Source organism: Pseudomonas fluorescens (assembly GCF_902497745.1).
GTDB lineage: Bacteria > Pseudomonadota > Gammaproteobacteria > Pseudomonadales > Pseudomonadaceae > Aquipseudomonas > Aquipseudomonas fluorescens_BM.
Genome location: NZ_CABVHJ010000002.1, coordinates 173,015 through 230,685, shown reverse-complemented (window position 1 = coordinate 230,685; position 57,671 = coordinate 173,015). Strand labels below are relative to the sequence as shown.

The 57,671-nt window shown below is 58.1% G+C and carries 52 protein-coding genes (2 of these 52 running past the window's edge); 27 read left to right on the top strand and 25 right to left on the bottom strand.

The window, feature by feature from the left end; all coding sequences use genetic code 11:
* From F8N44_RS03740 to F8N44_RS03730, 3 genes are all read left to right on the top strand, one after another.
* Positions 1 to 1,325, top strand: the 3' portion of a protein-coding gene (locus tag F8N44_RS03740) for a xanthine dehydrogenase family protein molybdopterin-binding subunit (protein ID WP_150649360.1). Its footprint begins 910 nt before the window's first position; only the last 1,325 of its 2,235 coding nucleotides appear in the window; its start codon lies off the left edge, out of view; it ends in the stop codon at positions 1,323 to 1,325.
* A gap of 170 nt (positions 1,326 to 1,495) precedes the next feature.
* A complete protein-coding gene (locus F8N44_RS03735; protein ID WP_150649359.1) occupies positions 1,496 to 2,608 on the top strand; it encodes an alkene reductase in 1,113 nt (370 codons plus the stop codon).
* A 255-nt stretch (positions 2,609 to 2,863) separates the two neighbouring features.
* Positions 2,864 to 3,823, top strand: coding sequence for an EamA family transporter (locus tag F8N44_RS03730; RefSeq protein WP_150649358.1), 960 nt, complete (start codon positions 2,864 to 2,866; stop codon positions 3,821 to 3,823).
* A gap of 29 nt (positions 3,824 to 3,852) precedes the next feature.
* On the opposite strand, the gene F8N44_RS03725 is transcribed toward F8N44_RS03730, so the two are convergent.
* From F8N44_RS03725 to F8N44_RS03685, 9 genes are all read right to left on the bottom strand, one after another.
* Positions 3,853 to 4,782, bottom strand: coding sequence for a ZIP family metal transporter (locus F8N44_RS03725; protein ID WP_150649357.1), 930 nt, complete (start codon positions 4,780 to 4,782; stop codon positions 3,853 to 3,855).
* 62 nt (positions 4,783 to 4,844) lie between these two features.
* Positions 4,845 to 5,093 (bottom strand): hypothetical protein, encoded by a 249-nt coding sequence (locus F8N44_RS03720; protein ID WP_191630852.1) that lies wholly within the window; start codon positions 5,091 to 5,093, stop codon positions 4,845 to 4,847.
* A gap of 203 nt (positions 5,094 to 5,296) precedes the next feature.
* A complete protein-coding gene (locus F8N44_RS03715; RefSeq protein ID WP_150649356.1) occupies positions 5,297 to 6,787 on the bottom strand; it encodes an aldehyde dehydrogenase in 1,491 nt (496 codons plus the stop codon).
* A 1-nt stretch (position 6,788) separates the two neighbouring features.
* On the bottom strand, positions 6,789 to 7,691 hold the full coding sequence (locus F8N44_RS03710; RefSeq protein ID WP_150649355.1) for a dihydrodipicolinate synthase family protein: 903 nt from the start codon (positions 7,689 to 7,691) through the stop codon (positions 6,789 to 6,791).
* A gap of 139 nt (positions 7,692 to 7,830) precedes the next feature.
* Positions 7,831 to 9,147 carry an NAD(P)/FAD-dependent oxidoreductase gene (locus F8N44_RS03705; RefSeq protein ID WP_150649354.1) on the bottom strand — a complete coding sequence of 439 codons (1,317 nt, stop codon included), beginning with the start codon at positions 9,145 to 9,147 and terminating at the stop codon, positions 7,831 to 7,833.
* A 126-nt stretch (positions 9,148 to 9,273) separates the two neighbouring features.
* Entirely contained in the window at positions 9,274 to 10,332 is a 1,059-nt protein-coding gene (locus F8N44_RS03700; protein ID WP_150649353.1) for a GlxA family transcriptional regulator, read from the bottom strand.
* 88 nt (positions 10,333 to 10,420) lie between these two features.
* Complete coding sequence (proX, locus tag F8N44_RS03695; RefSeq protein ID WP_191630851.1) at positions 10,421 to 11,443, bottom strand: glycine betaine/L-proline ABC transporter substrate-binding protein ProX; 1,023 nt, start codon at positions 11,441 to 11,443, stop codon at positions 10,421 to 10,423.
* 43 nt (positions 11,444 to 11,486) lie between these two features.
* Entirely contained in the window at positions 11,487 to 12,440 is a 954-nt protein-coding gene (gene proW / locus F8N44_RS03690) for a glycine betaine/L-proline ABC transporter permease ProW (RefSeq protein ID WP_034154053.1), read from the bottom strand.
* A 50-nt stretch (positions 12,441 to 12,490) separates the two neighbouring features.
* Positions 12,491 to 13,525, bottom strand: a complete 1,035-nt coding sequence (locus F8N44_RS03685; protein ID WP_137217037.1) for a quaternary amine ABC transporter ATP-binding protein — start codon at positions 13,523 to 13,525, stop codon at positions 12,491 to 12,493.
* 367 nt (positions 13,526 to 13,892) lie between these two features.
* Here F8N44_RS03685 and F8N44_RS03680 point away from each other — a divergent pair, with 367 nt between their 5' ends.
* From F8N44_RS03680 to F8N44_RS03665, 4 genes are all read left to right on the top strand, one after another.
* The gene (locus F8N44_RS03680) at positions 13,893 to 14,852 is read left to right on the top strand and encodes a LysR family transcriptional regulator (RefSeq protein WP_034154055.1); all 960 of its coding nucleotides are present in this window, start codon (positions 13,893 to 13,895) and stop codon (positions 14,850 to 14,852) included.
* Positions 14,853 to 14,993: 141 nt separating this feature from the next.
* Positions 14,994 to 16,367, top strand: a complete 1,374-nt coding sequence (locus F8N44_RS03675; protein ID WP_150649352.1) for an MmgE/PrpD family protein — start codon at positions 14,994 to 14,996, stop codon at positions 16,365 to 16,367.
* A 78-nt stretch (positions 16,368 to 16,445) separates the two neighbouring features.
* Positions 16,446 to 17,681: an aromatic ring-hydroxylating oxygenase subunit alpha gene (locus F8N44_RS03670; RefSeq protein ID WP_191630856.1), complete on the top strand. Its 1,236-nt coding sequence runs from the start codon at positions 16,446 to 16,448 to the stop codon at positions 17,679 to 17,681.
* A gap of 139 nt (positions 17,682 to 17,820) precedes the next feature.
* Entirely contained in the window at positions 17,821 to 18,972 is a 1,152-nt protein-coding gene (locus F8N44_RS03665) for an MFS transporter (RefSeq protein ID WP_150649350.1), read from the top strand.
* Here F8N44_RS03665 and yddG read toward each other — a convergent pair.
* Positions 18,941 to 19,729: an aromatic amino acid DMT transporter YddG gene (gene yddG, locus F8N44_RS03660; RefSeq protein ID WP_224794730.1), complete on the bottom strand. Its 789-nt coding sequence runs from the start codon at positions 19,727 to 19,729 to the stop codon at positions 18,941 to 18,943. The two genes, F8N44_RS03665 and yddG, sit on opposite strands and share 32 nt — an antisense overlap.
* A gap of 324 nt (positions 19,730 to 20,053) precedes the next feature.
* Between yddG and F8N44_RS03655 the strand changes: the two genes are divergently transcribed.
* Positions 20,054 to 21,352: an MFS transporter gene (locus F8N44_RS03655; RefSeq protein ID WP_150649349.1), complete on the top strand. Its 1,299-nt coding sequence runs from the start codon at positions 20,054 to 20,056 to the stop codon at positions 21,350 to 21,352.
* 42 nt (positions 21,353 to 21,394) lie between these two features.
* On the opposite strand, the gene F8N44_RS03650 is transcribed toward F8N44_RS03655, so the two are convergent.
* Positions 21,395 to 22,510, bottom strand: coding sequence for an aromatic ring-hydroxylating oxygenase subunit alpha (locus F8N44_RS03650; protein WP_150649348.1), 1,116 nt, complete (start codon positions 22,508 to 22,510; stop codon positions 21,395 to 21,397).
* Positions 22,511 to 22,594: 84 nt separating this feature from the next.
* Positions 22,595 to 23,206, bottom strand: a complete 612-nt coding sequence (locus F8N44_RS03645) for a dTMP kinase (RefSeq protein WP_150649347.1) — start codon at positions 23,204 to 23,206, stop codon at positions 22,595 to 22,597.
* Between the two features lie 127 nt (positions 23,207 to 23,333).
* On the opposite strand from F8N44_RS03645, the gene F8N44_RS03640 reads away from it, so the two are divergent.
* Positions 23,334 to 24,467, top strand: coding sequence for an aminotransferase class V-fold PLP-dependent enzyme (locus tag F8N44_RS03640; RefSeq protein ID WP_150649346.1), 1,134 nt, complete (start codon positions 23,334 to 23,336; stop codon positions 24,465 to 24,467).
* 101 nt (positions 24,468 to 24,568) lie between these two features.
* Here the strand turns inward: F8N44_RS03640 and F8N44_RS03635 are convergent, their stop codons facing one another.
* On the bottom strand, positions 24,569 to 25,264 hold the full coding sequence (locus F8N44_RS03635) for a B3/4 domain-containing protein (RefSeq protein WP_150649345.1): 696 nt from the start codon (positions 25,262 to 25,264) through the stop codon (positions 24,569 to 24,571).
* A 157-nt stretch (positions 25,265 to 25,421) separates the two neighbouring features.
* Between F8N44_RS03635 and F8N44_RS03630 the strand changes: the two genes are divergently transcribed.
* A complete protein-coding gene (locus F8N44_RS03630) occupies positions 25,422 to 26,024 on the top strand; it encodes a helix-turn-helix domain-containing protein (protein ID WP_127927623.1) in 603 nt (200 codons plus the stop codon).
* Positions 26,025 to 26,062: 38 nt separating this feature from the next.
* Here F8N44_RS03630 and F8N44_RS03625 read toward each other — a convergent pair whose 3' ends face one another.
* The gene (locus F8N44_RS03625; RefSeq protein ID WP_150649344.1) at positions 26,063 to 26,977 is read right to left on the bottom strand and encodes a LysR substrate-binding domain-containing protein; all 915 of its coding nucleotides are present in this window, start codon (positions 26,975 to 26,977) and stop codon (positions 26,063 to 26,065) included.
* A 198-nt stretch (positions 26,978 to 27,175) separates the two neighbouring features.
* On the opposite strand from F8N44_RS03625, the gene F8N44_RS03620 reads away from it, so the two are divergent.
* From F8N44_RS03620 to F8N44_RS03595, 6 genes are all read left to right on the top strand, one after another.
* Positions 27,176 to 27,925 (top strand): SDR family NAD(P)-dependent oxidoreductase, encoded by a 750-nt coding sequence (locus F8N44_RS03620; RefSeq protein ID WP_150649343.1) that lies wholly within the window; start codon positions 27,176 to 27,178, stop codon positions 27,923 to 27,925.
* 100 nt (positions 27,926 to 28,025) lie between these two features.
* Positions 28,026 to 29,324 carry an MFS transporter gene (locus tag F8N44_RS03615; protein ID WP_016984522.1) on the top strand — a complete coding sequence of 433 codons (1,299 nt, stop codon included), beginning with the start codon at positions 28,026 to 28,028 and terminating at the stop codon, positions 29,322 to 29,324.
* Between the two features lie 17 nt (positions 29,325 to 29,341).
* Positions 29,342 to 30,190: a transketolase gene (locus tag F8N44_RS03610; protein ID WP_150649342.1), complete on the top strand. Its 849-nt coding sequence runs from the start codon at positions 29,342 to 29,344 to the stop codon at positions 30,188 to 30,190.
* On the top strand, positions 30,187 to 31,215 hold the full coding sequence (locus tag F8N44_RS03605) for a transketolase family protein (protein ID WP_150649341.1): 1,029 nt from the start codon (positions 30,187 to 30,189) through the stop codon (positions 31,213 to 31,215). Before F8N44_RS03610 ends, F8N44_RS03605 begins: the two co-directional genes overlap by 4 nt.
* Before the next feature lie 123 nt (positions 31,216 to 31,338).
* Positions 31,339 to 32,460 (top strand): SMP-30/gluconolactonase/LRE family protein, encoded by a 1,122-nt coding sequence (locus tag F8N44_RS03600; protein ID WP_150649340.1) that lies wholly within the window; start codon positions 31,339 to 31,341, stop codon positions 32,458 to 32,460.
* A 254-nt stretch (positions 32,461 to 32,714) separates the two neighbouring features.
* Positions 32,715 to 32,966, top strand: coding sequence for a DUF2790 domain-containing protein (locus tag F8N44_RS03595; protein ID WP_150649339.1), 252 nt, complete (start codon positions 32,715 to 32,717; stop codon positions 32,964 to 32,966).
* 76 nt (positions 32,967 to 33,042) lie between these two features.
* Here F8N44_RS03595 and F8N44_RS03590 read toward each other — a convergent pair whose 3' ends face one another.
* On the bottom strand, positions 33,043 to 33,969 hold the full coding sequence (locus tag F8N44_RS03590; protein WP_150649338.1) for a LysR family transcriptional regulator: 927 nt from the start codon (positions 33,967 to 33,969) through the stop codon (positions 33,043 to 33,045).
* Between the two features lie 221 nt (positions 33,970 to 34,190).
* Here F8N44_RS03590 and F8N44_RS03585 point away from each other — a divergent pair, with 221 nt between their 5' ends.
* The 5 genes from F8N44_RS03585 to F8N44_RS03565 all read left to right on the top strand — a co-directional run bounded on the left by F8N44_RS03585 (position 34,191) and on the right by F8N44_RS03565 (position 39,006).
* Positions 34,191 to 35,627 carry an NAD-dependent succinate-semialdehyde dehydrogenase gene (locus F8N44_RS03585; protein ID WP_150649337.1) on the top strand — a complete coding sequence of 479 codons (1,437 nt, stop codon included), beginning with the start codon at positions 34,191 to 34,193 and terminating at the stop codon, positions 35,625 to 35,627.
* 11 nt (positions 35,628 to 35,638) lie between these two features.
* Entirely contained in the window at positions 35,639 to 35,971 is a 333-nt protein-coding gene (locus tag F8N44_RS03580) for a carboxymuconolactone decarboxylase family protein (RefSeq protein ID WP_150649336.1), read from the top strand.
* Positions 35,972 to 36,973, top strand: coding sequence for an NAD(P)H-quinone oxidoreductase (locus F8N44_RS03575; RefSeq protein WP_150649335.1), 1,002 nt, complete (start codon positions 35,972 to 35,974; stop codon positions 36,971 to 36,973).
* 207 nt (positions 36,974 to 37,180) lie between these two features.
* Positions 37,181 to 38,620 (top strand): ATPase domain-containing protein, encoded by a 1,440-nt coding sequence (locus tag F8N44_RS03570; RefSeq protein WP_150649334.1) that lies wholly within the window; start codon positions 37,181 to 37,183, stop codon positions 38,618 to 38,620.
* A 23-nt stretch (positions 38,621 to 38,643) separates the two neighbouring features.
* On the top strand, positions 38,644 to 39,006 hold the full coding sequence (locus F8N44_RS03565; RefSeq protein ID WP_016984513.1) for a response regulator: 363 nt from the start codon (positions 38,644 to 38,646) through the stop codon (positions 39,004 to 39,006).
* Here F8N44_RS03565 and F8N44_RS03560 read toward each other — a convergent pair.
* The gene (locus F8N44_RS03560) at positions 39,001 to 39,864 is read right to left on the bottom strand and encodes a fimbrial protein (RefSeq protein WP_412071502.1); all 864 of its coding nucleotides are present in this window, start codon (positions 39,862 to 39,864) and stop codon (positions 39,001 to 39,003) included. The genes F8N44_RS03565 and F8N44_RS03560 overlap by 6 nt on opposite strands.
* 490 nt (positions 39,865 to 40,354) lie before the next feature.
* On the opposite strand from F8N44_RS03560, the gene F8N44_RS03555 reads away from it, so the two are divergent.
* Complete coding sequence (locus tag F8N44_RS03555) at positions 40,355 to 40,819, top strand: hypothetical protein (protein ID WP_150649332.1); 465 nt, start codon at positions 40,355 to 40,357, stop codon at positions 40,817 to 40,819.
* 75 nt (positions 40,820 to 40,894) lie between these two features.
* Here the strand turns inward: F8N44_RS03555 and F8N44_RS03550 are convergent, their stop codons facing one another.
* The 6 genes from F8N44_RS03550 to F8N44_RS03525 form a co-directional block, all read right to left on the bottom strand.
* Positions 40,895 to 42,523, bottom strand: coding sequence for a methyl-accepting chemotaxis protein (locus tag F8N44_RS03550; RefSeq protein ID WP_150649331.1), 1,629 nt, complete (start codon positions 42,521 to 42,523; stop codon positions 40,895 to 40,897).
* Positions 42,524 to 42,638: 115 nt separating this feature from the next.
* Positions 42,639 to 43,100, bottom strand: a complete 462-nt coding sequence (locus F8N44_RS03545) for a hypothetical protein (RefSeq protein WP_150649330.1) — start codon at positions 43,098 to 43,100, stop codon at positions 42,639 to 42,641.
* Positions 43,101 to 43,409: 309 nt separating this feature from the next.
* Positions 43,410 to 43,787: a type 1 fimbrial protein gene (locus F8N44_RS03540; RefSeq protein WP_150649329.1), complete on the bottom strand. Its 378-nt coding sequence runs from the start codon at positions 43,785 to 43,787 to the stop codon at positions 43,410 to 43,412.
* Positions 43,788 to 43,891: 104 nt separating this feature from the next.
* Positions 43,892 to 47,524 (bottom strand): transporter substrate-binding domain-containing protein, encoded by a 3,633-nt coding sequence (locus F8N44_RS03535; RefSeq protein WP_150649328.1) that lies wholly within the window; start codon positions 47,522 to 47,524, stop codon positions 43,892 to 43,894.
* A gap of 7 nt (positions 47,525 to 47,531) precedes the next feature.
* Positions 47,532 to 48,239 (bottom strand): response regulator transcription factor, encoded by a 708-nt coding sequence (locus F8N44_RS03530; RefSeq protein ID WP_150649576.1) that lies wholly within the window; start codon positions 48,237 to 48,239, stop codon positions 47,532 to 47,534.
* 174 nt (positions 48,240 to 48,413) lie between these two features.
* Entirely contained in the window at positions 48,414 to 49,634 is a 1,221-nt protein-coding gene (locus F8N44_RS03525) for an EAL domain-containing protein (RefSeq protein ID WP_099759161.1), read from the bottom strand.
* Positions 49,635 to 49,958: 324 nt separating this feature from the next.
* Between F8N44_RS03525 and F8N44_RS03520 the strand changes: the two genes are divergently transcribed.
* The 4 genes from F8N44_RS03520 to F8N44_RS03505 all read left to right on the top strand — a co-directional run bounded on the left by F8N44_RS03520 (position 49,959) and on the right by F8N44_RS03505 (position 54,659).
* Positions 49,959 to 50,564, top strand: coding sequence for a fimbrial protein (locus F8N44_RS03520; RefSeq protein ID WP_077572906.1), 606 nt, complete (start codon positions 49,959 to 49,961; stop codon positions 50,562 to 50,564).
* 68 nt (positions 50,565 to 50,632) lie between these two features.
* Complete coding sequence (locus tag F8N44_RS03515) at positions 50,633 to 51,382, top strand: molecular chaperone (protein WP_150649575.1); 750 nt, start codon at positions 50,633 to 50,635, stop codon at positions 51,380 to 51,382.
* A 197-nt stretch (positions 51,383 to 51,579) separates the two neighbouring features.
* A complete protein-coding gene (locus F8N44_RS03510; RefSeq protein WP_412071501.1) occupies positions 51,580 to 54,048 on the top strand; it encodes a fimbria/pilus outer membrane usher protein in 2,469 nt (822 codons plus the stop codon).
* A 215-nt stretch (positions 54,049 to 54,263) separates the two neighbouring features.
* Positions 54,264 to 54,659 carry a hypothetical protein gene (locus F8N44_RS03505; protein WP_150649326.1) on the top strand — a complete coding sequence of 132 codons (396 nt, stop codon included), beginning with the start codon at positions 54,264 to 54,266 and terminating at the stop codon, positions 54,657 to 54,659.
* A gap of 97 nt (positions 54,660 to 54,756) precedes the next feature.
* Here F8N44_RS03505 and F8N44_RS32010 read toward each other — a convergent pair whose 3' ends face one another.
* The 3 genes from F8N44_RS32010 to F8N44_RS03495 form a co-directional block, all read right to left on the bottom strand.
* Complete coding sequence (locus tag F8N44_RS32010) at positions 54,757 to 54,888, bottom strand: hypothetical protein (protein ID WP_086936038.1); 132 nt, start codon at positions 54,886 to 54,888, stop codon at positions 54,757 to 54,759.
* A 147-nt stretch (positions 54,889 to 55,035) separates the two neighbouring features.
* Positions 55,036 to 55,545: a nucleoside deaminase gene (locus F8N44_RS03500; RefSeq protein WP_008077533.1), complete on the bottom strand. Its 510-nt coding sequence runs from the start codon at positions 55,543 to 55,545 to the stop codon at positions 55,036 to 55,038.
* Positions 55,546 to 55,575: 30 nt separating this feature from the next.
* A complete protein-coding gene (locus F8N44_RS03495) occupies positions 55,576 to 56,907 on the bottom strand; it encodes a nucleobase:cation symporter-2 family protein (protein ID WP_150649325.1) in 1,332 nt (443 codons plus the stop codon).
* 215 nt (positions 56,908 to 57,122) lie between these two features.
* Here F8N44_RS03495 and F8N44_RS03490 point away from each other — a divergent pair, with 215 nt between their 5' ends.
* A protein-coding gene (locus F8N44_RS03490) for a LysR family transcriptional regulator (RefSeq protein ID WP_150649324.1) crosses the window boundary here: on the top strand, positions 57,123 to 57,671 show its 5' portion. It continues 366 nt past the right edge of the window; 549 of the gene's 915 nt are visible here — the first part of the coding sequence; its start codon is at positions 57,123 to 57,125; its stop codon lies off the right edge, out of view.

Sequence of the window (57,671 nt, the reverse complement as noted above, 5' to 3'; positions counted from 1 at the left end):
GCGAGATTCATGACCTGCTCAAACGCCTGCCCTCACGGCGCTATCCGATCAGCAATAGCGGCACGCCGAGCGGCGCGGCCGACACGCGTTTTCAGGCGCGGGTCACCAAGCAGTATTTGATGCATGGCTCGATCGGCCCGTCCTGTGCGGTGGCCTGGTTCAAGGACGGCACGCTCACCGTGTGGACCCACACCCAAGGTGTTTACCCGCTGCGCGCCGGCATTGCCGAAATGCTCGGTCTGCCGCCTGAGCGGGTGCGCTGTATTCATACCGAAGGCTCAGGGTGTTACGGGCACAACGGCGCCGATGATGCCGCCGCCGATGCGGCATTGATTGCCCTGCGTGTGCCCGGTACGCCGGTGCGCGTGCAATGGATGCGCGAACAGGAAAATCTTTGGGAGCCATACAGCTCGGCGATGGTCACCGAAGTCGACGCTGGCCTTAGCCAGGGCCGCCTGCAGGACTGGGCCTACGAACTCTGGACCACGCCGCACAACGAACGCATCGTCAACGCCGGGCGTCTGCTGCCGGCACGCTTGCTCGCGCGGCCCTTCGCCTCGGCGCCCTCCGTGCCGATCGCCCAGCCCGAAGGCGATGGTGATCGCAACGCGGTGCCGCTGTACGACCTCAACTCCACGCGCATCAACATGACCTTCGTCACCCAGATGCCCTTTCGCACCTCGGCCATGCGTTCGCTGGGTGCGCACATCAATATCTTCGCCATCGAGGCGAGCATTGATGAACTGGCGATCAGGGCCGGCATCGACGCGGTCGCCTTGCGTCTGGCCCATCTCAGCGACCCTCGTGCCCGCGCCGTCGTGGAACGTGTGCGTGATGAGATCGGCTGGCCGCAAAAAAACAGCGAGCCCGGCGCCGGTATCGGTTTCGCCTTTGCCCGCTACAAAAACATCATGGGTTACTGCGCCATCGCGGTGAAACTTCGCGTGCATCCGCAGACCGGCGAGATCCGCATCGACCACGTGGTGACGGCGGTGGATGTCGGCCAGATCGTCAGCCCCGACGGCCTGCGCAATCAGGTCGAGGGCGGCATTGTGCAGTCCGCGAGCTGGACCCTGTATGAAAAAGTCGCCTACGACGCGGGGGGCATTCGCAGCTACGACTGGAGCGGTTATCCGATTTTGCGTTTCACGCAATTGCCGAAAAAAGTCGATGTGCATTTGCTCGACCAGCCGGGACAACCCTTCCTCGGTGCCGCTGAAATCGTCCAGGGGCCGATGGCCGCAGCGCTTGGCAACGCCGTCGCCAACGCCACCGGCCGGCGCTGGCTGAACCTGCCACTCACACGCTCAAACCAGCCCGCCTGAGCCACGCCCGTGTTCATCGCTGATGAGCACGGGCGCCATTGCGCCGTGCGCAAAACAGCGTAGCGCCGGTCACCGATTATCAGCCCGGCTGAGCGCGGTTAAGTTAGCGGCACTGGTTCGCGGTTCAGCTGCCGCACTTGAATTCCTTCTATTGAAATCTGGAGCTACCCATGACTCGTCGTCTGTTCCAACCCCTCGCACTCGGTCCTTACACCCTCGCCCATCGCGTGGCGATGGCGCCGTTGACGCGCTCACGTGCCGGCCAACCGGGCGATGTGCCAACGCCGATGAACGCCGAGTACTACCGCCAACGGGCCAGTGCCGCACTGATCATCACCGAGGCCACGCAAATCTCCCGGCAGGCTCAGGGTTACGCCTGGACGCCGGGGATCTACAGTCCTGAGCAAGTTGAGGCGTGGCGTGACGTCAGCGCGGCGGTGCATGAGGCCGGCGGCCTGATCTTCATGCAGCTGTGGCACGTCGGTCGGGTTTCCCATCCCAGTTTTCAACCCGATGCCGGCCTGCCGGTTGCGCCGAGCGCGCTGCCGGTGCCTGGCAAGACGTTTATCGTCGATGAAAACGGTAACGGCGTCTGGGGTGATGTGCCGGTGCCGCGCGCGCTGGAAACCGCGGAAATCGCCGGCATCGTCGAGGACTATCGGGTGGCCGCGCGCAACGCATTGCAGGCGGGCATGGACGGTGTGGAAATCCATGCCGGCAACGGTTACCTGCTCGATCAGTTTCTCAACAGCAACAGCAACCAGCGTGACGATGCCTATGGCGGCAGCGTGGAGAATCGTGCGCGATTTCTGCTGGAAGTGGTTGAGGCCGTGGCTGAAGAAGTCGGTGCCGAACGGGTCGGCGTAAGACTGACGCCGATGGGGCGTTTCATGGGCATGGGCGATGACACCCCGGAGGCCACCTTCGGCCACCTCGTCGAAGCGCTCAACCAATGGAATCTGGCCTACCTGCACCTGGTCGAGCCAGCGATGGTTGGCACCGTCAAAGATGAGAACTTCGACCCGCGCTGGGACGCGATCATTGCCCAGTTACGCAAAACGTGGAACGGCGTGCTGATCCTGGCAGGCGGCTACGATGCGCAATCTGCCGAACAGGCGCTGATTGCCGATCGTGCCGACATCATCGCGTTTGGCCGCCCGTTCCTGGCCAACCCGGACTTGCCGCGTCGGCTGCACGATGGTCTGGCGCTCAACGTGCCAGACCCCGGCAGCTTTTTTGGCGGGGATCAGCGTGGCTACATCGATTATCCGTTTCATGCTTGAGCAGGAGCAGACCACTCGCATCTCATGAATGTGTAAATCCCTGGAAGCAGGGGCCGATGCGCCCCTGCCCTATCAAGTCATACGATCTCTGCACTTAATCAAATAAGTAAAAATCCACTATAACGCCGAACATATGCGTAGCTGTGCGCTTTCAGGTCTATTGCCCGACGTCGCCGAATGCGATAAAACGGGCTAGTTGTACGACAACCAATAAAAACCAAGTCGTTCGAACGGCTAACAATCCTGAGATCTGCCATGCCTCGCCCTACCGCTGCGCAAACCGTACCGCCACCCTTCCCTCGCTTTCTCGCCGTAATCATTCTGCTGTGCATGGGCTGTGCGTTTGCCGGCAATCATGTGGCGGCGCGAGTCGCATTTGATGATGGTGCGGGTGTGTTGCTGGCGATTTTGATGCGTTCCGGCGGGACCTTGCTGGTGCTTGCCATCCTGGTGCTGTGGCAAAGACAAAGCCTGCGTTTGCCGGCGGGTGCCTGGCGCTGGCAGCTGTTGCTGGGGTTGCTGATCACTGCGCAGAGTCTGTGTCTGTATTCCGCTGTCGCGCGGGTGCCAGTGGCGCTGGCCCTGCTGGTGGCGAACGTATTCCCAATTCTGCTGGCATTGCTCACCTGGGCGCTGGGTGGCCAGCGACCGAGCGCACGCACTGCGAGCTTGATGGGCTTGATTCTACTGGGCCTGGTGTTTGTGCTGGACGTCCCCGGGCGGCTCTCGACCACGACAGACGTCAGTGCGCAATGGCTGACGGGCGTCGCGCTCGCGTTCTGCGCCGCCAGCGTGTTCGCCTGCGCGCTGTGGATCACCGACCACAAGCTGTCTCAGGTACGTGGCTCGGTGCGCAGTCTGCTGACCATTTTCATCGTGTTCAGCAGCGTCAACCTGGCAGGGCTGACGGGCGCCCTCCCAGGCGGACTGAACCTGCCCGCGACCTCGACCGGATGGCTGGCCCTCGCCACTTTGGTGGTGCTCTACGGCACAGGTTTTATCGTCCTGTTCATTTCCGTGCCTCGCCTCGACATGCCGCGCAATGCGCCGGTCATGAACATCGAGCCATTGGCAACGCTGCTGATGGGCTGGATTGTGCTGGACCAAATGCTCAGCAAAGGACAGATTTTCGGCGGGGTGATTGTGGTCACGGGCATCGTTTTGCTGACGTACCGTAAATCAGTGGTCAAGGCTGAGGTTAAAGCCAGTGCGTGAGGGTTTCTCTTCAGTGGTCAGGTTCGTGATTAACCCAAAGCCGTATCGAGAAACATCATCACCCCAAAGCCGAGCATCAGTCCCAACGTGGCCGGGGTCTCATGCCCGTTGCGATGGGTCTCGGGAATGACCTCATGGGACACCACAAAAATCATCGCCCCGGCTGCCAGACCGAGCGCAATGGGATATCCCAACGCAAAGCTGCTGGAAATACCCAGTCCGACAATGGCGCCAATCGGCTCCATCAACCCCGAACCCACCGCAATCAGTGCTGCGCGCAGTGCGGAGATGCCGGTTACGCGTAATGCCAAGGCGACTGCCAGACCTTCGGGAATGTCTTGAATGGCGATGGCAGTCGTCAGCGGCAGTCCCACCTTCATATCGCCGTTGGCGAAGCTCACGCCAATCGCCATGCCTTCCGGCAGGTTATGCAGCGTGATTGCCAAAACGAACAACCAGACACGATTGATGCGCTGCGCGTCCGGCCCCCGGCGTCCGCTTTTCTCGTGTTCGTGAGGCACGAAACGATCTAGGCCGACCATCAGCGCAACGCCCAATGCCAATCCTGCAACGACGACGCAGGCTGCGAGCAACGGGTTACCGCAAAGCGCCTGAGCCGCTTCGATGCCAGGCAGAATCAGCGAAAACGAACTGGCGGCCAGCATCATTCCGGCGGCGAAGCCGAGCATGATGTCTTGGGTGCGGGCGGCGATATCTCGCAACGCGATCGCTACGACAGCACCCATTGCCGTCGCAGCGAAGCCGGTCATGCCACCGATAAAGGCGAAGTGCAGATTTTGTTTGTTGGCTCCGACGAAGGCGCCATAACCGCTTATCAGCAGGAAGACGGTCACGCCGATCAGAATTGACCAGAAGACGCACCCGCCCCACCCGGATCCTGAGAATCGGGCGAACCAGGAGCGAGCGGGTGCGGCTGATGAGGTCAACGGCTCGGGCATGGGAACTCCTGTTTTGTTGATTCGATCTATTCAGCGGATCCGCAAAACGACCGTACATGACCTCAATGGTAATCGTCTCCAGCGACTGCGCGCAGGTAGGCGACGTCTGCTTCTCTGCGCAGGTCGCGCCACTCGTCCCAACTGAGTATGCCCAAGCGATCCATTTCATCCGATTGGCGCAGCAGTTCATCGTGATAGGCGTCTGGGCAGTCCATGCGCAGTTCAAGGTTTTCCAGTGCACGTTGCCAGGCCGCCAATGCGAGTAATCTGGTTTCTTGTGCGAATGTCAGTTGATTCTTGAACGCGTTCATTTCGCCCACCCCGAACATTTCCCGGTTGAGCAACCGATTTCGAGTTAGGTTCAAAATGTCTGACGAAAAGCGGATGACTGAAAGCTTTCTGCTGACGTGGCCACCAACCCATCCAGCTCATGGATGGGGTTACGGTATGTGGCAATCGCCCCGCTACTCAATTCAGTGGTCGGGGCGATGTGATTTGTTGCGTCAAGGCACTATCAGGAAGCGTCAATCCAGATGGTTTTGATTTCAGTGTACTGGTCGTGCGCCCAGATCGACTTGTCGCGCCCGCCGAACCCCGACTCCTTGTAGCCGCCGAATGGCGTAGAGGCGTCGCCCTCACCGAAGCAGTTCACCGTGACAATCCCGGCGCGAATCCCGCGTGAGAGTTTCAGGGCATGGCGCAGGTTGCCGGTGTAAGCCGATGCCGCCAGGCCGTAGGCCGTGTCGTTGGCCAGCTCAATGGCTTCGTCAACGCTCTGGAAGGTGGTAACGCTTAGCACCGGGCCGAAGATTTCTTCCTGGAACAGCCGACTATCGCGGCTCACGCCATCAACGATGGTGGGTTCGACGAAAATATCCTGGCGGGTTTTGCCGCCCACCAGCACACGCAGTTTTTCGTCGCGGGCCACATCAAGGTAGGAGCGCACCTTGTCGAAATGCGCCTTGCTGATCATCGAGCCCAGGCGGTTTTCCGGGTCCAGTGGGTCGCCCATTTTCCAGTCGCCCAGATGCACCTGCACACGCTGCAACAGTTCATCCTTGACGTCGGCGTGGACGATCAGACGCGATGAGGCCGAGCAGTTTTCACCCATGTTCCAGAACGCGCCGTTCACCACATGCTGAGCGACGAGGTCGATGTCTTCGACATCATTCATCACCACGGCCGGGTTCTTGCCGCCACATTCCAACACGATGCGTTTGAGGTTCGATTCGCTGGAATACTTGAGGAACAGTCGCCCGGTGTCAGTTGAACCGGTGAAGCTGACCATCGCCACATCCGGGTGACGCCCCAGCGGTTCGCCCGCCTCTTTCCCGCCCCCAGGCACGACGTTGAAGACACCGGCGGGAATCCCCGCCAGATGCGCCAGTTCGGCGACGCGCAACGTGCTCAGGGTAGTTTCCTTGGCCGGTTTGACCACGATCGAACAGCCAGCGGCCAGCGACGGACCGATTTTCCAGGCGAGCATCAGCAGCGGGAAATTCCACGGCAGCACCAGGCCGACGACGCCAATCGGTTCGCGCACCACCATGGTTACCGCACCCGAGCCGACGGGGGCCGTAGCATCGTAGATCTTGTCGATCAGCTCGGCATGCCAACGCAACGTATGAATCGTTTCCGGCACGTCGATGTTCTGGCATTCACGGATCGGCTTGCCACTGTCGAGACTTTCCAGCACCGCCAGTTCATGGGCGTTGTCTTCCAGCAACTGGGCAAAGCGCAGCAATACCGATTTGCGTGCGGACGGCGCCAGTGAATGCCAGCGTGCGTCATCGAAGGCTTCCTTCGCAGCGGCGACGGCGGCATCGACGTCGTCGGCATCGCACGCGGCGATCTCGGTCAATACCTGTTCGGTGGCCGGGTTGGTCGTGGTGAATGTCCTGCCCGATCTGGAGGCGCAGAACTGGCCGTTGATGAACGCTTGGTTGCGAAATTCGAGTTTTGCAGCCAGTTCGAAGTATTGCTCTTTACTCAGCAGGTCTGCCATTTCAAGCCTCCTCGACGATACGCGCGACGTTGTTCTGCAGGGTTTTGATCACGCTTTCCAACGCTTGCTTCTCGGCAGGCTCCAGCGCTTGCAGCGGCGCTCGGACCCCGCCGGCACGCAGGCCACTGAGTTCGCTGCCATGTTTGATCGACTGCACGAACTTGCCGCTTTCGAGGAAATCCATCAGTGGCAGCATCGCCGACATGATCCGCCGACCCTTATCGAAATTTTTCTCGAGGACACAGGCTTCGTAGAGTGCAATGTGTTCACGCGGAATAAAGTTCGAGCCTGCACAAACCCAGCTGCGCGCACCCCAGGCGAAGAACTCCAGGGCCTGATCATCCCAGCCACAGGACAGCTGAATTGACGGATGGGCATGTGCCAGACGGTGCAGGCGGCCCATCTCGCCCGAACTTTCCTTGATCGCAGCGATGTTCTTGCAGCCGGCAATCGCTTCGAAAAACTCGTCGCCCATCGCCACGCCCATCCGCGACGGATAGTTGTAAAGCATGATCGGCAGCCCGGCGGCCTTGTCCACGGCGAGCACATGGGTGGCAATTTCCTTTTGCGTGGGCAAGGCATACGGTGGCGAACCGACCAGGATGGCGTCCGCTTTCAGGGACTTGGCCTTTTCGGCGAAGTACACCGAGTCTTCGGTACGAATGCCGCCAGTGCCGATGACCAGCGGCAAACGTCCGCGGATCACGTCTTTGGCTCGCTCGGCGACGGCCACGCGTTCCTCGGCGGTGTGCGCGTAATACTCGCCGGTGGAGCCGCCAATAACGATGCCGTGAACCCTGGACTCGATCAGGTATTCGAGCACATCGGAGAACGCCGAATAGTCGATCTGGCCATCAGCGGACAACGGGGTAATCGCAGGGGTAAAAATTCCGTCAAAGTTCATAGCGCTTTCTCCAGTGGTTCAATGTTCAATCCGTGCGCCCGACGGCATGCCGGGCAGATCGTGGTTATTTGCGGCGCAAGCCTCCAGGACAGCAGCAGGACAAGGAGCGTGATCGCTTCAGCGACCGGTCAACGCAGACTCAGCTTTCTCTCCCGGCGCGGTACTGCCCCCACTTGAGGTTCATGTTCACCCCAAGCGAAAGGAACGGTTCTGGCGGGTTGCTGTTGGGGCCTGGCGCCTGCAACAGGAAGTCAATCAGTGGGTCACGCTGCCCCGCCAGCCAGTCCGCGAGCAACTTGCCGGTGACGGTTCCGCGCGTGACGCCTAGACCGTTGCATCCCAGCGCGCCATATACATTGGGCGCCAGTTCACCGAAGAAACCGTTGTGATTGCGCGACATGGCCAAGGCGCCGCCCCAGGTGTAGTCGAACGTCACGTCCGGCAACATCGGGAAGCGCTGATCGAATGAGGCCTTGTGCCGGCGCACGAAGCGCTCGTTGTATTTGCGGTTGCTGCGACCATCCGGGTTGAAGGTGAAACTGTTGCGGATCAGCAGGCGGTTATCCGGGGTTCGGCGCACCGTGGTGCCGAACGGATCGGCAGGAATGGCGCCCCAGAACGGTTTGCCGCCCAGGCGCGCCTGTTCCTCTGCAGTCAGCGGCCGCGTAATGCTGGCGTAGGTGTAGATCGGCAACATGCGCCCTTGCAGGAAACCGAAACGCATACCGAACGAGTTGTTCGCCAGAATCAGTTTGTCGGCGGTGATGCTGCCGTGGGCATGTTTTAGGAGCGTCTTGGTGCCGTATTCCACTTCCAGAATCGGTGTGCGCTCATACAGCGTGACGTTCGATGGCAGATGATCGGCGAGGCCTTTCACCAGTCCGGACGGTTGCAATAACACTGCGCCCGGGGTGAACAACGCCTTACGGTAAAAACGCGTGCCGAGATGTTCGGGCAACTCATCGGCATCAATCATTTGAAAAGGCTGATCGAGTTTTTCCAGGCCACGACGATAGGCGTCGAGTACGGCGATACCGCGGTTCTCCACCGCCGCCTGATATTTGCCGCAGGCTTTCATCTGACATTCGATGCGGTATTGATCGACCAGCTCGCGAAGTATCGATTGGCCAGCCAGATTGAGTTTCAAACTGGTCCGAGCCAGCGCGATGTCACCGATGTAATCCTCAGCGCCAATGTCATGGGGAAGATCAATGGCAAAACCGGCATTACGCCCCGATGGCCCCAGTCCGACCTCCTGCGCTTCGATAAGCACCACTTCGTCATCGGGGAAATTCAACGCCAGTTGCCGCGCGCACGCCAGTCCCGTGAAGCCGGCACCGATGATCACCCAGCGGGCGGAACGGTGCCCACGGTGAGCCGGCTCGGGGCTGCGTGGCTTGCTCAAGTGAAACCAGCCACAACTATCATCATCGGCGGGTAATGAACTGACTTTCATAGTGTTGAACCGTTAATCGTTGAAGTTGCAAAACGCACGCGGCACAAAGCGAACGCACGCAGTGGCGTTGATCCGGAAACTTGTAAAACTGGCACTTGCGCAAACAGTGACGATTGACTGTTTGTTTTAAAAACTGGCCGCCACGGCGTAACGTCCGCTACTGGCATGGTCGTTGGCGTAGTAATAGTCCCTGAAGGTCATGGGCGGTAAGCCGAACAAGTCCTTGAAGCGTTTATAGAAGTGCGGATAACTGACAAACCCGGTGGCCAGTGCCACATCGGTCAATGAACGATCACTTTGCACAATCAGTTGCCGCGCCCGAGTCAAACGCAGTTCCAGGTAGTAGCGATTGGGTGCGGCATTGAGATAGCGGGCAAACCGTCTTTCCAGTTGCCGGCGTGACACGCCGACCTGACTGGCGATTACGTCAATTTCCAACGGCTCCTCAATGTTTTGTTCCATCAAGTCGAGCGCGATGTTCAAAGGCTTGGGAATCGCTGAACAGCGGAGACTGTCGGCAGTCTTCGGTTGAAGGTGTCCAGACTGGTGAACCCGTTTTATTTCATCGACCAGTGCCGCATCGTTGCGCGCGCCCAGTTCCTGCATGATCGCCAGGGTCATATCCAGCGCCGAATGAGCGTTGGCGCAAGTGGCCCGGCGCTGTGTGCAAATAAACTCGCGAGTCGATACCTTCAACTGCGGGAAATATTCATGAATCAGGCCGCAGCTGTCGCTGTGACAAGCAAAGTCCCCCGCCTCGAGCAAACCGGCATCGGCCAGATAAAACGCGGCATTCCAGCAACCGGCAACAATCCCTTTGTTCGCCGACTTCTTGAGCACTCGGCGCAGCACTGGCTGCGTGGCGAGCCTCACACGCTGGCCTCCGACGACAATCACCGCATCATGACTGAAACCTTCTGCGACTAGCCTTTGCGAGGCCAGCGACACGCCGATATCGCTTTCAACCAGCCCGCCCTGCAGTGAGTAGGTCGACACCTGGTAAATCGTCTCGCCGTTGATCAGGTTTCCAGTGGCCAAGGCATCCATCGCCGTTGAAAGGGTCGTCAACGAAAAATGATCGAGCAGGATAAACGCCACCCGCACCACCCGTTCGTGGCCCGACATCACGGTGGATGGGCGAAAGCCGATGTTCTGTTGTTTCAACGGACTCTGGAACGTTTCCATCTTGCGTCACCCGCTCACCTTCACTTGAAACGACAACTCGTTGGTTTGGCGACTGGCACCGCCGACCGCCAAACCGTGGTCAAACCGATTACTTCGCTGCGGCCCGTGCATCACTCAACCAGCCGTCATAGGCTTGCTGGTTGGCCTTGATCCATTCCGCAGCATGGCGCTTGATGTCGGCCAGCGACTTTTCACCGTTCTGCATGCGCAGGTTTTGCGCACTTTCAGCGGCCGTAGGGATGCTGACTTCAGAGAGGAATTTGCGCGCCACCGGGTTCTTCTCGGCGAACTCTCTGTTCATCACGGCATTGATCGTGTCCACCGGGAAACCGAGGTTCTTGCCATCATGGAAGGTGTCCTTGCTTTCCTTGCCATCCGGCAGCGAAGTGAAAGGCACCGGCAACCAGACCACGTCACGCCCTTCCACCAACACACTGGCGATCCATTGCGGAACCCAAGTGAAAAACAGCACGGGTTTGCCTTGCTGAAGCCGCGCAATAGTGTCTGCCATCAACGCGAAGTACGAACCGCGGTTGTCGACCACGGTTGGGCCCAAGCCATAGGCTTTCATGTGGTGTTCGATCATGATCTCGCAGCCCCAACCCGGGTTGCAGCCCGTCAGGTCAGCCTTGCCGTCACCGTTGCTGTCGAAGAGTTTGGCGATTTCGGGTTTCTTCAGGTCCGACAGATCCTTGATCTGATAAGCCTCGGCGGTCTTCTTGTCGATCATGTAGCCCTGCAGTACGCCTTTCATGACTTGCCCGACTTTGACCATCACGTCATCGCCGCCGGCCTTTTCATAAAACGCTTGGTGCAGGTGTTCCCATTCATGCACGGTGAAGTCCGCGTCACCGTAAGACAGCGCGAGAAACATCGCCGGGTAGTCGACTTCTTTCGGCTGTTTGACGTCGTAGCCCAGGTCCTTGAGGCCGGCGATCACTACCTCACCGCGAAAGCGCTCTTCAGCAATGGTCGGGAAAATCGGTGTAATCGAAACGCCGGCACCGGGTTTGTTGGCATCGGCCGCGTAGACCGCCGAGCACAGCAAGGTGCCAAACACCGAAGCCACCAGGCTCGCAACCACGCTTTTCTTGAGATTTGTCAGTTTCATGTTTCACCACGCTTGGAATTTTTAATGGGGTGAGCAGGCCAACTCAATTCGTCACTGGACGTGCAACGTTCTTCTTTTTCTTCAGTTTCATGACCAGCCCCACGGGGCCGCTTTCATACCAGCGCTGCCCTGTGGCCAGATCGCTGCTGCGCTCACCCATTGCCTGGGTCAGTCGGTCAAGGAATACCGCGAGCAGCACCAGCCCAGCGCCGCCGACGCTGGCCAGGCCCATGTCGAGGCGACCGATGCCGCTCAACACCATCAAGCCGAGACCGCCCACCGAAATCATCGAGGCGACCACCACCATCGACAGCGACAACATCAATGTCTGGTTGAGCCCGGCCATCATCGTCGGCGCTGCCAAGGGCAACTGCACCTTCATCAGCATTTGCGTAGCCGTGCAACCGAACGCTCGGGCGGCTTCGACCTTGTCTGCCGGGACTTGACGAATACCGAGGTTGGTCAGCCGCACCAGTGGCGCGACGGAAAAGATGATGGTGACGATCACACCGGGGACGTTGCCGATACCAAAGAGCATCACCACCGGCACCAGGTAGACGAACGCCGGCAGTGTTTGCATCGCATCCAGCACCGGGCGAATGATCATTTCCGTGCGATCACTTCGTGCACACAGGATGCCCAGCGGTATGCCGATCACTGCGCAGAACAACAGCGAGGTCAGCACCAGGGCCAGCGTGACCATCGCATCGTTCCACACACCGATCAGTCCCAGTCCGGTGAGCGTCGCGACACTGAAGATTGCGATGCGCTTGCCGCCAATCTGCCAACTGATCAGCCCGGCGATGATGATGAACACCGTCGGCGGAACCGACAGCAGGCCCCACTGCACACCGTCCAGCACTTGATCGACCGGCCAACGGATCGAGCGAAACACTTCCCTGAAGTTATGCACCAGATATTTAAGGGCGGTTTCCACCCAGGATCCCAAAGGAATATTGAGACTTTGAAAGGGATCTAAAAAGTTGAAGTCTGACATGATGCTACCTCGCACTCAGAAACGGCATATCAATGCTGATTATTCGCAGTTCAGCTGTTACACAGGCAGCTCAGAAGATGGCCCTGCGAAATCGAACCTTTATAAAGTCCAACTTCATCCACCACCGGCATAGGCGTTGCCGAGGCAGCGACAATATGAAAGATGTCGCGAAGAGACGCTTCGGCTTTAATCGGTGTTTGCCCGCCCGGTATATAAGCGACATTGCAATCCTGCTGCGCGATATCGCCCGCTTTCAGGATGCGACTGGTGTCGAAGCCATTAAAGAAATCGCGAACATATTTATTTACCGGGTTGCACAGAAGTTCACGCGGCGTGCCGATTTGCACCACGCGCCCGCCTTCCATGATCGCAATGCGGTGCCCGATGCGAACCGCTTCTTCTATATCGTGGGAGATGAAAATGATCGTGCGATCCTGCTCGGCCTGAAGCTTGATCAGCTCGCCCTGCATCTCGCTGCGAATCATCGGATCGAGTGCCGAGAAGGCTTCGTCCATCAGCAGAATGGCGGGATCGTTGGCCAGTGCGCGGGCCAGGCCGACACGTTGTTGCATGCCGCCGGAGAGTTGGTGAGGAAAGCTGAGCTCCTGCCCCGAAAGCCCGACCTGCTCCAGTGCGCCCATCGCGCGGCAATAGCGTTCTTTTTCGCTGACACCGCTGATTTCCAGACCGAAGCTGACGTTGTCGATGACACTCATGTGCGGCATCAAAGCAAACGACTGGAAGACCATGCCCATGTCTTTGCGGCGAACCTGCAACAAATCCTTGTCGCCTAAGCCAGTGATTTCCTTGCCATTGAGAAAGATCTGCCCGGACGTCGGTTCGATCAGCCGGTTGAACAATCGGACCATGGTCGATTTGCCCGAGCCGGACAAACCCATGATGACGAAAATCTCACCACGGCGAACCGAGAAGTTGGCATCAAAAACACCAATCGCCTGACCGGTCTTTTTGAACACTTCAGCTTTTGATGCGCCTTCTTTAACCATTTTCATGGCAAGTGCTGGCTGCGTACCGAAGACTTTGAAAACATTCTTTACGCAGATGATCTCGTCGGAACTTGTCATACCTTGCCTCCTTCGCATCGTGCATCTTTCGCATTAAGCGACAGGCAAACGAGCAAAAATAATTGTAAGCGGCAGCGGTAATGAATAGATGTCTTCACGACGGGCTTCCTTTTATTATTTTTGAGGTCCCAGGAAAAAGGGATGTTTCAAATCTATTAGCATCACCCCGCTTAATCCAACTACATTTACAGGGACAATTCGATAACGTCGGGTTATCGGTTGCGACGACAGCCATTGCCGAGTGCCGCGTCAGCACCATGAGCGACCGGGTCTATCCCCACAGCGACGCTCGCGTAGCCCTCCCCGCACGGTTCCGTTACCCTCCTCGCGCTTCGTTGGGGAGCTGTATCGTTAGGAGAGTGTACGAATGAGCAAGCATGTCGACCCTGACACCATCCTGCTGAAAATGCCGTCCTTGAGGGCCGTGAAGGCATTTGTCGCCGCGGCCAAATACGAAAGCTTCACCCGTGCGGCGGAGGCATTGTGCGTTTCTCAAGCTGCCATCAGCCGGCAGATCCGTGAGCTGGAAAGCTATCTGGGCGCGCAACTGTTTACCCGGGTCGGCCGGGCGGTGGAACTGACGGCCGCCGGTGCGGTGTTCTTCGATGCCGCGCAGCTGTCCTTCGTCAACATCGCCCAGGCCGCCGAACGCATCCGCAGCAGCCAGTCGACCAAGAAGGTCCTCACCGTTTGTTGCTCGCCGGCCTTTTCCGCATTGTGGCTATCGAATCATTTGCAGGAGTTCTTCGCGCAGTGCCCGGATATCGAACTCAACCTGATCACCACGCAGAACTTTCTGACCATGGAACCCGGTGTGCAGCCGGACATCTTCATCACCAAAATTTCGCGCATCCGCGACGGTTATAGAAGTTATCCGTTGTGCCATGACGTGATTTACCCGGTGTGCACCCCGCAGTATCTGGAGAAACACCCGGAGATTGCGACGATCGAAGGCGTGCGCGATTCGGCCCTGCTCAACCTGAGTCCCTATGGCCGCTCGCAAGTCGCCGAACATGTCGACTGGGGCGTGTGGCTGGCATTTCAGGCCATCGATATCGATGATCGTCCGCCGAACAGCCCGCAAATCTTCAATGCCAACGATTACAACCTGCTCATCAGCATGGTCCTGACCCATCAGGGCATCGCGCTGGGCTGGAATCACCTGGTCACGGGATTGGTACAGCAAGGCTTGCTAGTGCGACCGATCGAGCAACAGGTGCAATTGCGCAATAGCTGGCACTACTTGAGTTGTCGCGAAAGCTCCGAGAACGAAGATGAACTGCGGCGTTTTCGCGAATGGATTCTGGCGAAGTTTCCCCGCCGTTAATTCAGTCCGCACAGGCGTCGGCTGATTTGGTTATCAATAGCCCGCCGAAAATGTTGCTAGAGCGGCACCCTCCCCCTGGCTCATTGTTGAGCTGCGCCGGCCATGATCGGTTCGGCTCAACTCACAGGAAGGGATTGTTGAATGTCACTCTTCGAATTCTGTCGCGACTTTGATTTCCTCGATGCCCCGCTCAAGACCCGCGCAATCGTGCAGGACAGTCTGCTGGACATCGTCGGCGTCATGGCCGGTGCGGCCAGCAATGACACCAGCAGCGCGATGCGGCGTTTCGCTGAACAGCATTACCCGGTGGGCGCCTATAGCAGTCGTCTGATCTTTGCCGGGCAGCGTGTCAATGTGCTCGGTGCAGCCTGGGCCGGCGGGTTCAGCGCTGACAGCCTCGACGCCCACGAAGGCCACTTCAAATCCAAGGGCCACGCCGGTGCCACCGTTGTTCCCGCCATGCTTGCCCTGGCCGATGCGCTGCATCATCAAGGCCAGTCGATCAGCGGTCATGAGCTACTGACCGTCCTGTGCATCGGATATGAAACGGCACTGCGGGCAGGTTCGGCCTTGATGGCGACCTCGCCGACTTATCACGCATCGGGTGGTTTTTCCGCGCTGGGCGTTGTCTGCGCCGGCGCGCGCATGCTGGGCTTCGATGAACCGACCTTTTGCCACGCCTTGGGCATCGCCGAATACTTCAGTGCACGCTGTCCGATGATGCGCGTGGTGCAAGCGCCGACCATGCTGCGCGATGCCCACGGTGCAGGCGCATTTGCGGGATTGAATGCGCTGCTCATGGCCCGGGAAGGCATCACCGGTGCACCGGCAGAAACGGTTGAAGACATCACCGTCGCCGAATACTGGAGCGACATCGGTACCCGCTGGGAGATCGACAGTCAGTACTTCAAACCCTGGCCGGTCTGCCGCTGGGCGCAACCGGCACTGACCGCCATGCTCGAACTGCAGCGGGAAAATCCTCAACTCCATGCCGACTCGATTGAAACCGTTCGCGTGGAAACGTTCTACGAATCGATGTGTTTGCAGGGGCATACGCCGAGTGACGCCGATGAGGCGCAGTACGCCCTCGCCTTTCCGCTGGCTGCACTGATTGTCCGGGGCAAGGTCGGTCCGGAAGAAGTCACCGGGGCGGCGATTTTTGCCGAAGATATTCTGGCACTGAGCCGCCGTATCGAAGTCGTCGAAGCCGCCGATATCTCGGCCCGGTTCCCCGACGAAATCCTCTCCAGATTGACCATCACCCTGAAGAACGGCGGCGTGCTGGTGAGTCCGGTCACCGCCGCGCGTGGCGATCCCGAAACGGCCCTTAGCGCTGAGGAGCTGAGTCAGAAATTTGATCTGTTCGCCAGTGGTCTAGGTGTAGAGCGCAGCGCCACGGTGAAAACAGCGATCAAGCACATTGCTCAATCCAGTTGCGCCATTACTGCTCTTGCGCCGATTTTTCACGCCGTTCCGGCACACCAGTCAAAACCCATCGATAACGCCAACGCATGAATTGCCCACAGCAAATGTCGTTTGTGATCGCTGTCCTGCGCCCTATAGGCTGAGGGCTATGTCGCCCCTGGGAGGATAATAATGAATAAAGAAAGCGTTTTTGACCTGATCGCACAGCGCAAACCCTGGCATTCGCTGCCGGGCGCTCTTTACAGCAATGAGAGCGTTTACCGCCAGGATCTTGAGCAGATCTGGCACAAGGACTGGATTTTCGCCGGCCACACCTTCGAGATCACCAAACCGGGGCAGTATTTCACTCTGCAGATCGGCGACTATCCCGTTGCAGTGGTACGCGGCAAAGACGGCGAGGTCCGGGCGTTCCATAATGCCTGCCGTCACCGTGGCGCAAAAATCTGCGAGGCCGATCACGGCAAAGTGGCGAAGATGGTTTGCCCGTATCACAAGTGGACGTACGAGCTGGATGGCAACCTGTTGTTCGCCGGCAACATGGGCCAGGATTTCGACAAATCCCAATACAGTCTGAAAAGCGTTCACTGCGAGATCGTCGATACCTACATTTATGTCTGCGTGGCCGCCAAGGCCCCGGACTTCGAGGGTTTCCGCAAAGCCGTCAGTCCTTTCATCGCGCCGCACTATCTTGAAAACTGCAAAGTGGCGTTCGAGTCGAACATCATCGAGAAAGGCAACTGGAAACTGGTCTTCGAAAACAATCGCGAGTGCTACCACTGCGACGGCTCACACCCGGAGCTGCTGCACTCGTTCGTCGATAACCTGTCGGTGGGTGGCGTCAGTGGCGAAGATGATCCCGAACTCTCGGCTTACTGGTCCAAGTGCGAGAGCGCCGGGTTGCCAAGCCGTTTGGTGATGGATATCAACGGCCAGTTCCGCATGACCCGTATTCCGCTGTCATCCGGTGCCGTCAGCTACACCATGGATGGCAAACCGGCCGTTGCCGGTCGCCTGGACAAGACAGCTGAAGCGGACATCGGCGCGCTGTTGTACTTCCACTACCCGTCCACCTGGAATCACTTCCTCGGTGACCACGCGTTGAGCTTCCGGGTGCTGCCGATCAGCGCCACTGAAACCCTGGTCACCACCAAATGGCTGGTACCTGACAGCGCAGTGGAAGGCGTGGATTACGATCTCGAACGCCTGACCAAAGTCTGGATTGCCACCAACGATCAGGACCGCACGCTGGTCGAAGGCACCCAGCGCGGCGTGACCTCGCCTTCGTACGAGCCGGGTCCTTATTCGGAAACCGCCGAGACCGGCGTTTGTCAGTTCGATGACTGGTACTGCGCGACCATGATGGATCGGCTCAAAGGCCCCATCCCTTTGAAGTCTGTTGGCTGATCCGTTCTCCTCACCAGTTCCATCCCTCTTCCCTTCAGCATCCCGACGGATGCTGGAAGGGACTCTTTTGTCTCGAAAAGCTGTTGTTCCGGTTCGTCGCCAAAAAAGCCGGGAGACACCGATAAGGATGTCCGCCTCAATGAACTCCTCGACGTCATCCCTGCCGGCTTATGCAAACCACGGCGAACGCGTGTCGACGCGCATTGTATTTTTGATCACCGGCATTGTGATGTCGGCCTGGGCGCCGCTCGTGCCGTTAGTCAAAGCCCGTACCGGACTGGACGACGGCGGACTGGGCCTGTTGTTGCTGGGATTTGGTATCGGCTCGATCGTCGCTATGCCGTTTGCCGGTTACCTGACCGCACGTTTTGGCTGCCGCCCGGTGATCATCTGCTCAACTGTCGCGTTGTGCGCAGTGCTGCCAATTCTGAGCCATCTCGCCTGGCTGCCGGGCCTGACCCTTGCGGTGCTGGGATTCGGCGCCAGCATGGGCATGCTCGATTGCGCGATCAATATTCAGTCCATCATTGTTGAAAAGAACAGCGGCGAAACCCTGCAATCCGGTTTCCACGGGCTCTACAGTGTCGGCGGTATCGCCGGGGCCGGGGCCATGACGGCGATGCTCAGCCTGGGACTGGATCCGCTGTTGTCGGTGCTGTGTCTGGTGGCGATCATCCTCGCCGCGCTGTACAAGGCTGCGCCAGATTTACTGACCTATGGCACGGAAAGAGACGGCCCGTTGTTGGCGATTCCACGAGGGATCGTGCTGCTGTTGGGCAGCCTGTGCTTCATTGTTTTCCTGACGGAAGGCGCCATGCTCGACTGGAGCGCGGTTTTCCTCGCCTCGCAACGCGCAATGGAACCGAGCTACGCAGGCTTGGGTTATGCGAGCTTCGCGGCGGCGATGACGCTCGGACGCCTGACCGGAGATGCCATCGTCAGCCGACTGGGTGGCGTTCGCGTGGTGGCGCTGGGCGGGATCTGCGCGGCGGCCGGCATGTTGGTTTCGCTGGTGTTCGAGAGTTGGCAGGCGTCCTTGCTGGGTTATGCCTTGGTCGGCATCGGGTGCTCGAACATTGTCCCGGTGCTGTTTACCGCGGCGGGTCGACAACAGCGCATGCCCCAGCGCACCGCGATTCCGGCAATCATCTCTATGGGCTACGCTGGCATTCTCATGGGCCCGGCGTTTATCGGCATGGTTGCCCACCTCAGTACGCTGGTCATCGCATTGGGTGGTTTGGTATTTCTGCTGTTGTTCGTCAGCTACGCCGCAAGATTTTTGAAGACATAACGCACTGGCAGCATTGATGGAAACGAGGATTGGCATCTTCAGTGAGGGTTATCGCCCACACTGACCTTGATCGGTGTTGTCTGGGGTACGTCGCGCTGCCGGGTCGCATGCCAACACAGTTTGGCGGAATCTGTTCCAGGCTGAGGTACCACTTCAACCACAGCACCACGGACGTCAATACGAAAAACAGCACCACCAGATTCTGCCCGCCGGCATAGCGACGGGTGACATTGCAATAAAGCGCAAAGGTAATCGCACAGGCCAGGGCCAGGCTGTAGCTCAACGGGTTGGACTGAACATTGCGCACAATTCCCGGCAGCGATAAACCCTCGCCACTGACCACCCACAAGATGCCGAAAATCGCCAACGCAGAGCCTGGAATGATGAACCAGCGGGTTTTCTGCCCGTTCATGACGATCGCCAGCACCACGGTCAGGCACGGCCACAGATAATTGACCACGCCCAGTTCGATGGCTTGATGCCGATCACTGGCGAAACCCAATGCCAACGACAGGCACACCTCATAAGCGACGAACAATGCGCTGCCCAGCACCAGATAGAGCCTGGATGTCGAACGAATCCGCGGGCGGCCGAGGAACACCAGCAAGAGCATGGCGCCCAGCGAATAGATCAACGCAGCGCCCCCTAGCGCACCGAAGTGCTCGCTGACGCCTCTGATCAGTCCGGCGGCGGTACTCCACAAAACGATCGCCACCAAACCACACGCCGTGGCGGTCCGCTCACCTTTGATCAGCATCATGACTCCTGGCACAAAATGGCAAACCGACCGCACAGGCTAACCAGCGCAAGAGGATCAATAAAGGAACATTTTTGCCCTGCAAAGGATGAGCTGTCGTTATGACTCAGCCTTGATTGACCTGCGTCCAACTGTCGCAGCAAACAGCCATTGGAAAATTCCGTACAAGCCTTAGAATCCGCGCGCTCTTGCAGTCGCCGGATCTGGTGACCGAAACGTATCCAACCGCCCTGCCCGTCTGGCGGGCGCCTGCACCACACACCCCGGCTTGGCAATCGCATGCGCAGAGGCGCACGTTGCGCTGTTCGTCCTATAGAGGTTTTTATGTCTCCGCGTTTGCTGGCCATGGCGCTGGCGCCCCTGCTCGGGCTGTTCATTGTTGCGCTGGGCAACGGTTTCATGTCGTCGCTGACCACCCTTCGCCTGGACGCTGCCGGTGCCTCGACTACGATGATCGGTATCGTTTCATCGGCCTACTTCATCGGCCTGACCCTAGGTGCCGTGTTCAATGACCGTTTGATTCTGCGCATCGGTCATATCCGCGCCTACGGCAGCTTTGCTTCGCTGATCGCCGTGACCATCCTGCTGCAGGGCTTGTTCTATGACACTTGGGGTTGGTTCGCCCTGCGCCTGATCAACGGCTGGGCCACGGTCGGTGTGTTTCTGGTGATCGAAAGCTGGCTGCTGTTGGCGGGCGACGCGAAGATTCGCGGGCGCTTGCTCGCGTTGTACATGATCGTCTTGTACGGCGCCGGTGTGCTGGGTCAGGCAACGTTGGGGAAAATCACCGGGTTGAGCGACAGCGCACCGTTTATGGTCGCCGGCATGCTTGCCGCGTTTTCGGTGCTGCCGATCGTGATCCTGCCGCGCGTGTCGCCATTGCTCGATCAGGTGGAACCGCTCAAACCACGGCAACTGCTGGGCGTGACGCCGACTGGGCTGGTCGGCTGTTTCGGCTCGGGTGTGACCATCGCGGCGATCTACACCTTGCTGCCGCTGTACTTGCAGCGCAGCGGTCTGAATGTCGGTGAAGTCGGCAGCATGATGGCCTGGACGATTCTTGGCGCGATGCTCCTGCAATACCCGGTCGGGCGTTGGTCCGATCGCAAGGATCGTTTGCAGGTACTGACGATTCTGACAGTGGCGTGCACGGTGTTGTCGCTGCTGATCGTCCTGCTGCCGTTGTCCGCGACAATGCTCGCGGTGATGTTGTTTCTGCTCGGTGGCGGTGTATTCGCGCTGTACCCGGTTGCCGTCAGCCATGCTGCTGACCGTGCGCCTGCCGAAGCGTTGGTGCCGATGATTCAGGGCTTGCTGCTGATCAACTCGCTGGGCTCGGCGATCAGTCCGATGATGATCTCGCCAGTGATGAACTCGTTCGGCGCCAATGGTCTGTTCTGGGTATTTGCGCTGGTCAATCTGTGCATGGTCACCTTCTTCCTGTGGCGCCGTGGCAAACGCCCGGTTCCGGCCAATCCCGCGCCTTTTGCGGCGGCAGCCACGTTCTCGCCGACTGGGGCGGAATTGCGGGTGACTGAAGATCTGCGTCAGGCGGTGCAGGAGCATCCGCCGATGGTGGATGCACTGAGCGGCGAGCCTTCGCCGCAGTGTGAGACGCGCTGAGGGTTGCGCCAGTCTGCGTCAAGCGCAGGCTGGCTCGCACCACTATTCAGGTTCGTGGGTGATGTCCACGAGCGGAATCGGCTCGATCGCCCAAGCGCGAATCTGACGACGCTCAGGGCTGGGTATCGCGCAAGCCTTGCGTCCGGTGAACGTTCGCGCAAGACGCTCTTCATCAATGCGCCAACCGCGCAACTCCAGTGCCTGCACATCTTTGCGAAAAGCAATCTGCAGCGCATCGGATTTCAACGAAACCTCCTGCTGAAAAGAGTCCGGCACACGTTCGGGCCGGACGTTTTTCAGCACGGCATGATCCTGTTCGAAGATACGGATATTGCTCGCAATGAATCGGCGATCCAGCAGTCGCGAGCGCAGGAACGTTCTGCCCATCATCCACCAGGTACGCGTGCGATTGGCGTCAATCGGGACATGCGCCGAGACGATGTAGATCCGCCAGCCGTTGGGCAACTCAAGCTCAAGCGTTGTACACGGACCCGACAGATGAAACCCCGGAACAGTGGCAACGCTGACAAACTCGGTGGAAGATTTACGCCGCAGCAACCCTTTGCGTGCCGGCCTGCGCATAAGCATTTGGGCGCTGCCGCTCCACGCATCACTGTCGACCTCGAATGATTCAATCTCGGGATGATCCGGATCGCCGAAGGTTGAACCATGGACAAACGGTGCGTGCGCGAAGTCCAGGCCATTTTCGATAATCCGGTCCCAACTGGCCTGCCAGTCAAAGTGTCCCGAGACCACGCGGATGGCGGGATCGTCCATCCAGTCGAGCGTGGGCAAGGGTGGACGCTCAGACTCCGGCAGATCACCTAAAAACGCCCAGATCCAGCCGTAGCGCTCCAGCGTCGGGTACGCATCGACTCGCGCCTTGGCGGGAATCCGCAGGTCGGGCTGCGCCGGTATTTGCGTACAGACGCCATCAGCGCCAAACCGCCAGCCGTGATAGGGGCACTGCACGCTGTTGCCCACTTTGCTGCCGGCGGATAGTGAGCCGCCGCGATGCACGCAAATATCCGACAGCACATGAGCGACACCCGCGTCATCGCGGAACGCTACGAAAGGCTGTCCGAGCAATTGAACCGGCATCAATCCATCAGTCAACTGTGACGATGGGAGAACGACATACCAGAGGTTTGTGAGCATGGGTGGCGTGTGATCCGTCAGTACGGTTAGCTCAGATCAGAGCAACCTGAAATTCAAATTCAACCAGCGCCTGTGCATCGACAATCAGCCAAGCACTTTATAGATCTCTGCAACTACCTGAGTCGTTGCGGCTTCGATGGTTCCTTCGTTACGGCACAACACCCAGCCGTGATCGGCAGCCGCCTGCTCGAACATCTCGCTACACACGACGTGCTCGGCGTGTTTCTGGATCACCGTGCCGCCCAGTCCACGCGATCGTGCAGTTGCCCTCGCCCATGAAATATCCGGCGCAGTGACGACGCCGACATGCAGATCCGGCACGCGCACGCCTCGCTCGATGTTCAACTGCAGAATCTCGGCAAACGGCACGCTATGGCGAAATGCTGCATCCGACGGATACCAGCGATCGATCAGGATGATGCAGTTCAATGGCTGTTTGGGCAGCACCCGCTCAGAAATCCAGCGACGGCTATCCGCAAGGCGCTGACACACCGCCCACTCCAGATCCCGCGAGGGATGCCTGGCGAGTTGGTTGACCAGGGCCATGGTTTCACCTCTGTAGGGATCGCTTTTTCTCTCGCACAGCCGAATGACTTTATGCTGGTCTGCCCGCAGTGCGGCGGTCACAGCCTCCAGCAGTGTGGTTTTGCCGGTGCCCTTGGGCCCATCCAGAGAAATAAACAACGGCAGCTTCATGGTTCACGCAACGATCGAGACATTGCTGAGCACTCTAACCTCATTTGCGCAAATCAATGAGCTGTTCCCTGCCCTTTGCCTACACTTGCTTGCCAAAGACGTTTACCTCTCTGCCGAAGGAGTCACCATGTCCAAGCTCTATCCGAGCATCGATCCCGAGGGATTGGTCGAGTACTCAGTGGTTTACACCGACCGCTCGCTGAACCACATGTCGCAGTCCTTTCAAGGCGTGATGAGGAACATTTCCACGACCCTGAAACAGGTCTACAACGCCGAAGCGGTGGCGGTGGTTCCGGGCAGCGGCACCTTCGGCATGGAAGCGGTGGCGCGGCAGTTCGCTACCGGACAACAGTGTCTGGTGATACGCAACGGCTGGTTCAGTTATCGCTGGAGCCAGATCCTTGATATGGGCAATATTCCGGCGGCCACCACGGTGCTCAAAGCCCGGCCAGTCGAGACGGGTCGCCAGGCAGCCTACGCCCCGCCGCCACTGGACGAAGTGCTGGCAGCCATTGCCGCGCAGAAGCCGAAAGTGGTCTTCGCCCCTCACGTTGAAACTTCATCCGGGATCCTCTTGCCCGACGAGTACCTGCGAGCCGTTGGCGACGCCGTGCATGCGGTGGGTGGTCTGTTTGTGCTGGACTGCATCGCCTCCGGCACCATTTGGGTGGATATGCACAAATGCGCCGTCGACCTGCTGATCAGCGCACCACAGAAAGGCTGGAGCGCCTCCCCTTGCTGCGCGCTGGTGATGTTCAGTGCTCTGGCACTTGAGCGCATCGAACAGACGCAAAGCAGCAGCTTCGCCTGCGACCTGAAAAAGTGGCTGCAGATCATGCAGGCCTACGAACAGGGCGGACATGCCTATCACGCAACCATGCCAAGCGATTCCCTCGCGCGGTTCAATGACGTCATGAAAGAGACGCAAGCCTACGGGTTCGACAGGGTTCGCGATGAACAACAGGCGCTGGGCGATCGGGTGCGCGCCCTGTTGACCGGCAGAGGTTTCAAAAGCGTCGCCGCAGCCGGCTTTCAAGCCCCGGGCGTGGTGGTGAGCTACACCGATGATGCGGATATCAAGAACGGCAAGAAATTTGCCCAGCACGGCCTGCAGATCGCTGCCGGCGTGCCGCTGCAATGCGACGAGCCGGCCGACTTCCAGACCTTTCGCCTCGGGCTGTTCGGGCTGGAGAAGCTGCAGAATATCGAGCGCACGGTCAGCCTGCTTGAGCAGGCGCTGGATGAGGTGATGGTTGACTAAAGTCCCATATCGCTCCTAACGCTTGAACTCCAGAAGGGCATTCCCGACGTGTGCCCTTCTTCCAGCAAGGCGGTTCATCATTCTGTTCAGTGGTCTGTCGACTATTTGGCCCCGGGACCAATCAGCGAGCTTTCAATCTGCACGCCGGGCATCATTTGCTGCAAACCAGCGATCAGCTTGTCCCCTGCTTCAGTCAAGGCCTCAAGAGGCATCGCTGGCAAACTCTCCAGAATGAACCACATGTTCTGCGCATCGGCACCGAGACGGGTTCTGACGCCTTGCCGCCAATTCCAGCGGCGGCAGGTCACGCCTTTGTCATCGCGCCAGACCACTTCGCCGGCATCCGGATACTCGACAGCAGGAACGCCCTCTTTCATCGTGTCAAACGGCTCGGTGCCATCGGCGACAACAAGCTGCGGTGAGCCTGCATAGGCGTCTATGTTTTCCCCGCCCACCGGAATGGCGTACTCGATGCTGATGGCGTTGTAGAGATCGACGATGGTATCGAGGCTCGGCAAGGTCCCGTCACGTAAAACCCTTTTACGCAACGCTTCGGCTGAACAAGGCGTGCGCTGCGGCTTGGCCCCGAACTTTCTGAAGGCGTCGGCCCAGGCGGCAAGGTGAGCGTCTCCCCAGCTTGGACCACCCGCCTGCACAGCCTTGCAAGCATGATCCAGGGCGGCCCGGGCAACTTCAGGACGGGTGAGTGGTGCAGCTTCCACCACAATGCTCAGGGCCCGGAACTCCGGCGCCAGTTCTGCAACGGCTGGATCGATCAACGGCAGTACGGACAGCATCAAAAACCTCCAGGATTCAAATGGTGTTTCATGCTATCTATCGATGACCGATTTAGTCAATATAATGACCGCCATGTTCCGCTTCAGTGGGTGAGTCGATTGACGCCACGATCGTTAAGGGCCGAAAATTCCAGCACTTTTTTCATGAACCTGATCAATGACCATGAATACCAGCTTGTCGACTACCCCGGGTGCTGATGCTCAAGCCGTCAGCCTGGCCGTCGCACGCACACTCAAACAAGCCCGCAAGGCACAGAAAATCACGCTGGACGAGCTTTCTCGGCGCTCAGGCGTGAGCAAAGGAATGGTCGTCGAAATAGAAAAATGCACCGCGAATCCCAGTATCGGCATTCTTTGCAAAATCGCCGCCGCGCTGGGCCTGTCGGTTGCCGACATCGTCAATGTGACCGAGGCACCCTCTGCCCATATCATCGAAAGCCAGGATATCCCCACGCTCTGGACCGGTGACCTTGGAGGCACCGCGCGACTTCTTGCAGGAACGTCCGGCCCGAACATGATCGAGTTATGGCGCTGGGAAATGCATCCAGGTGAATCGTTCGCTTCACCGGGGCACCCTCAAGGCACGCTTGAACTGTTCCATGTAGAGAAAGGCACGTTGAAATGCATGATCGGGGAAACAGAGCTGATCATTCCTGCCGGGAGTTCGGCAGTGGCGAAAACCGATGTGCCTCACTCCTATTCCAACGCGGGCAGATCCAGGTTGGTGTTCACCATGTCCGTGACCGAGATACATCAGTAGATACCCGACATTCGGGCACAGGCTTCATGACATAACTGTCAGTAGTTGAAGTCGTGCCCCAGCTCATTCTGCATCCACTCCAGAAATCGCCTGACCCGAGGAAAGCCGGCATGCGCTCTCGGGAACACCAAGTGGTGTGCGGTGATGGGCGCGCTCAACGCTGGCGCTACTTCGACTAACGCGCCGCGCGCCAGATAATCCTGCGCAAGCAGCGTGCTTTCCAACGCGAACCCAAGCCCGTGACTGGCCGCCTCCAGTGTCATGTAGGAGCGGTCAAAGCTGACTGAATAGGGTTTTTCAGGACGCGACAGGCCATGTTGAGCAAACAGTTGCGGCCACTTGATCAGCGTCGCTTCCGACAGGATCAGATTGCAGTCGAGCAGATCCGCGACTGTGCGGATCGGGCGTTGCTGCAGCAATTTCGGCGACGCCAGCACCGCGATCTTTTCATTGCGCACCGTACGGACTTCGAAACTTGGCCAATTGGGCATGCCGTGACGGATGTCGACATCGATCTTGTCGCGACTGAAATGCAGTGATTCGTAAGAACACGACAGATTGAGCTGGATGTCGGGATGACTCTGGCGGAACTGTTCCAGCCGCGGCATCAGCCACAGCAGCCCGAAGCTGGGTGACGAGTGCAACCGCAGGCAATCGAGACTGACATCGCTGGCGGCACGCTCTGTCGCCACCGCCAGGCTGTGCAGAATGCCGGACACTTCGGTCAGGTATTGCTCGCCCACTGGCGTCAATGTCACGCCCCTGGCTGTTCTGAGAAATAACTGACGCCCGATCATCGCCTCTAGTTTGGCCAATTGGTGACTGACCGCCGACGGGGTCAAATCCAGCAATTCGGCGGCGCGGGCAACGTTGCCGAAGCGTGCTGTTTGCTCAAAGGCCTGAATGGCTTTCAGGGGTGGCAGGGTCGCAGGTGCTTCGCCAGATGAACTCATGATGATTGTTTTTCCGCTGCAAGTGGCTTGGGCCGGGCTTATGGCTATTCAAACATCGGCAGACAGCGCTGGCGAGTGCTGAATTTTTTTCAGCACCCAGTGAAGTTTGCGTTATTGCTCAGGGCCGATCTGGAGGACAAGCTGAGTCATCGGTTCTTTGCGAACCGGGCCAATAAAAACAATTCGAGGTATTCCTCCATGCTTCTCCAAGGCAAAGTCGCAATCATCACCGGTGCCGCATCTGCCCGTGGCATCGGCCGCGCTACAGCGACGACGTTCGCACAACAAGGCGCTCGTGTCGTCATTCTCGATCTGGATGCCTCCGCAGCACGCGACGCCGCCGCGTCGTTGGGCGAAGGTCACCTGGGACTGGCGGCTAACGTGGCGGACGAGGCGCAGGTTCAGCAAGCCGTTGCCACCATCATCGAGCACTTCGGTCGTATTGATATCCTCGTCAACAACGCCGGCATCACCCAGCCACTCAAAACCCTCGACATTCGTCCTTCGGACTACGACAAGGTGCTGGACGTCAGCCTGCGCGGCACCCTGCTCATGTCCCAAGCGGTGATTCCGCTCATGCGTCAACAGGCCTGCGGCAGCATCGTCTGCATGTCGTCCGTGTCTGCCCAACGCGGTGGCGGCATTTTCGGTGGCCCGCATTACAGCGCGGCCAAGGCCGGTGTGCTGGGTCTGGGCAAAGCCATGGCGCGGGAGTTGGGCCCAGACAACATTCGCGTCAACTCCATCGCGCCGGGCCTGATTCACACCGACATCACCGGCGGCCTGATGCAGGACGAGCGCCGTCACGCCATCATCGACGGCATTCCGCTGGGTCGCCTGGGTGAGGCGCAGGACGTCGCCAACGCTGCGCTGTTTCTCGCCAGCGACTTGTCCTCTTATCTGACTGGCATCACTTTGGATGTGAACGGCGGCATGCTGATTCACTGAGTACTTCTGGGCGGGCCTGTACGGTCCGTGCGGTTCTGGATCGATGATGCAGCCGGGCCTGATGGCCTGGCGGTCAATAAAAACAAGAGATCAGACCATCATGACTACCCTGTCGCTCGAAGCGGTTTCGACCGTGCGCTCCTCTGCCTATCGCAAAACCGCCTGGCGTCTGATGCCCTTTCTGATGCTGTGCTATTTGTGCGCCTATCTGGATCGGGTCAACGTCGGCTTCGCCAAGCTGCAAATGATGAACGATCTGGCCCTCAGCGAAACGGTCTACGGACTGGGCGCCGGCGTGTTCTTCATCGGCTATTTCCTCTGCGAAGTGCCCAGCAACATCATTCTGCACAAGGTCGGTGCGCGCGTATGGATCGCGCGGATCATGATCACCTGGGGCATCGTCTCGGCGCTGTTCGCCTTCGTCGAAACCGCGTGGCAATTCTATGCGCTGCGCTTTCTGCTGGGGATTGCCGAAGCCGGCCTGGCACCGGGCCTGTTGCTCTACCTCACCTACTGGTTTCCGTCCTACCGTCGGGCACGCATGACGGTGTTGTGGTTCATCGCCATTCCGCTGTCAGGCATGGTTGGTGGCCCGCTGTCCGGCTGGATCATGAACCACTTTGCCGGCGTACACGGCTGGGCTGGCTGGCAGTGGATGTTCGTTCTGGAGGCGGTACCCACTGTGATCGTCGGGCTGCTGGTGCTGAGCTATCTGAAAGACGGCGTGCATCAGGCCACCTGGCTGAATGACGAAGAAAAAGCCTTGATCACCCGCGAGCTGGCTGAAGACGACCAGCAAAAAGTCACCCACGCCTCGGTTGGCGAGTTCATTCGCGATCGCCGTCTGTGGCTGCTGGCGGCCATCTACTTCTGCGTGGTGATGGGCCAGTACGCAATCACCTTCTGGCTGCCCACACTGGTGCGCAATGCGGGGGTTTCCGACCCGCTGCACATCGGTTTTATGACCAGCCTGCCGTACCTGTGCGCCATCGTCGCGATGTTGTTGGTGGGCCGCAGTGGTGACAAACATCGCGAGCGCCGCTGGCACCTCATCGTGCCGATGATTGCCGGGGCGATCGGCTTGAGCCTGGCGGCGATGATGGGCGGCAATTCAACGCTGTCGATCCTCAGTCTGTGCCTGGCCGCTTCCGGCATTTTGTCGGCGACATCGCTGTTCTGGATGCTGCCCACCACGCTGCTCGGCGGGGTGTCTGCTGCCGCTGGCATCGCCGCGGTCAACAGCTTCGCCAATCTCGCCGGGTTCTGCTCGCCTTATCTGATCGGCTGGATCACCACCCTGACCGGCTCTAGTGCCATCGGCATGTACCTGATCACGGGCGTGCTGTTCCTCGGTGCCAGTCTGGTCCTGCGCATCCCCGCCGCCCTGGTCAATCGTTGAGTTAACGGAGTTTCATCATGACGACTAATCTTTCACACGCTGCATCCCTGAGCCTGACGGAGCGCGCGCACAACATTCGCCGCCACGCGCTGCGCATGGGCCAGGTCCAGGGTCAGGGCTACGTCGGCCAGGCTCTCGGCGCTGCCGATCTGCTGGCGGTGTCTTACTTTCATGCGATGAATCATCGCCCAACTGATCCCGAATGGGAGCAGCGCGATCGCTTCTACCTCTCCATCGGTCACTACGCCATTGCGCTGTACGCAGCGCTGATCGAAGCCGAAATCATCCCGCTCGAAGAGCTGGAAACCTACGGCTCGGACGACAGCCGCTTGCCGATGTCGGGCATGGCCGCCTACACCCCGGGCATGGAAATCACCGGCGGCTCGTTGGGCCAAGGCTTGGGCATCGCCGTCGGCGCCTGCCTGGGTCTCAAGCGCAAAGGCTCGCCCTCCTTCGTCTACAACCTGCTGTCCGATGGCGAGTTGAACGAAGGCTCGACGTGGGAAGCGGTCATGTCGGCTTCGCACTGGAAGCTCGACAACCTGATCGCCATCGTCGACGTCAACAACCAGCAAGCCGACGGCCACTCCAGCGAGATTCTCTCGTTCGAACCCATCGTTGATCGCTGGCAAGCATTTGGCTGGTTTACCCAGCGCGTCGACGGCAATGATCTGGAGGCGCTGGTCAGCGCGTTCGATGCCGCGCGCAATCATTCTGGCAGCCAACCACGAGTGATCATCTGCGACACCAAAATGGGCAAAGGCGTGCCCTTCCTGGAAACCCGCGAGAAAACCCACTTCATCCGTGTGGAAGAGCACGAATGGGACCTGGCGCTGCGCAATCTTGAAGAAGGAAAAAACCAATGAACAACGCCGTCAAAACACCCATGACGACTGCCGAACCGGGCAAGAAACGCCTGACTACATCGGCGATGATTGCCTCCATTGCTTCAGAAGGCCAAGCCACCAAATCCGCGCCTTTCGGTCATGCGCTGGCGGCGCTGGCTGATCAACGCCAGGACATCGTCGGCCTGTCCGCCGACCTGTCCAAATACACCGACCTGCACATCTTTGCCAAGGCCCACCCGGACCGGTTCTATCAAATGGGCATGGCCGAACAACTGCTGATGAGTGCAGCCGCAGGCATGGCCCGTGAAGGTTTCGTACCCTTTGCCACGACCTATGCGGTGTTTGCTTCGCGGCGTGCCTATGACTTCATCTGCATGGCCATCGCCGAGGAAAACCTCAACGTCAAAATCGTCTGCGGCCTGCCCGGCCTCACCACCGGTTACGGCCCCAGCCATCAGGCCACCGATGATCTGGCTATCTTCCGTGCCATGCCCAACCTGATGATTGTCGATCCCTGCGATGCTCTGGAAATCGAACAGGCTGTACCCGCCATCGCCGCGCATCAAGGGCCTGTATACATGCGTTTGCTGCGCGGTAATGTACCGCTGGTGCTCGACGAGTACGGCTATCAGTTCGAGATCGGCAAAGCCAAAACCCTGTGCACCGGTAACGATGTGCTGATCATCTCCACCGGCCTGATGACCATGCGTGCACTGGAAGCCGCCAAGGAACTGCAAGCCGATGGCGTGGATGTCGCCGTGTTGCACGTACCGACGATAAAGCCGCTGGATGAACAAACCATTCTTGCCGAAGCTCGCAAATCAGGTCGACTGGTGGTTACCGCAGAAAACAGCTCGATTATTGGCGGACTCGGCGAGGCCGTTGCCGGGGTGCTGCTGCGTAACGGAGTCACGCCAGCGTTCAGGCAGATCGCCTTGCCGGACGCGTTTCTGGACGCGGGTGCTTTGCCGACACTGCATGATCGTTACGGCATTTCGACCCAGGCCGTCTGCGCGCAGATCAAGCTCTGGCTGGACCGCTGACCGATCAGGGCGCTTATGGACGAGCGCCCTACAACTCGCGGACAACGAACAACTTGTACGATGTCCTATCACAAGGTATTACTACGTCTCCCCGAAAAAAAATAAAACCACGGAGATCGCTACATGGACTCATCCCTGTCCGCTCGACCTGAAAGCCCTGACCGAGCGCAAGGCAACACCCGCCGCAGCTTCCTGAAAAAATCCCTCGCCGTTTCCGCCACGCTCGCCACTGTCGGCAGCACCGCACTGACGCGGATCGCCGAGGCCGCCGAACCCTTGAGTCAGCGCTATCCAGATCCGCTGATTCATATCCTCGACGACAGCTTCCTCGAACTACGTGTTTTCAACGCCAGTGTTGAAAAACTTGCCACCGGCATGCGCTGGGCCGAAGGACCGGTCTGGGTCGGTGATGGCCGCTATTTGTTGGTCAGCGACATCCCCAATAATCGCATCATGCGCTGGGACGAAATCACCGACACCTTCAGCGTGTACCGCGAACACTCCAATTTCTCCAACGGCATGTGCCGGGATCGCCAAGGGCGTCTGATCGTCTGCGAAGGCTCTACCACCACCAGCGAAGGCCGGCGCATCACGCGTACCGAAGCCAATGGCACGATCACCGTGCTGGCCGACAGCTTCGACGGCAAGCCCTTCAACTCGCCCAACGACATCGTCTGCAAAAGTGACGGATCGATCTGGTTCACCGACCCGCCCTTCCAGACCAGCAACAACTACGAAGGCCACAAAATCACCCCGAGCCAACCCCACGCGGTGTACCGCATCGACGGCGAGAGCAAAAAAGTCACGCGGGTCATCGACGACCTCAACGGCCCCAACGGCCTGTGCTTTTCGCCTGATGAAAAAACCCTGTACGTCGTCGAAGGTCGCGCCAAGCCTAATCGCCTGATCTGGGCGATGACCGTAAAGGACGACGGCACACTCGGCGAACGCCGCAAGCACATCGAAGGGCTGGACTATGCCGCGATCGACGGCATCAAGTGCGACGAAGCGGGCAACCTGTGGTGCGGCTGGGGCGGCAATGGTGATCCCAAGGCCGACCTGGAAAAACTCGACGGCGTGCGCGTTTTCAATCCGCAGGGCAAGGCCATCGGGCACATTTCCCTGCCAGAGCGCTGCCCGAATTTGTGCTTTGGGGGACGTGAAGGGAACCGGTTGTTCATGGCCAGTAGTCACTCGATCTACTCGCTGTTTGTGAATACTCGGGGGACTACGTTTGCGTTGTAAAAGCGAGGCTCGTCTCGCGACAGTTTCGTGAGTATCGAAACGATAGTCTGCCGCGCATCCAAGGGTGCGCGGCATTCAAGCCCGGTTACTGTCCCGCCTCGCCGGCCCCTGTGAAACGCCCTAGCGAAAGACACCGCAAGATTGTGTTCGGAATTGATAAAAGTCTTTCCCGGATTCACGCCTGTTTCCACATAACCCTCAAGCCTAAAGTTCGTCCTGCCAGCAACATCACACTTACTTTAGGAAATCACATCATGAAAACGGCAATGATCATCGTCGCACTCTTGGGCTTCAGCTCTGTAGTAGCAGCGCAGGATGGGACTGCAAAGACTCAACAGGTCGAACAATATCGCTACGGTACCCACTTGGATGTCGCCAAGGTCATCTCTGAAGACCCGGTGCCGGATGTTTGCGCAGTGGTACCGACGCACATGACCTACCAGGATTCGCAAGGCAAACGCCACGTACTGGCCTATAACGTCATGGGCCGTTGCAGCCAGGGATAACCAAGCTGTTCGCCAATCATTGCGCCTCGGAGAGTGGTCTCATCGAGGCGCAAATACCTTTTTGCTCCGCAGTATTTCAATCGATCAGTTCTTTGGCCGTGGCTGCCAGCTGACTGCCAACCCGATCTTTCAGTGTTCCGATAAACCGGGTGATTTTTGCATCGACGAACTGCCGAGAGGTATAGACGGCATACACGTTGCGCTCATAGGTATGGTAGTCAGGCAAAACCCGCACGAGCCTGCCGGAACGCAAATCATCGATGGCCGTGAATCCGGCCAGCAAGCCAATCCCCGCGCCCTCTCGAATGGCATGTGCCATCGCATCCATATCGTTAACGCTGAAACTTGCCCCTGTCGGGACAAATGTCGCGTCCCCCGCCTTGCTCTTGAGCTGCCACTCGTCCCGCACGTAGTCCACGGTGCCCAGCAACAGACACTGGTGATCCCGCAGGTCTTCAGGTGTCTCCGGGGCCGCATGCCTGGCCAGGTAATCTGGCGACGCCACCAGCACACAATGGCTGACGCCGATCTTCTGGCTGACATACGCCGAATCGGGGAGCGCGCGGGCGATCAGGATCGAGACATCCAGTTGGTCTTCCAACAGGTTCGGCATACGTTGCGAGAGCAATAAATCCACCGTCACCTCCGGGAATTGCTGGCGGTACTCCAGCACGGCCCCCGTGACCAGGTGCCGGGCCAGCCCAGGAACGCAATGCACCCGCAATGTACCTCGTGGTTCCAGCGCGGCATTGCTGGCTTCGGCTTCGGCACTCTCCAGATCAGCGAGAATCTTCGTGCATCGCTCATAGAACCGTCGCCCGGCATCGGTGACCGACAGGCGTCGGGTCGAGCGTTGCAACAGACGTGCGTCGAGCACGTTTTCCAGCGCCGATACAGCACGCGAGACGTTACCGACGGTGGAATCCAGATGGTTGGCCACGGCCGTGAAACTGCCCATCTCGACAACCTTTATGTACACCGACATGTTCGAAAGTTTATCCATCGCGTCCTTCCTGTAGATCTGACGCTTACCCGTGATAGCGCGCACTTTTTCCGGATGCTACACGTTCGGCCCGCGGCTCGATATTACCTCTGGCGACAACAATGATTCCCTCTGGCCCGTCTAAATCAACGGCCCCCCCTTCCATAGACTTGGTTGCACAGGCTGCCTGAACCGGCGCCGGGTTTCTTACGAATCTCTGACAACCAACTGAAGGGCGCATCATGAAGACTTCCTACGACCTGCTTTATCTTTTCATCGGTGGTGAATGGATCAGTGCCGAAGGGCGCGATACCGCTGCTGTCGTCAACCCGGCGACCGGCCGGGAAATCGGCCGCATCCCGCTCGCCACCGCTGGCGACCTTGATCACGCCTTGGAAGTGACTCGCCTGAGCTTCGAGCAGTGGCGCCAGACCGTGCCTGACCAACGCGCCAAGATCCTCAAGCGTGCCGCCGACCTGATCCTCGAACGTGCACCGCAGATTGCCGCGCAGATGACCCTGGAGGAAGGCAAACCGCTGAATGAAAGCCTGGATGAAGTGACCCGTGCGGCGGAGTACTTCGAATGGTTCGCCGAAAGCGCCCGGCGTATCGATGGTCGGGTGGTCCCGGCCAACCGGCCAGGCGTGTTGCAACTGGTCAAACGCCAGGCCATCGGCCCGGTGGCCGCATTCACTCCGTGGAATTTCCCGGCCATCACCCCGGCACGCAAGCTCTCGGCAGCGCTGGCCGCTGGTTGCAGCGTCATCCTCAAACCCGGTGAGGAAAGTCCCTCCACAGCACTGGCCCTGGCGCGTGCACTCGACGATGCAGGATTGCCCAAGGGTGTGTTGCAAGTGGTCTTCGGCGTACCGGATCAAGTGTCCAGCCATCTGATCGCCTCGCCGATCATTCGCAAAGTGACCTTCACCGGTTCGGTGCCCATCGGTCGCCTGCTGTCTGCACGCGCTGCCGAAGGCGTGAAGCCCATCACCCTTGAACTCGGTGGACACGGACCGGTGCTGGTGTTCGAAGATGCCGACATTGAAAAAGCTGCCGTTGAGGGTGTCGCTAACCGCTTTCGCGGCACCGGACAGGTGTGCATTTCATCCACTCGGTTTCTGATCCAGCGTGGCGCCTATCAAGCTTTTGTCGATCACTTTGTCGCGGCGACCCAAGCCCTGAGAATCGGTGACGGTCTGCATCCAGACACTCAGGTCGGACCGTTAGCCAACCCAAGGCAATTGGCAAAAATGGAAGAACTGGTCGCCGATGCCGTTGAAAAAGGTGCACGAGTATTGGTCGGTGGCGAAGCCTTGTCCGGCGAAGGCTACTTCTTCCAGCCCACCGTTCTGGCAGATGTGCCGATGAACGCCCGCGTCATGCACGAAGAACCCTTTGGCCCCATCGCCGTGCTGATGCCGTTCGATGAGCTGGCGGATGGGCTGCAAGAAGCCAACCGCCTGCCATACGGACTCTCGGCCTACGCGTTCACCTCCAGCGCGCGCACGGCCATTGACGTCGCCGACGGATTGGAGGCCGGGATGATCGGCATCAACCAATACCGCATCGTCGCTACCGAGCTTCCGTTCGGCGGCATGAAAGAAAGCGGTCACGGCTCCGAAGGTGGCATTGAAGGCATCGAGCACTATCTGACCCACAAATTCATCAGCCAGGTTTAAGGAACTCGCCCATGTCCAAGCTCAATTTCAGCAGTCCTCGCGAAGCCGCGCGCGCGTTCACGCCAAAGCTGTCGCAATTCGTCGACTCGACGCTTTATCCGCAAATCTGGAGCGATCCCGCGCTGTCCCCGCGCGACCGTAGCCTGATCACCGTGGCGGCATTGATTGCCGCTGGTCACTCGGAAGAGTTGCCTGCTCACCTGCGCCGGGCGGCTGACAACGGTGTGACCCAAGACGAACTGGCGGCAGCGATCACGCACCTGGCGTTCTATGTGGGCTTCCCTGGCGCGATCACCGCATCGGCTATCGCCAACGCCACGTTCAGCGAAACGGAGAACAACTGAATGAAAGCCATCAACATCAGAGAATTCGGTGCGCCAGACGTCCTCGAACTCGTCGAGGTCGCCGATCCTGCAGTCCGTCCTGACGACCTGCTGGTGCGCGTCTATGCCGCCGGGGTGAACCGTGCGGATCTGACGCACCGGACCGGTGGCTACGGCCATCCGAATTTCGGCGACTCGCTGATCATCGGCCTGGAAATCGCCGGCGAAGTGATCGGCAAAGGTAGCGCGGTAACAGGGTTCGAGGTCGGAGATCGAGTCATGGGCGTGGTCGGCGGCGGTGCCTACGCCGAACTGGCCCGCATCGATTACCGCATGGCCATGCACATCCCCGCGCAGCTTGACTATGTACACGCGGCAGCCATTCCCGAGGTCTTCGTCACGGCCCATGAAGCGATGATGCACCTGGCTCGACTCAAGGCTGGCGATTCGGTGCTGATTCACGCGGCCGCCGGCGGCGTCGGCTCTGCTGCGGTGCAGTTGGCTTATGCCACCGGCGCCACGGTGTATGCGACCACCGAAGGCAGCAAGTTGGCGCGTGTCGAGCATTTGGGCGCAGACGTGGCGATCGACTACAAGACGCAGGATTTCGCTGAGGTGATCGCCGACAAAACCCAGGGCCGCGGCGTCGATGTGATCATCGATTTTATCGGTGAGCCCTACTTCGCCCGCAACGTTGCGTCCCTTGCTCGCGGAGGTCGCTTGGTTCAGGTGGGAATTCTCGGCGGTGGCGGCAACGTCACGGTGGCACTGGAGGACATTCTTTACCGCCACTTGCAAATCATCGGCACGGTGATGAAGTCACGCACGCAACCGGAGAAGCACGCCATGATCAAACGCTTTCGCGAGCACTGGCTGGATCGCTTCGAGGGGGCCGGAAGCCTTGAGCCGGTTGTCGATAGCACGTTTGCGCTAGCGCGGGCTGCCGATGCGCATCGCCGGATGGAGTCTTCCGGGAACGTCGGGAAAATCATTTTGACGATGCAGCCGGAAGACTTGATTTGAAACGGGTTGAGTTCTCGATTAATGACGGTGCCCTGGATGGGCACCGTTTTCGAAAGGTTTGGCAGAAGTCACGGGGGGGTGGAACACGCCAAAACGATATGTTCCAACGCTACTTTCCCTCCACCGGCATGGCCCAAAAATGGAAATGGCGTTAGCATTTCACCCATTCGGCTTAACAAGCCTGTTTTTTCAGATCAGGGTCGCAAAGTGGAAAAGCTAAAACGCCTTCAAAGCGGAATCGAAGGGCTCGACGCGCTGCTTCAGGGTGGCCTGGTCGCGGGTGCTTCGTACATCGTTCAGGGCCGCCCCGGTTCCGGCAAGACCATCCTCGCCAATCAGCTCGGCTTCAATCATGCCCGCAATGGCGGTCGCGTTCTGGTCGCCACGTTGCTGGCCGAGTCCCACGACCGGCTGTTTCAGTTTCTGTCGACCATGAGTTTTTTCGACGCATCCCGAGTGGGCGCCGAAATACAGTTTGTCAGCGCTTTCGATACGCTGGAAAACGAAGGCCTCGATGAAGTGGTGAAATTGCTGCGGCGCGAAATCAGCCGGCAGAAAGCGACGGTCATGGTCGTCGACGGTTTGCTCAACGCGCGCTCGAAGGCCGACTCGCCGATCGACACGAAAAAATTCATCTCCGAACTGCAAGGCCATGCGGCATTCGCCGGTTGCACCGTGCTGTTTCTCACTAGCTCGCGCCTGGACGACGGCAGCCCGGAACACACGATGGTCGACGGCGTCATCGAAATGGGCGAAGAGCTGTTCGGCACGCGATCGGTGCGACGCATTCACCTGCGCAAGACCCGCGGCAGCGGCGCCTTGACCGGTGTTCACGAGTGTGAGATCACCGAAAACGGCCTGGTGGTCTATCCGCGCCTGGAAAGTCTGTACAAGCGCCCTTCGGCCCCCGACAGCGCAGACATGACACGCATTCCCAGCGGCATTGTTTCGCTGGACGACATCCTCGGTGGCGGCTTGCACAGCTCCAGCGTCACGCTCGTCATGGGGCCTTCCGGGATCGGCAAAACCACGCTGGGTCTGAAGTTTCTCGCGCAGTCGACGACCGAAGCGCCGGGCCTGCATTTCGGTTTCTATGAGAGCCCGCAACGGCTACGACTCAAAGGCCATTCGCTGGGCATCGATATTGAACAAATGGAACACAGCGGTGCGCTGAGCATTGCCTGGCAGCCGACCACCGAGGGTTTGCTCGACGCCCTCGGTGCGCGCCTGCTGAGCCTGGTCGATGAAAAAGGTATCAAACGCCTGTTCATCGACAGCCTCAGCGGCATGACTCGGGTTTCAACCACACCGGAACGCATCACCGACTTTTTCAGTGCACTGATGAACGAGCTGCGATCCCGAGGCGTTACGGTCTTCGCCTCCTGGGAAATGCGCGATCTGTTCGGCTCCGAGGTCAGCGCACCGAACTCCGACCTGTCCAGTATTGCCGACAACCTGATTCTCATGCGTTTCTTTGAAAATCACGCTGAACTTCGCAGGACGCTTTCCATTCTCAAGATACGTGATAGCTCCTATAACCCTTCGCGGTTCGAGGTAGTCATCCGTGATCAAGATGTGTTCCTGGAAAAGGCTTTGAGAAATGAACCTTCCGTCTCATCTGAGTCATTGCCTGGTTCAATATCGTAAGTCTTCGAGCGGGTTGAAATAACATGACCACCATCCTGGTAGTCGACGACGAATATCTGATTGCTGACATTCTCGGCTTTGCGCTGGAGGATGAAGGCTTCATGACGGTGACCGCCAGCAATGGCAAGAAAGCGCTCGAAGTGCTGGAGAGAGAACGGCCAGCACTGATCATCACTGATTTCATGATGCCGGTCATGGACGGCCTCGAATTTGCCGAAGCCGTGCGTGCCCAGCCTTCCGTCAAACACCTGCCGATCATTCTCATGAGTGGAGCGCAGGCGCACATTGGCATGCAGCGCTCGGATCTGTTTGACGTGGTGCTGCCCAAGCCTTTCGACATTGCGGTGATTGTGGCTGAGGTGAAGAAGCTGTTGGCCTCCTCATAGATACTCAACGACAAAGGCAATTTCGGCATTGGCATTGCCCGCTCGCATTTGCGCATTGGAAGGCTCGATGCGCACGAAGCGGGCTTGCAAGTCTACAGATGCATTCCCGCCTTCCGATGTAGGCGCTTTTGTTATGTAGTTCTGATTCAGCTTGAGTGGCTTCCCGTCTCTGAAGCGCATCTGCAATGCCAAACCTTTGGCAGTGGAGCTACTGTTCAGATTTACCATGCCAGTATTAGCGTCCCACGCAGGGCTGCCCGCAGTGGGCGAAAAGGAGTAGCGGAAGTTGTTTATTCCGCTAGGACAGTTTTTCATACTGAGAAAAAAATATTGCTCCTTGGCATAGGCACCGTTCTTCGGGAAATCGCTCAAGTTATAGCTACCCATATCAACTTTTACATCGGGTGTTTCGCAAGACTGTGAGACCACCCGCGTGCCACTTGTATTCAATGCAAGAGGCTCGATTTCAGCAGCGACAAATTTCCCTAATTGGCCTGAGGGTATCGTCGCACTACCGGAAATCTCACCCGTCTTTACAAGCCGCAAGATGTGCTCAGTGCCATTCCACCCCCAACCGCCAGCGACGTCGGAGTCACCCGGAAAGCCTTTCCATACTTTGCCCGATGGCGGTCGAACCCATTGCCAGCCGATGCCGGTATTTCCAATGGGAAAAGTCTGCGCGCCCGCCTGGGTGGTGCCCACAGAATTGCGCACACCTTCATTGTGTACTGCAGAGCACCTGAACGAACTGGGAATGGCTCCCAGGGTCACGATTGGGCTTTCATAGATAACCGTGCCGTTCGGCGTGTCCCGCGGCACCGAGATCGTGGCCGGAAGGACAACTCGGAGGTTGCCCATGGAATTGTCGGGATAAAATTCGCATACCGCCGCCGTTGCGTTTGACGACAGCATGTACAAGAGCCCGACAATTGATATATGGCATAACTTCATAACACTCCCTCTGACTCTGCGTTGCATGCAAACACTGAATAATTGACGATGGTGCGAATATTTAACCGGCAGCAAAATCACCATAAACGGAGCGAAAAGATAATGAATAAATAACACTTGGGCAAAAGGTTTATTTATTCAACAACCAGACAATTCTCATAGACTTATAGCCAACTAGCTAAATTCGGAATATCTATAAAAGGCCAATTTGAAAACCATCCTTTACCAGCGAAAATAACCAACAACCAATTTAAGACTCGTCTTAAAGGCACAACGAAACTCTGCCATTACACTGACTTCTCTTGATAGGAGAAACGATTCCGTGAGAGCCCTCGACACCCTCAATAGCGCAAAACCCCAGAGCAACGCCGCCATCTACTGCCTGACGATTCTGGCATTGGCGCTGATCGCCATGACTGTGGTCGCCGGATACCAGCTCAATGAACTGTTTCCACTGAAGGCTGTGGTGCAGCAACAGGAGGTCCAGCTCACGCAGCGCGCCGATGCTATCCAGTCAATGAGCGCAGAACTCAAGCGTCTGGCAGAACAAAAGCAGGCCCTGGAAACCGACCTGGTTACTGCGAAGGAACAAGCGAAGGCCGCCGAGGCGGCAAAGACCGAACTCGAAAACACCCAACGCGCGGCGCAAACCAGCGCCGCTTTAGAGGACGAAGACTCACTGTGCGCGATCATCGAGCAAAATATCCGCCTCGTAGCGGATCAGCTCAGCCGCGACGACTTCTTTCGCTTGCGGGATGAGCGCGAAGCTGATGCTGAAGCCGTGCTGGAAAGCTATGAAAAACAACTCGCCCACTGCATTGAACAGCTGACGGCACAAACCGCATTGCCAACACAGAAATGAATCGGCACTCGTTGCGCAATACGATTGATCGCGGATCAAAAAAAGCCCTGATAATCAGGGCTTCCTGTTCACTCTTTACAGCTTGAATTCTCTGGTCAATTTATTCAGCGAGGCCGCCAATTGCGAAAGCTCCGCCGATGCAACCGCCGTCTGTTTCGAACCTTCTGCGGTTTCGCAAGACAGGTCGCGAATGCTGATAAGGCTTCGATCCACTTCGCGCGCAACCTGAGCCTGCTCTTCGGCAGCGGTCGCCATCAGCAGGTTTCGTTCATTGATAAGATTCAGAGAGCCAGTGATGTCGGTCAGCACTTCGCCGGCGATATTGGCCATCTCGAGTGTTCTTTCGGCCTGAGAGCGAGTGTGGCTCATGGACGTAACTGCCCTGCTGGTGCCCGACTGAATGGAGCTGACCATGGATTCAATGTCCTCGGTCGATTTCTGCGTACGCTGCGCCAGCCCTCTCACCTCATCTGCAACCACGGCAAAGCCACGGCCCGCCTCCCCCGCCCGCGCGGCTTCGATGGCCGCGTTCAAAGCGAGCAGATTGGTTTGTTCGGCGACTTCTCGGATCACGTCCAGCACGCTGCTGATATCGCTCGCCATCGTAGAAAGCGCCTGCACTTCTGCCGAGGTGCTATGCACGCTGGAAACCATCAGATTGATTGCCGCGACCGTTTCGCTGACCTGGGTTTTGCCGGCAATGGCTGCGGCGCTTGATTCCGACGTCAGTTGCGAGGTCGATGCGGCGTTGTCCGCAACCTGTTCCACCGCTGCACTCATTTCAGTCACGGCGGTGGCGGCCATTTCGATTTCATGACTCTGACGCTGAGTGATACGCGAAATATCTTCGGTAACGCCGTGCATGGCTTCCGAGGTTTCGGCCAACTGCGTGGACGAGTCACGGATCATGATCAGCGCATCACGCAAACTGGTTTGCATCGCCGCCAGTGACGACAGCATCTGCGCCGCCTCATCGGAACCATCCAGCGCGATGGTTTCGCTCAAATCGTTGGCGGCGATGCATTCGGCAACCCTCAGCGAGCCTGCAATCGGCACCGTCAGGCTGCGCGTGTACAACACTGCCAAGGCCAAGGAAGCACCGATGGCTATGACAATAAACACACTGACGATCAACAGCGTGTGTTCGTAGACATTGTCGGCCTGCTTGCCCGCTTCATAAGCTTCGATCTCGTTGAGCGCAATCAGCTTCTTGAGCGCGACCTGCACGCCGTCCGAGGCGGCACGCATCTGATTCTTTGACAGCGCAATGGCCGCTTCAAGCTGCCCTTTCGCCACGGTTTCAAGGTATTGGTCCTGCGCCTGATCATTGACCGCTTGTGCTTTGGCGAACGCCTCGAAGGCCTCACGCCCAGCGTCAGTTGCCAGCAGATCAATGAGCGCTCGTTGATGATTTTTGATCAGCTGACGCGATTGCTGAATGTCCATCAGGGCCTGAGCCTTGCGCTCAGGGGTTTCGATAGGGTTACGCAAACGGGCGTTATTGCCCTTGATTTCGATGAACTCGCGATCCAGTTGGCCGAGCAGCTTGATGCTTGGCACGATGGTCGTCTCGACATAGGTTTCTGCCTTGTTGAGCAAGTCGACTTGCTGCAAGGCGATCAATCCGATCGCGATAATCATGAGACAGAACAAGCCAAAACACAGCGCCGAACGCGGCGCGAGATTGAGTTTACGAAGCAGCATGATGCCTTACCTTAGAGTGTGTTCAAGACAATGGGGCAAACGAGTGGGCAGCACAGCAGGCGCTGGGAAATAGCACCTCAAAGCACAAGCGGATTACCGCGGGAAGGCGCAACAGCTAGCGGTTTGCGCCTGAAGGAAGCGTGGAATCGGATGAGGCCGGCTCCGCCAGTTCCTTGAGCGTCGGGTCGGCCAGCATCAGAAAATCCGCCAATCGCGGCAGATTGATTTTCGAGACCAGACGCATCCAGCGTTGCGGATGCGGGTTGAAGAAGGTCTTCGACCACTGATGATCATCACTGGGGTTGAAAATCAGCAGGTGACGAATCAGCGGGTTTTCCCCAAAAAAATCGAGCGGATCCATTGCCATCTCGCTGAGCAACTCGGCATTGACGACGACCAGGCTGAGCCGTTGGGGGCAGTAATACGTCAGTATTCTCAGGTCACGATAGGTGCATACGTTCACGACGCTGAGACAGCCCAGCTTGTTGAACTGCTGTTCAATCGACTGGCCTCTCCGCACGTCGTTATCGGCGATCAGGATCCGCAAGGATCGACTTCGGTTATTTTCAAGAAACATCGGACACCTTTGGCAGCTCCATTCTTCCTTTCAAGAAAATAACCAAGGGCCAACCTGTCCGATATGAGACTTGTCTCAAAATAACCACAGGATTCGCTGAACGAAAAGCACACCTTGACGACAAGCCTGCGCTAGCGCGGCGTGGCTTGGTTCAAGGTTATTGGAAGGAGGGATTTTGCAACGGTGGCGAGCGGCGCAATGCCAGAAGCGCGGGACGGTTGTGTACGAACCAGACAATTCTCATTATTAACGCCCCTTGTTGTCAGTAACCTTGAAACAAGGGGCGCAAACTCATTCTTTCTCAGTCCATCAAGGCAGCGTCAGCGTCACGACGTAATTGCCAGTCATTATCGGGTGGCCCTTGTTGTCCGTGAGCAGCAGGCGCTGGTCGTAATATTTTTCCTGCTCGTGGGTATCGGCAATCATCTTCACGAACACTTGCTGGCGCGGCTCACTCCGCCCTGCCGCACTGACGCTGGTCACCGAGAACATCTGACCGGTGCTCGCCTGCGGACAATCACGCAGCTCGACAGAAGCATGGCGGGTGCCACTCGCCGTGCAACTTGCCTCGACAATCCGTCCACTGAAGCGAATCACTCCGCTCACCGGTGCAGACTGGGCCGCGCTGACGGTGTCAAAACCCAGCAGGCAAAGACAGGCAATCAATAAAGGACGTCGAATGATCATCGCGAAACTCCATGGTTATTAACCAAGGTATCGCCCGTTGCAAAATGATCTTTAACGTCCCCCTTCAATACAAGGCCAGTCAGCAGGGCCCTGTGCCAATACGGTTACAGCTCGACCCGTTTTATTTTCTTGATCAGATCAGCCTGTGCATGCTCAAGCTTCAACGCGCTGCGATTGATATCCAGTGGATCGATGACCGGCGCTTCGCACTCGGCCTCAAGGTCGTTACACGCCTCGATGACCTGATGTTCGGCGACGATGCGCGCTGCGCCCTTGATCCGATGTGCCAGGTCAGCCAACAAACCGGGATCGCTTTCGGGTATCAGCGAATGCAGCTCCTCCAGATCCTTCTCGCAACTCGACAGCGCCTCGCGCAGCAGTTCTTTCATCATGTCGAGATCGCCTCCGGTGAGCTCGGTCAGACGCTCGCGAATCGATCCCAGCTCCTTGATACCCGCCGCAGGCGGGCTTTCAACTGGCTCGGTTTCGATATTCTTTTCCCAGCCGGCAAGCATGGTCGACAAGGTACTGAGGCTGATCGGTTTGAACAGACAGTCGTCCATCCCCGCCTCTCGGCATTTCACTTTTTCTTCCGGCTGTGCGTTGGCTGTGAAGCCCAAGACGATACACGGCGCGCCACCACTGTCGCGTTCGTCCTGGCGAATGGTGCGGGCCAGTTCATAGCCGTTCATGACCGGCATGTTGCAGTCCGTGATCACAATGTCGAACGGTTCCGAGCGCCACAACGCCAATGCCTGCGCTCCATCGGCAGCGTCACGCACCGCCTGGCCAAGAAAGCTGAGCTGCTGCGTCAGCAACAGGCGGTTGGCACTCTGGTCATCCACTACCAGAATCCGCAGCGTCGGCACTGGCTTGTCCTGGACAACCGAAACAGGCAGCACCTTGCCGCCGAGCGGACTGAGGATATTGAAGAACAGCGATACTTCCAGGCAGGTGCCTTTGCCCAGCGTACTGGTGATGTTCAGCCGCCCGCCCATCAACTCGCACAGCGAACGTGAAATCGCCAATCCCAGACCGGTACCGCCCCGGTTCGAGGGGCCGTGATTGGCTTGCGAAAACGGCTGGAACAGGTTCTGCAGATCGGCACTGGAAATGCCGATGCCGGTGTCCTCGACTTTCAAGTCGACCTGCAAACGTTCGTCAGCAAGGCGTTGGCCGCGAATCGAGACGCTGACATGCCCGGTATCGGTAAACTTGATGGCATTGCCGACCAGGTTCGAGAGCACCTGCTGGAAGCGCATCGGATCAACCAGGACGTCACAGCCGACAGTGGCGTCGATATCGAGCTTCAACACCAGACTCTTCTGCCTGGCCAGGCCGTCGAAGACCCGCGCTACGGATTCGACCAGTTCGCGCAGGTTGGCACGTTTGGGCGAAAGACTGACATGCCCAGACTCGATGCGAACCACATCGAGGATATCGCCGATCAGCTCCAGCAGGCCTTTGGCCGAGTCGTAGGCCACTTCAATCGCCGGTCGATCGAAGTGGCCCTGCTCGGCGCGCTTGAGTGTGAGTTCAAGCATGCCGATCACGGCGCTCATCGGCGTACGGATTTCGTGGCTCATGGTCGCCAGGAATGTGGTTTTGGCGCGGCTCGACTCATCGGCCAGCTCTTTCGCCGAACGCAACTCCTCGATCAGTTCGCGGCGTTCGCTGATGTCGATCCAGCCGCAGATCACGCCTCTGACTTCCCCCGTTGTGTCGTGATAAGGCTGAATCCAGTGATAAATGATCAGCCGCGTATCACCGACATGCAGCGTGCGATCCACCTCGTAAGGTTCGTCCCGCTCGATGACGCGCAGATAGTCATCGTGAAATTGCAACGCTTCCTGGCGATTGCGCTTGCCGCTTTCGAGCACGGTCTTGCCAATCACGTCCTTTTCCAACAGGCCAAACGTCTGCAGATAATTGTTATTGCAGGTGACAAGCCGACCTTCCCGATCGCGAACGTAAATGGGATGCGGCGTGCCGTTGATCAGCGCCCCCATGAACTTCAGTTGATCGCCGAGCAAGCGCTCTGCCCGACTGCGCTCGCGGATCTGCCGGCGAATATAGAAATTCCACGCCAGCGATCCGAGGATGATCAGGAATGCGCCAGCGCTGATCTGGTAGATCAACGTCTTGTAATCGCGCCATGACAGGCCCGAGAACGCAGCGATGGGGCGCCAACGGTTGAGAATCACGTCCAGCTCATCGGGTGGAATGCTCAGCAGGGCCTTGTTCAGAATGCTGACCAGTTCGGTATCGGCGCGTCGGGCGGCGAAGGCGAGGAAACCCTTGTTCATGCCGACGATGTTGGAGATGCGCAAACTGTCGCTGTAGATGTGAGCGATGTAGTAACGCGCACTGTGCAACGTGGTAATCATCGCGTCTGCTCGCCCGTCCTTCACGTCAGCCAGAGCGCCCAGCACGGTCTCGCTGTCGACAATTTCAATGTCGGGATAATCCTTGAGCAGCTCACGCTCCGCCGAGCTTTCGGGGACGGCGACACGCTTGCCGCGTAGCTCCTGCAGGCTTGAAGGCGCGCCAGCGTCCTTGGCGGTGACAATCACAAAGGGACTGGCAAGGAACGGGTGGGTGAAACGCATACCGACTTCACGGGAGACGGTTGGTGTCAGCAACGAGATATCGGCGCTGCCATCAAGCAGGCGCGTGCTCAAGCTGGAAAAGCTGTCGGTGCGCTCTACATCGATCTGCAAACCAGTGCGCCGCTGAATCAGCTCCAGCAGATCGGCGCCGATCCCGCCAAAATTGCCATCGCCATCAAAGAACGCAAATGGCGCCTGATCGTCATTGATCACGAACCGCGCGACCGGGTGCTGCTCAAGCCAGCGTTCTTCGCCGGGTGTCAGATCGATACGTTTGGGTGTCAGTGCCCCGCCACCACCGGACCAGCGCTTGGAGATTTCGGCTATCTTGCCCTCACCCATCGACTCAATGACCGAGTCGATCAGACGCAGCAATTGATCATTACCTCGGCGCAGGGCAAAGCTGAAACCGCTGGTTTGCGTTTTGACGAAAGAGTGCAGGCGCACATAGTTGAAGTAGTTGAGGTTGATCAGATAATTGCTGGACACCGTGTCGCCCATAAACAGATCGACTTTGCCAAAGGCCAGCGCAGCCAGTGCCAACTCGTTCGACGGAAAAAGCACGAATTCGGCGTTGGGATACAGCCCATGCAACTGACTGGATGGCAGGTAATCGTCGGCAACCGCAATACGCAAACCGGCCAGATTGGCCGGCATCGGTCGCCGATCATCGCCGCGCATGAACATCGCCGGCACGTCTTCGACATAAGGTTTGCTGAGCGTGACGAGGCCGTCGATCAACTCGAAACTGTTGGAGCTGCCCAACATGTCGATGTCGCCGCGTTCAAGCGCCGCCATGGCGTCGCGACGGTCAGGATAAGCCTTGACGGTAACTTCGACATGCAAGGCCTGGCCGATAATGCAGGCAATGTCGGCGGCAATCCCCTCATAACGCGTACCGCTTGCGGTCATGACATAGGGCGGAAAATCCGGAAGCGCCGATCCCAATACGAGGCTGCGTTTCTGCCGTAGCCAACTCCAGTCTTCATTGCCCAGATCGACTTGCACCTCCTTGCAGTCCGATCGACCGAACACCTGCAGAGTGCGCGGCTCTGCTGCCCACAACGACCCGCTACCGAATACGAAAAGCACACTGACGAGCAAAACACCGCGCAACAGATGAAACATAAGCGAGTTATCCCTGGTTGTCGGCTGTCAGGCTGTGCTGCAACTTGAACAGCTCTGCATCACCACGAATGCCAAGCTTTTTGAAAGCGGCCTGTTTTTGCCCACTGATGGTTTTGCGACTGCGCGAGAACTTCAAAGCGATCTGCGTCACCCCCATGCCCTCAAGGCAGCAGCGCAAGACTTCTTTCTCCTTCGGCGACAACAAAGGATTGCTCAGAAAATCGTCGCTGTGCGCCGCGCCGTCATCATTGGCACCAGCAGGCTCATCGACCGATACAGGCAGCACATCAAGTTCGAAGGCCATTGCCGGCGACAGGTACAACTGGCCGGACGCTGCGCAGCGGATGCCCGTGATCAGGTCATCGACTGGCTGGGACTTGCCGAAGAATCCGCTGACGCCCGCTCCGATCGCCATGTTTACTACTGCCGGGCGCTCTTCGGAGGATGAGACGAGGATGCGCATGTCTGGATATTGCTTGCGCAGCAGACGAATCAGATTAAGCCCGTCCAACTCGCCATCGTGCAGCTTGTAGTCGAGTATCAGCAGGTCGATTTCGACCTCGCGCAATCCAGCGAGCAACTGCGCGCTGCTCGCGTACACGCCCACGACATTGAACTCGGCTTCGCGCGTCAGCCGCGATTTCATCGCCAGACGTATGAGCGAGTGATCATCAAGGATGGCAACGCGTAACGGATTCACGACTGACCAATGCATGAACAGCTCCATGATGAGGAGGGTTGAAGGATCATCAGCACTTGGCAACCGCAGCCGATCCCGGGCATCACCGAAGCTTTCAGGTGCATCTGATTGATTTCTCGGCACATGATGATTGTTTTGAAGACGTGAAGAAATAGGGCTTTGTCCCAAAAGTCAGACCGCGCGCGCGGATCAAAGGTCGGACGTGCCTATTGCCCGGCGCCAGGACGATTTTTGCCCCTCAAAACGCCAATCGACCAGGTGCGCCCAATTCATGGGTCGAGCATAGAAGAAGCCCTGCCCCCACTGGCAACCAAGTCGAGCCAGGTGATGGACCTGATCTGCGGTTTCAATGCCTTCTGCGACCACTCGCATGTCCAGCTCGCGCGCCAGGGCCAGTGCACCGTGGATAACCGCACTGTAGCGAGCCTGCTGGAAATTCTGCACGAAACCGGCGTCGAGTTTGATTTCGTTGAACGGCATCTGACACAGTCGCTCCAGCGAAGAGTAGCCGACACCGAAATCATCGATCGCCAGGCTGAAGCCGAGCATGCGCAGACGCACCATGTTTTCCATGCTGATCTCGGGCATCTGCAGCAGACCGGTTTCCGTCAGCTCGAATATGAGCCCGGCTGGCGAGGCGCCGTGAATGCGCAACAGCGCCTTGATCCGGTCGACGAGATTCGGGTTGGCCATCTGCGTGACGTCGAGATTGAAGGCGAGCTTGAACGGCTTGCCGTGGGACTGCACAAAACGCTGCAGACTCAGCCCTTGCGTGAGCAGGCTGAAAAACATTTCGTCGAGCAGTCCGCAACGCTCGATCGTTGGCAGAAACATACCCGGTGAAAGCAGCCCGCGACTGGGGCTTTGCCAGCGCACCAGTACCTCGGCGCCATCCACCTCACCACTGCGCAGATGAAACTTGGGCTGGAAGTACGCGCGAAATTCCTGCCGGCGTATCGCTTCCAGTACTTCGTTCTCCGTAGGCTGATCGAGATGACTTTCCGCGAGTTTGGCATCGACCTGGCTGTGCGGCCGATAGCGAGCCAGCAATGGCGCCAGCACATCGACCATCAACGGCTTTGCGACACTGCCGAGTAATTCCAGGCCCTGCAACGTGACAATTCGATCGACCGTGCGCAACAAGTCTTCAGGCAATGAACTGCAGATGATCACTGCGCGAATCAATCCGGCCTCTCTCGCCAGGCGCAAAAAGGTCAAGCCATCCATCCCGGCCATGCTCAAATCACACAACGCAACGTCCACACCTCCTGCCTGGGAGATCACAGCCAGCGCATCCTTTCCGTCAGCTGCCTGAAAGATATTTTTGTAACCCAGACTATTAAGCGCGCTGACCGCAGCCGTGCGCTGGAAGGCGTGATCTTCCAATACCAATATACGAAGCGTGTTCACAAACCGGGAACCTCTTTCTATCAGCCATTAATAGCAAAAAAGTCTGAATTATCTTTCAAGCAGAAAGACCGTTCACAAACTTTGCATTGACTGAGAATTTCTGCGTCCGCGAATACTAACCAGACAGAGCCCGTGCGACTTTGAGAATTGTCTCATTTAGTCCGCCATACAATTGACTGAAAATATAAACACGCACTTCCGATATTGCTGAATAACTCGCACTTGCCACGCTTTAAGACAAATCTCAAAGACCCACCGCCATCACCGACCTAAGATGGCCAGGCATTTCAAATGCAGCACTTCACAATAACTTCGGATATAAACATGAAAAAGTTCGCTTTCGCAGTACTCACTCTTTCCGTACTGGCTGCCTCCACTGGCGCACTGGCTGCAGAAGAAGCCGCTAAAGCCGTCAAGGGCGGCAGCGGTCAAATCAGTTTCACCGGCGTCATCAACAACGACGCGTGCTCGGTAGATGGCGCTTCGGGTAACGACAAGATGATCGCTGTGGACATGGGCAGCGTATCGATCAAAGACATGGGCACCGATTCTGCCCCGGGTGCTGGTCGCGTGGCTGCCAACGATTTCAACCTGAAAGTGAACTGCAACGCCGGCACCAAGGTGTCGATGCTGTTCAAACCAACCGTCAACGGCGGTTCGGGCCTGGTTGATGGCAAGAAAGTTCTCAAGCTGCAAGGTACTGATGCGGCCAAAGGCGTAGGTATCGCGCTGCTGGACAGCAACGGCCAGTTGATCGACCTGAGCTCCGAAGCCACAGCCAAAGTACAGACCAGCCTGACTGGCGACGGCACCACTGGCGGCGACGGCACCCTGTCCTTCGCAGCCGCTTACGTCACCACCGGCGACAAGACCACCGCTACTGCAGGTACCGGTAACGCCACTCTGCCGTTCGTTCTCGAATACGAATAAGCAGCGCGTAATACCTGGACGGGGCCGCTGTGCCTCGTCCTTCCCCACCAGATCAATCGGTGAAAACTATGTTAAGTCGCTATTTTCCGCTGTGCCTGGGGCTTGCCGGGGTGTTGATGACGCACTCGGCATTCGCCAGCATCTCCTTGAGTTCCACCCGGATCATTTTCGATGGCGCGCACAAAGAGGCAAACGTCACCGTGCGCAACGGCGGGCAAACCATCCTGGCGCAATCGTGGCTGGATGCCGGCGACACGGCTGGCAGCGCGCCGCCATTTGCGGTGACTCCACCGCTGGCCCGACTCGAACCCAATCAACAGCAACTGTTGAGGATTCTGTATGAAGGCCGCGGCATGCCTGCGGACAAAGAGTCAGTGGTGTGGCTGAACGTGCAGGAAATCCCTCAGGCCAGTGCTGCCGACGTCAATACGCTGCAACTGGCGGTACGTCAGCGCATCAAGGTTTTTTTCCGCCCGAACGGACTCACCGGTGACGCCGCGCAAGCGCCGGAGCAACTGGTATGGCAACTGGTCACGCAAGCTGGCAAGTCGGTACTGAAAGTTAAAAATCAAAGCAATTACCACGTATCGCTAGCCGACCTGAAAGTCGCTGCAGGAAAAAAAGCAGAGTTGGTGATTGATTCGACGATGATCGTTCCCGGCGAAGTTCGTTCATTCAACTTGAAAGAGTTGCCACCTGGATCTCCGCACCTGACTTTTTCAGCCATTAATGATTACGGCGCACAACAACGATTCGATGCACCACTGAGCGCTACCGAAAGTCATGCCGAGCGCGTGAAAGATGCATCCGCCCAATAACTTCCCCGCCCCACCCCGCCAATTTACAAGCTATTTACGAGTTCCGGACTCCGGTTGAAGCAACACGGACTGATAAGGCAAATTGCATGTTTTCCTCCCAACACCACACATCTTCAAGTTGTGTAAAGCATCACGTTGCGCGCCATAAAAACAAACCGGCGTTGGGCTGCCTGCATCCATTGTGCTTTGCCATCAATATGGCCATTTGTGGATTCGCCATGGGTGCCGAAGCTCCCGCCGCGGTAGCGGGTGAAGCGTTCAATACCTTGTTTCTGGAAGGTTCATCGGCGGTCGATCTGCAGCCTTTGTTGAATGCCAACAGCGTTCTGCCTGGCCGATATCGCGTTGACGTTTTCAGCAACGGCACGCTGGTCGGTCGTCGCGACGTTGATTTCGCGGCCAACCCGCTCAACGGCAAAGTCGAGCCACGTATCACCCTGGAATTGTTACAGCAGCTGGGTGTGGACATGCGCAAACTGCGTGAGCAAGGTCTGGTTGATGAGCAACGGCCTGCCGATCACTACGATCTTGCGTCGATGATCGAGCAAGCCAGTATCAGTTTTGACGCCAACCGCCTGCGCCTCAATATCAGCGTGCCGCAGGTTGCTATGGCACGCGGCATGCGCGGCTATGTTGACCCAGAGCTTTGGGACGATGGCGTGGCCGCCGGATTCATCAACTATCAGTTGAGCAGCACCCGCAGCAAAACCGATTACTCGACGCAAATCTCCAATAATCTGGGGCTGCGCAACGGCATCAACTTCGGTGCCTGGCGTTTGCGTAACGAGTCCAACCTGAGCAGTGCCACCGGCCGGCCCAATCGGTTTGTCAGCAACCGTACGTTCATCCAGCGCGACCTCACGGCGATCAAGGGGCAACTGAGCGCGGGTGAAATCTTTTCCGACTCAGACCTGTTCGACAGCGTGCGCTATCAAGGCGTCAAGGTGGCCTCTGATGAGGGCATGCGTGCAGACAGCGAGCGCGGCTATGCGCCGATCATTCGTGGCGTGGCTGAAACCAATGCGAAGATCGAGGTCCGCCAGGATAACTACATTCTTTACACCACCAACGTGCCGCCGGGGCCGTTCGAGATCAGTGATATCTATCCATCGGGCTCCAATGGCGATCTGGAGATCACCATTGTCGAGGCGGATGGTCGGCGCAAGGTCACCCGGCAGGCGTTCTCCGCCCTGCCGACGATGGTGCGTGAGGGACAGTTGAAGTACAGCCTGTCGAGCGGCAAATTCAACAACAACAGCGAGGGCTACGACAAACCGGCCTTCCTGGGCGGCACTTTCGCCTACGGCTTGACCAGCAACCTGACAGGCATTGCCGGCATTCAGGCCAGCAATGGTTTCAAGGCGCTTTCCGTCGGTGCGGCGAAGAACACTTCGATTGGCGCGATGTCGCTGGACGTCACGCAATCGTCCAGCAAGGCGTTCGGTAAAACGACCCAGGGCAGCAGCGTGCGCGCGCTCTATGCAAAGACCTTCACCGGCACCGATACCAGCTTCACCCTCGCCGCCTATCGTTATTCCACCGAGGGTTACCGCACGCTGACCGACCACGTTCAGGACACCAGCACCGGCGCTACACGGCGCGCAGGTAACGCCAAAACCCGTACCGACCTCACGGTCAACCAGACCCTGGGCGAAGCGCGCCAGTACGGCTCGCTGTACTTGAATGCCAGTGATCAGCGCTATTGGGATCGCGGTGGCTCGCGCAGCTTCTCCGCCGGTTACAACAACAATTGGCGCGACCTGAACTACAACATCAGCTTGAGTAAAACCGAGGAGTTCGGCGCACGCGGTGACACCACTCACGACACCCAATTGAGCGTTTCGATCTCATTCCCGCTCGGATCGACACCTCGCGCGCCTCGCGCCTATATTTCCAGCAATCATCAAAACACCGGCACCAGTACGCAAGCCGGGATCAATGGTTATCTGACTGAAGACAGTGACACCTACTACTCCGTACAGACCGGGCGCAGTGTGCAAGGTGATCGCTCCGGCTCGCTTAGCCTGAGTACCCGTACAGCGATGGGTGATCTGGGATTGGGCTACAGCCGAGGCAGCGGTTATGAATCACAGAACCTGAGCGCGGCCGGATCGATCGTGGCCCACGCGGGGGGAATCAACATGGGCCAGACCGTCGGCGAAACATTCGCAATGGTGGAAGTGCCTGGCATGTCAGGGGTAGAAGTCAGCAGCTACTCCGGCGTGAAAACCGGCCTCAACGGCTATGCCGTCCTTCCAAACGCACAGCCCTATCGCGTGAATTGGGTGACACTGGACACACGAAATCTCGGCGGTGACATAGAACTGGACAACGCCACTCAACAACTCGTACCGAGACGAGGTTCAATAGTGCTCGCGCGCTTCGAGGACAGCAAAGGTCGACGGATCCAGTTCGAACTCTACGATGCCGAGGGCAACCCCCTCCCATTCGGAGCGGTATTGATGGATGCCGATGGTAAACAACTGGCACTTTCCGACCCCACCGGCAAGGCGTTAGCGCTTGTTACCAAAGATCAAGGCATCATCACAATCAAGTGGCAGGGTAAAAGTTGCCCCGCCCCTTACAAGCTTCCAGAAAGACTGAAGGATTTGAATTATGAGCATTACCGGCTTTCTTGCTCTACCAGCGTAGACACATCGAAATAACACGTTCAATTCGTCAATCTTCAACATCAAGGCTCTGATTTATTCAGAGCCTTGTCGTTTCTGCGCGTCTAGCCATGGCGCACAAAAACAAGACAATTCCTATATCCACACGCAGAAGGCTCATTACCATAAAAGGCGTAGTGAGCATTCACGCGCAACCGTGTGAGATCAATAGCCCCAACGCCCTATAGGCGAGAAAGCCAAGAGAATTAGCCATGCCAAAAATCAGCGCAATTAGCGTAACCATCGATAAGAAAAAACCAGAGAACAACCAACACATAAAATCAGATTCGCAAAACCGTCTATCACTTACGAAGAAAACCACAAGCGACGACAAGATTAGAATTGATTCCAGCGAAGAAGGTGTTAATACGGTCAAACAGCCTATTAGTGCAGTCGAGCTCATAAAAAAACAAATTGCCGAGATACAGCAGCAACTTGCAACTCGCAAAGCAGAGCTGGCTAAAACCGAAAGAATGAATATGCCAGAAGAAGAGAAGGCTCAAAGAACAGTCGAGATTCAAAATCAGATTTCTGTATGCGCTGGCAACCTCCACGCGCTGCAGGCAACATTGATCCAAATGACACTCAGCGTTGACACACACGCTTGAAATCCCCGCCGATGGCCGCACTGGCACGGGCCAACGCCTCATGGCGCGTCGCAAAGCGACGCGCCGAAGGTACGTGGCCCGAGCCAGTGCCTACCCATCAGCAGCTGCCGGGCGGGATGCCTTCCTTGTTAAAATCCTTGAGGCGCTTTTGCTCTTCCTCTGTGGAATGCGCCGGCGTCGATTGATCCGGTACTTCTTCCTCTGGAAATTGTGCTGTTTCTTCAGTCATTGCTTTGCCCTCGTTCTGGTTACTCATTCGGCATCGGCCGAGGGCTGGCAGTTCCAAACTTCGCACCTTCTCCCTCTCGGCGAACAAGTGCTCTTACGTCTCTGGATAGCACAACCTCACACCATTCGAGCTTCGCTGCAAAGCTGGTTACGACCAAAAACCCTTGTGCGGCTCAGCCGCCTCGCCCTCCAGCATCGGCCCCAACACACTGACCTTGCGCTGTCCCTTGGCGAACACCTCGCGGCATGGCAGCGAGAACGTCGGGTTCTCCGGATGGTCGCCCGTCAACCCAAGCAGCGCATGCTCCGACAAGGCATAAACCACCCGCCCGATCCCCGTCCAGTACACCGCGCCGGCACACATGCAGCAAGGTTCGGCGCTGGTGTACAGCGTGCACAGTTCCAGCTCTTGCGGTGACAGCAGCTTGGCCGCTGCGGCGGCCGCCACCAACTCCGCATGCTGAGTTGGATCACCTTCCGGCGGCATCGAGTTGTTCCCCGCTTCGACAATCACCTTGCCGTTGCGATCGGCCACCAATGCCGCGAATGGATGGCGGCCGCGTTGTTTCGATGCCTCGGACAAGGCGATGGTCTGGCGCAGCAAGGTCAGATCAAGCTCGCTGACGCCGGCCGGGATGAGCTGAGTGAATTGATTCATGGGTAACTCCTGGGCAGTGGAAAACAAAGGTCAGTCGGCCAGTTCAGCGCCGATGGTTTCAGTGGATTTTTTATCGTTGTTGAGCAGGATGTTGAGGACGATGGCGGTGATCGCGCCGAGGAAAATCCCGCTGTCGAGCACCAGTTTCAGGGTCGGGCCGACGTATTCGAACAGCGCCGGAAAGGACATCGGCAGCACGCCGACACTTACCGATACGGCGACGATGATGCCGTTACGCGTCCCCTCGAATTGCACCCGCGACAGTTCTTGAATGCCCGCCACCGTGGTCATGCCGAACATCACGATTGCGCAGCCACCGAGTACCGGCGTCGGCACTGCGGCGATCAACGCACCGAGTTTGGGGAACAAACCCATCAGCACCATGATTGCCCCGGCGGCGGCCACGACGAAGCGGCTTTTCACGTTGGAGAGCGCAATCAAACCGGTGTTCTGGGTGAAGGCGTTGTAAGGAAAGCTGTTGAGCAAGCCGCCGAGCATGGTCGACAACCCATCGGCGCGAAACGCATTGCCGAGGGTTTGTTGCGTGGTCGGTTTGCCGGTCAGTTTGCCGATCGCCAGGCAGTTGCCGGTGGTCTCGGCCATGATCACCAGCATCGCCAGGGTCATGATCAGAATCGGCACCGGCGCGAACTCCGGCGCGCCGAAGGCCATCGGCGCACTCAGCTCAAACCACGCGGCTTCGCTGACCCGATTGAAGTGAGTCATGCCGCAAGCCGCTGCGATCAGACTGCCGACAAACAAGCCGATGAGCACGCTGAGGTTGCCGAGGAAACCCTTGCATTTGGCGTAGATCACCAGCGTCACGCTGACCGTGGCCAGGCCCAGCAACAGGTTGGCGGGATTGCCGAAATCCGCAGAATCGGGATTGCCGCCGCCCAGCCAGATTGCCGCCGCAGGCATCAGCGAGATGCCGATAATAGTGATCAGGCTGCCAATTACCACCGGCGGAAAAAACCGCAGCAAGCGGCTGAACACCGGTGCCAGGGCAATGGTGATAAAGCCCGCCGCGATCACCGCACCGAAAATCTGACTGAGGCCGAATTCCTTGCCGATCATGATCATCGGCGCCAGGGCAATGAATGAGCAGCCCTGAATCAGCGGCAGCCGCGCGCCGAATTTCCAGAAGCCAAGGGTTTGAATCAGCGTCGCCACACCCGAGGTCAACAGGTTGGCGTTGATCAGCAATACCACCTGCGCCGAAGTCAGCCCCATCGCACTGCCGAGAATCAACGGCACCGCCACCGCTCCCGCGTACATCACCAGCACATGCTGCAAGCCAAACGTGAACAACTGTCGCAGTGGCAAAACCTCGTCCACCGGATGAATGCGTTGTGTAGTCATTTCACACGCTCCTGAAGGTGCGGCATCTGTTGAGATCGCGGGCATGCTCAGGGGCGTTTGAAGGGTAGATCCGCCCCGGAGATCGTTTGACGCGGGGCCATGGTTGAACGTTTATTACGATGAAACAAATTAGCAACCATCGCTTTTTTCGATGGCACGAATCTGGCATTGGTTATTTGCTTTGTACCCTCATCCTCGACCCGGGAGTTCACCGCTTGCGCTTCTCACTCGATCAACTGTTGATGTTCGTCCAAGTGGTCAAAAGCGGATCGTTCTCCGCCGCCGGGCGCAAACTGGGCAAGACCCAATCGACCATCAGCGCGGCGATTGCCAACCTCGAAACCGACCTCGGCGTCGACCTGTTCGACCGCAGCAACCGCAGCCCTGCCCTCACCGCCAGCGGCCACAAATTGCTGGTGCAGGCCGAAGCCGTGCTCGAACGCTGCATGACCTTCGAAGCCCACGCCGATTGCCTTGCGGACAACGTCGAAACCAGCCTGACGCTCGCCATTGAAACGCCGTACGGCCCGATCATGCCAGTGCTAAAAGCCTTCGAAGCCGCGTTCCCCTTTGTCGACCTGATCATCCGCCATCCGGTCTACGGCGACGTCAGCGAACTGGTCAGCAGCGGCGAAGCGGTACTCGGTGTGGCGTTCTCACAGCCCGGCTATCCCAAGGAGCTGGCGTTCCAGCAACTGGGCAAACTGATCATGCTGCACGTCTGCCATCCCGATCATCCACTGGCGCAACTCGATAACGTCACG

Bases quoted from the DNA above. Each gene is read 5' to 3' on its own strand.
- F8N44_RS03735 (WP_150649359.1), top strand. From the start codon at position 1,496: ATGACTCGTCGTCTGTTCCAACCCCTCGCACTCGGTCCTTACACCCTC.
- F8N44_RS03730 (WP_150649358.1), top strand. From the start codon at position 2,864: ATGCCTCGCCCTACCGCTGCGCAAACCGTACCGCCACCCTTCCCTCGC.
- F8N44_RS03725 (WP_150649357.1), bottom strand. From the start codon at position 4,782: ATGCCCGAGCCGTTGACCTCATCAGCCGCACCCGCTCGCTCCTGGTTC.
- F8N44_RS03720 (WP_191630852.1), bottom strand. From the start codon at position 5,093: ATGAACGCGTTCAAGAATCAACTGACATTCGCACAAGAAACCAGATTA.
- F8N44_RS03715 (WP_150649356.1), bottom strand. From the start codon at position 6,787: ATGGCAGACCTGCTGAGTAAAGAGCAATACTTCGAACTGGCTGCAAAA.
- F8N44_RS03710 (WP_150649355.1), bottom strand. From the start codon at position 7,691: ATGAACTTTGACGGAATTTTTACCCCTGCGATTACCCCGTTGTCCGCT.
- F8N44_RS03705 (WP_150649354.1), bottom strand. From the start codon at position 9,147: ATGAAAGTCAGTTCATTACCCGCCGATGATGATAGTTGTGGCTGGTTT.
- F8N44_RS03700 (WP_150649353.1), bottom strand. From the start codon at position 10,332: ATGGAAACGTTCCAGAGTCCGTTGAAACAACAGAACATCGGCTTTCGC.
- proX (WP_191630851.1), bottom strand. From the start codon at position 11,443: ATGAAACTGACAAATCTCAAGAAAAGCGTGGTTGCGAGCCTGGTGGCT.
- proW (WP_034154053.1), bottom strand. From the start codon at position 12,440: ATGTCAGACTTCAACTTTTTAGATCCCTTTCAAAGTCTCAATATTCCT.
- F8N44_RS03685 (WP_137217037.1), bottom strand. From the start codon at position 13,525: ATGACAAGTTCCGACGAGATCATCTGCGTAAAGAATGTTTTCAAAGTC.
- F8N44_RS03680 (WP_034154055.1), top strand. From the start codon at position 13,893: ATGAGCAAGCATGTCGACCCTGACACCATCCTGCTGAAAATGCCGTCC.
- F8N44_RS03675 (WP_150649352.1), top strand. From the start codon at position 14,994: ATGTCACTCTTCGAATTCTGTCGCGACTTTGATTTCCTCGATGCCCCG.
- F8N44_RS03665 (WP_150649350.1), top strand. From the start codon at position 17,821: ATGAACTCCTCGACGTCATCCCTGCCGGCTTATGCAAACCACGGCGAA.
- yddG (WP_224794730.1), bottom strand. From the start codon at position 19,729: ATGCTGATCAAAGGTGAGCGGACCGCCACGGCGTGTGGTTTGGTGGCG.
- F8N44_RS03655 (WP_150649349.1), top strand. From the start codon at position 20,054: ATGTCTCCGCGTTTGCTGGCCATGGCGCTGGCGCCCCTGCTCGGGCTG.
- F8N44_RS03650 (WP_150649348.1), bottom strand. From the start codon at position 22,510: ATGCTCACAAACCTCTGGTATGTCGTTCTCCCATCGTCACAGTTGACT.
- F8N44_RS03645 (WP_150649347.1), bottom strand. From the start codon at position 23,206: ATGAAGCTGCCGTTGTTTATTTCTCTGGATGGGCCCAAGGGCACCGGC.
- F8N44_RS03640 (WP_150649346.1), top strand. From the start codon at position 23,334: ATGTCCAAGCTCTATCCGAGCATCGATCCCGAGGGATTGGTCGAGTAC.
- F8N44_RS03635 (WP_150649345.1), bottom strand. From the start codon at position 25,264: ATGCTGTCCGTACTGCCGTTGATCGATCCAGCCGTTGCAGAACTGGCG.
- F8N44_RS03630 (WP_127927623.1), top strand. From the start codon at position 25,422: ATGACCATGAATACCAGCTTGTCGACTACCCCGGGTGCTGATGCTCAA.
- F8N44_RS03625 (WP_150649344.1), bottom strand. From the start codon at position 26,977: ATGAGTTCATCTGGCGAAGCACCTGCGACCCTGCCACCCCTGAAAGCC.
- F8N44_RS03620 (WP_150649343.1), top strand. From the start codon at position 27,176: ATGCTTCTCCAAGGCAAAGTCGCAATCATCACCGGTGCCGCATCTGCC.
- F8N44_RS03615 (WP_016984522.1), top strand. From the start codon at position 28,026: ATGACTACCCTGTCGCTCGAAGCGGTTTCGACCGTGCGCTCCTCTGCC.
- F8N44_RS03610 (WP_150649342.1), top strand. From the start codon at position 29,342: ATGACGACTAATCTTTCACACGCTGCATCCCTGAGCCTGACGGAGCGC.
- F8N44_RS03605 (WP_150649341.1), top strand. From the start codon at position 30,187: ATGAACAACGCCGTCAAAACACCCATGACGACTGCCGAACCGGGCAAG.
- F8N44_RS03600 (WP_150649340.1), top strand. From the start codon at position 31,339: ATGGACTCATCCCTGTCCGCTCGACCTGAAAGCCCTGACCGAGCGCAA.
- F8N44_RS03595 (WP_150649339.1), top strand. From the start codon at position 32,715: ATGAAAACGGCAATGATCATCGTCGCACTCTTGGGCTTCAGCTCTGTA.
- F8N44_RS03590 (WP_150649338.1), bottom strand. From the start codon at position 33,969: ATGGATAAACTTTCGAACATGTCGGTGTACATAAAGGTTGTCGAGATG.
- F8N44_RS03585 (WP_150649337.1), top strand. From the start codon at position 34,191: ATGAAGACTTCCTACGACCTGCTTTATCTTTTCATCGGTGGTGAATGG.
- F8N44_RS03580 (WP_150649336.1), top strand. From the start codon at position 35,639: ATGTCCAAGCTCAATTTCAGCAGTCCTCGCGAAGCCGCGCGCGCGTTC.
- F8N44_RS03575 (WP_150649335.1), top strand. From the start codon at position 35,972: ATGAAAGCCATCAACATCAGAGAATTCGGTGCGCCAGACGTCCTCGAA.
- F8N44_RS03565 (WP_016984513.1), top strand. From the start codon at position 38,644: ATGACCACCATCCTGGTAGTCGACGACGAATATCTGATTGCTGACATT.
- F8N44_RS03560 (WP_412071502.1), bottom strand. From the start codon at position 39,864: ATGGGCAACCTCCGAGTTGTCCTTCCGGCCACGATCTCGGTGCCGCGG.
- F8N44_RS03550 (WP_150649331.1), bottom strand. From the start codon at position 42,523: ATGCTGCTTCGTAAACTCAATCTCGCGCCGCGTTCGGCGCTGTGTTTT.
- F8N44_RS03545 (WP_150649330.1), bottom strand. From the start codon at position 43,100: ATGTTTCTTGAAAATAACCGAAGTCGATCCTTGCGGATCCTGATCGCC.
- F8N44_RS03540 (WP_150649329.1), bottom strand. From the start codon at position 43,787: ATGATCATTCGACGTCCTTTATTGATTGCCTGTCTTTGCCTGCTGGGT.
- F8N44_RS03535 (WP_150649328.1), bottom strand. From the start codon at position 47,524: ATGTTTCATCTGTTGCGCGGTGTTTTGCTCGTCAGTGTGCTTTTCGTA.
- F8N44_RS03530 (WP_150649576.1), bottom strand. From the start codon at position 48,239: ATGCATTGGTCAGTCGTGAATCCGTTACGCGTTGCCATCCTTGATGAT.
- F8N44_RS03520 (WP_077572906.1), top strand. From the start codon at position 49,959: ATGAAAAAGTTCGCTTTCGCAGTACTCACTCTTTCCGTACTGGCTGCC.
- F8N44_RS03515 (WP_150649575.1), top strand. From the start codon at position 50,633: ATGTTAAGTCGCTATTTTCCGCTGTGCCTGGGGCTTGCCGGGGTGTTG.
- F8N44_RS03510 (WP_412071501.1), top strand. From the start codon at position 51,580: ATGGCCATTTGTGGATTCGCCATGGGTGCCGAAGCTCCCGCCGCGGTA.
- F8N44_RS03505 (WP_150649326.1), top strand. From the start codon at position 54,264: ATGCCAAAAATCAGCGCAATTAGCGTAACCATCGATAAGAAAAAACCA.
- F8N44_RS32010 (WP_086936038.1), bottom strand. From the start codon at position 54,888: ATGACTGAAGAAACAGCACAATTTCCAGAGGAAGAAGTACCGGATCAA.
- F8N44_RS03500 (WP_008077533.1), bottom strand. From the start codon at position 55,545: ATGAATCAATTCACTCAGCTCATCCCGGCCGGCGTCAGCGAGCTTGAT.
- F8N44_RS03495 (WP_150649325.1), bottom strand. From the start codon at position 56,907: ATGACTACACAACGCATTCATCCGGTGGACGAGGTTTTGCCACTGCGA.